Source organism: Micromonospora sp. bgisy143 (genome assembly GCF_057708145.1).
On record NZ_JBYIRN010000030.1, the window covers coordinates 1 to 57671 of the forward strand.

The 57671-nt window shown below is 72.2% G+C and carries 51 protein-coding genes (1 of these 51 running past the window's edge); 19 read left to right on the forward strand and 32 right to left on the reverse strand.

Annotated features, from left to right (window positions below):
- The first annotated feature begins 57 nt into the window (after positions 1-57).
- The gene (locus tag AC3EN4_RS26830) at positions 58-711 is read left to right on the forward strand and encodes a GNAT family N-acetyltransferase (RefSeq protein ID WP_435208878.1); all 654 of its coding nucleotides are present in this window, start codon (positions 58-60) and stop codon (positions 709-711) included.
- 15 nt (positions 712-726) lie between these two features.
- Here AC3EN4_RS26830 and AC3EN4_RS26835 read toward each other — a convergent pair whose 3' ends face one another.
- A complete protein-coding gene (locus AC3EN4_RS26835; protein WP_435208778.1) occupies positions 727-1188 on the reverse strand; it encodes a DUF6924 domain-containing protein in 462 nt (153 codons plus the stop codon).
- Positions 1173-1655, reverse strand: a complete 483-nt coding sequence (locus AC3EN4_RS26840; protein WP_435208780.1) for a hypothetical protein — start codon at positions 1653-1655, stop codon at positions 1173-1175. Before AC3EN4_RS26840 ends, AC3EN4_RS26835 begins: the two co-directional genes overlap by 16 nt.
- Before the next feature lie 274 nt (positions 1656-1929).
- On the opposite strand from AC3EN4_RS26840, the gene AC3EN4_RS26845 reads away from it, so the two are divergent.
- Positions 1930-2304, forward strand: coding sequence for a VOC family protein (locus tag AC3EN4_RS26845; protein ID WP_435208782.1), 375 nt, complete (start codon positions 1930-1932; stop codon positions 2302-2304).
- A 60-nt stretch (positions 2305-2364) separates the two neighbouring features.
- Here AC3EN4_RS26845 and AC3EN4_RS26850 read toward each other — a convergent pair whose 3' ends face one another.
- The gene (locus tag AC3EN4_RS26850) at positions 2365-2655 is read right to left on the reverse strand and encodes a DUF1905 domain-containing protein (RefSeq protein WP_435208784.1); all 291 of its coding nucleotides are present in this window, start codon (positions 2653-2655) and stop codon (positions 2365-2367) included.
- Positions 2655-3470, reverse strand: coding sequence for a hypothetical protein (locus tag AC3EN4_RS26855; RefSeq protein ID WP_435208786.1), 816 nt, complete (start codon positions 3468-3470; stop codon positions 2655-2657). Before AC3EN4_RS26855 ends, AC3EN4_RS26850 begins: the two co-directional genes overlap by 1 nt.
- A 168-nt stretch (positions 3471-3638) precedes the next feature.
- Between AC3EN4_RS26855 and AC3EN4_RS26860 the strand changes: the two genes are divergently transcribed.
- A complete protein-coding gene (locus tag AC3EN4_RS26860) occupies positions 3639-7103 on the forward strand; it encodes a ThuA domain-containing protein (RefSeq protein WP_435208788.1) in 3465 nt (1154 codons plus the stop codon).
- 167 nt (positions 7104-7270) lie between these two features.
- Here the strand turns inward: AC3EN4_RS26860 and AC3EN4_RS26865 are convergent, their stop codons facing one another.
- Complete coding sequence (locus AC3EN4_RS26865) at positions 7271-7672, reverse strand: hypothetical protein (RefSeq protein WP_435208790.1); 402 nt, start codon at positions 7670-7672, stop codon at positions 7271-7273.
- Between the two features lie 40 nt (positions 7673-7712).
- On the opposite strand from AC3EN4_RS26865, the gene AC3EN4_RS26870 reads away from it, so the two are divergent.
- The 4 genes from AC3EN4_RS26870 to AC3EN4_RS26885 all read left to right on the forward strand — a co-directional run bounded on the left by AC3EN4_RS26870 (position 7713) and on the right by AC3EN4_RS26885 (position 10315).
- Entirely contained in the window at positions 7713-8513 is an 801-nt protein-coding gene (locus AC3EN4_RS26870; protein ID WP_435208879.1) for a GntR family transcriptional regulator, read from the forward strand.
- A 2-nt stretch (positions 8514-8515) separates the two neighbouring features.
- Entirely contained in the window at positions 8516-9262 is a 747-nt protein-coding gene (locus AC3EN4_RS26875) for a PP2C family protein-serine/threonine phosphatase (RefSeq protein ID WP_435208880.1), read from the forward strand.
- Positions 9255-9476 (forward strand): GntR family transcriptional regulator, encoded by a 222-nt coding sequence (locus AC3EN4_RS26880; RefSeq protein ID WP_435208791.1) that lies wholly within the window; start codon positions 9255-9257, stop codon positions 9474-9476. Before AC3EN4_RS26875 ends, AC3EN4_RS26880 begins: the two co-directional genes overlap by 8 nt.
- An 83-nt stretch (positions 9477-9559) precedes the next feature.
- On the forward strand, positions 9560-10315 hold the full coding sequence (locus AC3EN4_RS26885; protein ID WP_435208793.1) for a hypothetical protein: 756 nt from the start codon (positions 9560-9562) through the stop codon (positions 10313-10315).
- Between the two features lie 50 nt (positions 10316-10365).
- Here the strand turns inward: AC3EN4_RS26885 and AC3EN4_RS26890 are convergent, their stop codons facing one another.
- Complete coding sequence (locus AC3EN4_RS26890; protein WP_435208795.1) at positions 10366-13449, reverse strand: S8 family serine peptidase; 3084 nt, start codon at positions 13447-13449, stop codon at positions 10366-10368.
- A 453-nt stretch (positions 13450-13902) separates the two neighbouring features.
- Between AC3EN4_RS26890 and AC3EN4_RS26895 the strand changes: the two genes are divergently transcribed.
- On the forward strand, positions 13903-14778 hold the full coding sequence (locus tag AC3EN4_RS26895) for an NAD(P)-dependent oxidoreductase (RefSeq protein ID WP_435208797.1): 876 nt from the start codon (positions 13903-13905) through the stop codon (positions 14776-14778).
- Here the strand turns inward: AC3EN4_RS26895 and AC3EN4_RS26900 are convergent.
- From AC3EN4_RS26900 to AC3EN4_RS26935, 8 genes are all read right to left on the reverse strand, one after another.
- A complete protein-coding gene (locus tag AC3EN4_RS26900) occupies positions 14775-15746 on the reverse strand; it encodes an acyltransferase domain-containing protein (RefSeq protein WP_435208798.1) in 972 nt (323 codons plus the stop codon). The genes AC3EN4_RS26895 and AC3EN4_RS26900 overlap by 4 nt on opposite strands.
- A gap of 47 nt (positions 15747-15793) precedes the next feature.
- Positions 15794-16633 carry a sugar phosphate isomerase/epimerase family protein gene (locus AC3EN4_RS26905; protein WP_435208882.1) on the reverse strand — a complete coding sequence of 280 codons (840 nt, stop codon included), beginning with the start codon at positions 16631-16633 and terminating at the stop codon, positions 15794-15796.
- A gap of 20 nt (positions 16634-16653) precedes the next feature.
- A complete protein-coding gene (locus AC3EN4_RS26910; RefSeq protein WP_435208799.1) occupies positions 16654-17808 on the reverse strand; it encodes a dihydrodipicolinate synthase family protein in 1155 nt (384 codons plus the stop codon).
- Positions 17805-18956 carry a Gfo/Idh/MocA family protein gene (locus AC3EN4_RS26915; protein WP_422735052.1) on the reverse strand — a complete coding sequence of 384 codons (1152 nt, stop codon included), beginning with the start codon at positions 18954-18956 and terminating at the stop codon, positions 17805-17807. Before AC3EN4_RS26915 ends, AC3EN4_RS26910 begins: the two co-directional genes overlap by 4 nt.
- Positions 18957-18983: 27 nt before the next feature.
- Positions 18984-19778, reverse strand: a complete 795-nt coding sequence (locus AC3EN4_RS26920; RefSeq protein WP_435208801.1) for an ABC transporter ATP-binding protein — start codon at positions 19776-19778, stop codon at positions 18984-18986.
- A gap of 4 nt (positions 19779-19782) precedes the next feature.
- Complete coding sequence (locus tag AC3EN4_RS26925) at positions 19783-20787, reverse strand: ABC transporter substrate-binding protein (RefSeq protein ID WP_422735054.1); 1005 nt, start codon at positions 20785-20787, stop codon at positions 19783-19785.
- Positions 20788-20810: 23 nt separating this feature from the next.
- The gene (locus AC3EN4_RS26930; RefSeq protein WP_435208804.1) at positions 20811-21803 is read right to left on the reverse strand and encodes an ABC transporter permease; all 993 of its coding nucleotides are present in this window, start codon (positions 21801-21803) and stop codon (positions 20811-20813) included.
- A gap of 282 nt (positions 21804-22085) precedes the next feature.
- Complete coding sequence (locus AC3EN4_RS26935; protein WP_435208806.1) at positions 22086-22802, reverse strand: cupin domain-containing protein; 717 nt, start codon at positions 22800-22802, stop codon at positions 22086-22088.
- Positions 22803-22895: 93 nt separating this feature from the next.
- On the opposite strand from AC3EN4_RS26935, the gene AC3EN4_RS26940 reads away from it, so the two are divergent.
- Both AC3EN4_RS26940 and AC3EN4_RS26945 read left to right on the forward strand, forming a co-directional pair.
- Entirely contained in the window at positions 22896-23963 is a 1068-nt protein-coding gene (locus tag AC3EN4_RS26940) for a LacI family DNA-binding transcriptional regulator (RefSeq protein WP_435208808.1), read from the forward strand.
- Positions 23964-24016: 53 nt separating this feature from the next.
- Positions 24017-24502: a GNAT family N-acetyltransferase gene (locus tag AC3EN4_RS26945; protein ID WP_422735058.1), complete on the forward strand. Its 486-nt coding sequence runs from the start codon at positions 24017-24019 to the stop codon at positions 24500-24502.
- A gap of 8 nt (positions 24503-24510) precedes the next feature.
- Here the strand turns inward: AC3EN4_RS26945 and AC3EN4_RS26950 are convergent, their stop codons facing one another.
- Together AC3EN4_RS26950 and AC3EN4_RS26955 are read right to left on the reverse strand one after the other, a co-directional pair.
- Complete coding sequence (locus AC3EN4_RS26950) at positions 24511-25800, reverse strand: MFS transporter (RefSeq protein WP_435208809.1); 1290 nt, start codon at positions 25798-25800, stop codon at positions 24511-24513.
- A gap of 94 nt (positions 25801-25894) precedes the next feature.
- Positions 25895-26455, reverse strand: coding sequence for an NADPH-dependent FMN reductase (locus tag AC3EN4_RS26955; RefSeq protein ID WP_422735060.1), 561 nt, complete (start codon positions 26453-26455; stop codon positions 25895-25897).
- Between the two features lie 136 nt (positions 26456-26591).
- On the opposite strand from AC3EN4_RS26955, the gene AC3EN4_RS26960 reads away from it, so the two are divergent.
- Entirely contained in the window at positions 26592-27056 is a 465-nt protein-coding gene (locus AC3EN4_RS26960) for a MarR family winged helix-turn-helix transcriptional regulator (RefSeq protein ID WP_422735061.1), read from the forward strand.
- An 8-nt stretch (positions 27057-27064) separates the two neighbouring features.
- Here AC3EN4_RS26960 and AC3EN4_RS26965 read toward each other — a convergent pair whose 3' ends face one another.
- The 3 genes from AC3EN4_RS26965 to AC3EN4_RS26975 all read right to left on the reverse strand — a co-directional run bounded on the left by AC3EN4_RS26965 (position 27065) and on the right by AC3EN4_RS26975 (position 30614).
- The gene (locus AC3EN4_RS26965) at positions 27065-27397 is read right to left on the reverse strand and encodes a transcriptional regulator (RefSeq protein ID WP_435208810.1); all 333 of its coding nucleotides are present in this window, start codon (positions 27395-27397) and stop codon (positions 27065-27067) included.
- Positions 27394-28128 carry a hypothetical protein gene (locus tag AC3EN4_RS26970; protein ID WP_435208811.1) on the reverse strand — a complete coding sequence of 245 codons (735 nt, stop codon included), beginning with the start codon at positions 28126-28128 and terminating at the stop codon, positions 27394-27396. The genes AC3EN4_RS26965 and AC3EN4_RS26970 overlap by 4 nt, the downstream gene beginning before the upstream one ends.
- Positions 28129-28280: 152 nt before the next feature.
- A complete protein-coding gene (locus AC3EN4_RS26975; protein WP_435208813.1) occupies positions 28281-30614 on the reverse strand; it encodes a beta-L-arabinofuranosidase domain-containing protein in 2334 nt (777 codons plus the stop codon).
- Positions 30615-30935: 321 nt separating this feature from the next.
- Here AC3EN4_RS26975 and AC3EN4_RS26980 point away from each other — a divergent pair, with 321 nt between their 5' ends.
- Positions 30936-31985, forward strand: a complete 1050-nt coding sequence (locus AC3EN4_RS26980) for a S66 family peptidase (protein ID WP_435208815.1) — start codon at positions 30936-30938, stop codon at positions 31983-31985.
- A 47-nt stretch (positions 31986-32032) separates the two neighbouring features.
- On the opposite strand, the gene AC3EN4_RS26985 is transcribed toward AC3EN4_RS26980, so the two are convergent.
- The 6 genes from AC3EN4_RS26985 to AC3EN4_RS27010 all read right to left on the reverse strand — a co-directional run bounded on the left by AC3EN4_RS26985 (position 32033) and on the right by AC3EN4_RS27010 (position 39321).
- Positions 32033-33772, reverse strand: coding sequence for an IucA/IucC family protein (locus AC3EN4_RS26985; RefSeq protein WP_435208884.1), 1740 nt, complete (start codon positions 33770-33772; stop codon positions 32033-32035).
- Between the two features lie 101 nt (positions 33773-33873).
- Complete coding sequence (locus tag AC3EN4_RS26990) at positions 33874-34464, reverse strand: GNAT family N-acetyltransferase (protein WP_435208817.1); 591 nt, start codon at positions 34462-34464, stop codon at positions 33874-33876.
- The gene (locus AC3EN4_RS26995; protein WP_435208819.1) at positions 34461-35738 is read right to left on the reverse strand and encodes a lysine N(6)-hydroxylase/L-ornithine N(5)-oxygenase family protein; all 1278 of its coding nucleotides are present in this window, start codon (positions 35736-35738) and stop codon (positions 34461-34463) included. Before AC3EN4_RS26995 ends, AC3EN4_RS26990 begins: the two co-directional genes overlap by 4 nt.
- A gap of 28 nt (positions 35739-35766) precedes the next feature.
- Positions 35767-37236, reverse strand: coding sequence for a pyridoxal phosphate-dependent decarboxylase family protein (locus AC3EN4_RS27000; RefSeq protein ID WP_488179856.1), 1470 nt, complete (start codon positions 37234-37236; stop codon positions 35767-35769).
- Between the two features lie 188 nt (positions 37237-37424).
- Positions 37425-38282 carry a siderophore-interacting protein gene (locus AC3EN4_RS27005; RefSeq protein ID WP_435208823.1) on the reverse strand — a complete coding sequence of 286 codons (858 nt, stop codon included), beginning with the start codon at positions 38280-38282 and terminating at the stop codon, positions 37425-37427.
- Between the two features lie 4 nt (positions 38283-38286).
- A complete protein-coding gene (locus AC3EN4_RS27010; RefSeq protein WP_435208824.1) occupies positions 38287-39321 on the reverse strand; it encodes an ABC transporter substrate-binding protein in 1035 nt (344 codons plus the stop codon).
- Positions 39322-39438: 117 nt separating this feature from the next.
- On the opposite strand from AC3EN4_RS27010, the gene AC3EN4_RS27015 reads away from it, so the two are divergent.
- The 5 genes from AC3EN4_RS27015 to AC3EN4_RS27035 are packed head-to-tail and all read left to right on the forward strand — an operon-like array spanning position 39439 to position 45024.
- Positions 39439-40500, forward strand: a complete 1062-nt coding sequence (locus AC3EN4_RS27015) for a FecCD family ABC transporter permease (RefSeq protein WP_435208886.1) — start codon at positions 39439-39441, stop codon at positions 40498-40500.
- Between the two features lie 55 nt (positions 40501-40555).
- On the forward strand, positions 40556-41587 hold the full coding sequence (locus tag AC3EN4_RS27020) for a FecCD family ABC transporter permease (protein ID WP_435208826.1): 1032 nt from the start codon (positions 40556-40558) through the stop codon (positions 41585-41587).
- A gap of 23 nt (positions 41588-41610) precedes the next feature.
- Positions 41611-42414 (forward strand): ABC transporter ATP-binding protein, encoded by an 804-nt coding sequence (locus AC3EN4_RS27025; RefSeq protein ID WP_435208828.1) that lies wholly within the window; start codon positions 41611-41613, stop codon positions 42412-42414.
- A complete protein-coding gene (locus AC3EN4_RS27030; RefSeq protein ID WP_435208829.1) occupies positions 42411-44465 on the forward strand; it encodes a penicillin acylase family protein in 2055 nt (684 codons plus the stop codon). The genes AC3EN4_RS27025 and AC3EN4_RS27030 overlap by 4 nt, the downstream gene beginning before the upstream one ends.
- Positions 44455-45024, forward strand: a complete 570-nt coding sequence (locus tag AC3EN4_RS27035) for a GNAT family N-acetyltransferase (RefSeq protein ID WP_435208831.1) — start codon at positions 44455-44457, stop codon at positions 45022-45024. Before AC3EN4_RS27030 ends, AC3EN4_RS27035 begins: the two co-directional genes overlap by 11 nt.
- Before the next feature lie 63 nt (positions 45025-45087).
- On the opposite strand, the gene AC3EN4_RS27040 is transcribed toward AC3EN4_RS27035, so the two are convergent.
- From AC3EN4_RS27040 to AC3EN4_RS27060, 5 genes are all read right to left on the reverse strand, one after another.
- Positions 45088-48798 (reverse strand): S8 family serine peptidase, encoded by a 3711-nt coding sequence (locus tag AC3EN4_RS27040; protein ID WP_435208833.1) that lies wholly within the window; start codon positions 48796-48798, stop codon positions 45088-45090.
- Between the two features lie 238 nt (positions 48799-49036).
- On the reverse strand, positions 49037-49642 hold the full coding sequence (locus tag AC3EN4_RS27045) for a bifunctional 4-hydroxy-2-oxoglutarate aldolase/2-dehydro-3-deoxy-phosphogluconate aldolase (protein WP_435208834.1): 606 nt from the start codon (positions 49640-49642) through the stop codon (positions 49037-49039).
- Positions 49639-50382 (reverse strand): IclR family transcriptional regulator, encoded by a 744-nt coding sequence (locus AC3EN4_RS27050; protein WP_435208835.1) that lies wholly within the window; start codon positions 50380-50382, stop codon positions 49639-49641. The genes AC3EN4_RS27045 and AC3EN4_RS27050 overlap by 4 nt, the downstream gene beginning before the upstream one ends.
- A 3-nt stretch (positions 50383-50385) precedes the next feature.
- A complete protein-coding gene (locus AC3EN4_RS27055) occupies positions 50386-51402 on the reverse strand; it encodes a sugar kinase (protein WP_435208837.1) in 1017 nt (338 codons plus the stop codon).
- A gap of 94 nt (positions 51403-51496) precedes the next feature.
- Positions 51497-52348 carry a S1 family peptidase gene (locus AC3EN4_RS27060; RefSeq protein ID WP_435208839.1) on the reverse strand — a complete coding sequence of 284 codons (852 nt, stop codon included), beginning with the start codon at positions 52346-52348 and terminating at the stop codon, positions 51497-51499.
- A 171-nt stretch (positions 52349-52519) separates the two neighbouring features.
- On the opposite strand from AC3EN4_RS27060, the gene AC3EN4_RS27065 reads away from it, so the two are divergent.
- Entirely contained in the window at positions 52520-53707 is a 1188-nt protein-coding gene (locus tag AC3EN4_RS27065; RefSeq protein WP_435208841.1) for a low temperature requirement protein A, read from the forward strand.
- A 10-nt stretch (positions 53708-53717) separates the two neighbouring features.
- Here AC3EN4_RS27065 and AC3EN4_RS27070 read toward each other — a convergent pair whose 3' ends face one another.
- Together AC3EN4_RS27070 and AC3EN4_RS27075 are read right to left on the reverse strand one after the other, a co-directional pair.
- A complete protein-coding gene (locus tag AC3EN4_RS27070; protein ID WP_435208843.1) occupies positions 53718-54290 on the reverse strand; it encodes a nucleosidase in 573 nt (190 codons plus the stop codon).
- Between the two features lie 69 nt (positions 54291-54359).
- On the reverse strand, positions 54360-57095 hold the full coding sequence (locus tag AC3EN4_RS27075; RefSeq protein ID WP_435208845.1) for an Hsp70 family protein: 2736 nt from the start codon (positions 57093-57095) through the stop codon (positions 54360-54362).
- A 184-nt stretch (positions 57096-57279) separates the two neighbouring features.
- On the opposite strand from AC3EN4_RS27075, the gene AC3EN4_RS27080 reads away from it, so the two are divergent.
- A protein-coding gene (locus AC3EN4_RS27080; RefSeq protein ID WP_422735085.1) for a response regulator transcription factor crosses the window boundary here: on the forward strand, positions 57280-57671 show its 5' portion. Its footprint extends 301 nt past the window's final position; the window shows 392 of its 693 coding nt (coding positions 1-392); its start codon is at positions 57280-57282; the stop codon falls past the right edge of the window.

Consider the following 57671-nt stretch of genomic DNA (forward strand, 5'->3'; position numbering starts at 1 on the left):
CCCCCCCCCCCCCCCCCCCCCCCCCGGCGCTTACTCCACCGAGCCGAGGAGACCACGATCGCCGGCAGCACCCTGGCCGACATCCTGCGCGCGGCCGCGATCGGGCACTTCCCGCCGGCGGACGGCGGGACCACCGTCGTACCGCAGCCGTGCCACCGCGACGCCGGCGTCATCGCGTTCACCGCGCACTCCGTGGTGTTCACCGACGAGGACCCCGCATGGGTACGCCGTACGCTGGCGACGCTCGACTGCGACGGCCTGGCGGCCACGATGAATCCGCGTTTCCTCGGCGCGCTGCTCGACCGCACCGGGCGATCCACCGACACCATCGACCTGCTGACGGTCGCGAGCCCTCTTCCCGGCCCGCCCCCGCTGCGGCTGACCGAGGTTCCGGACGCCGGGCACGCCCGCGCGGGCCGCGCGCGTCGGCGTCGTGACGACGTCCGGGTCTGGGCCGCCGACGGCGGGGTGGTCGTCCTGGGCCGAGGCGTGGCGGGGCGCTGGGAGACGGCGATCGAGGTCGACGAGGGATGCCGCCACCGGGGCCTGGGACGGGCGCTGGCGACGGCCGCCCGACACCTCGTACCCGATGGGCAACCGGTCTGGGCACAGCAGGCCGCCGGCAACGCCCGCAGCGTGCGCGCCTTCCAGGCCGCCGGGTTCCGACCGGTCGGCGCGGAGGCGCTGCTCCTGCCGGCGGCTGGGGCGTAGCTTCCCGGCCGCCGTTCAGAAGCCTCGGAAGACGCCGTCCGGGCCGGTCGAGCGCGCGAACTCGGCGACATCCATGTTGGCGATCGAGAGGTTGTTCTCGATCGCCTGGACCTGCCGGGGCAGGGTCCGGAACGAGCCCGTGTCGTCGTGCTCGTTGAGGTTGACCACGAGCAGCGGATGCTCCGGCAGCGAGACGGTGACCGCGTCGACGACGAACAGCACCGGGTGCCGGTACCGGGTCGGGTAGGCGCGCGGAAAGCAGCCTGCGATCGCCGCGCCGACGAGGCCGACCAACGACCGGTCCTCGACGAACTCCACGGCCGCGGCGAAGCCCTCCGTGGTGGGGCTGCAGATCTCGTCCCTGAGTCGTTCCCATCCGCCGTCGTCGCTGAAGTCGGCACGGATGACCGGTACGGCCCGGGTCTCGGGCAGGTGCACCGGCGCAGAGTTCGCTGGCGGGATCAGGACGACCTCCACACCTGGAACCTCTGCTGGAGACGCCACCCACCGTCGGGCTGCCGCGCCTCGTTGCGCCAGCGGAACGCGTCGGCCTCGATCTCGGAGAAGGTCCAGCGCAGCTCGCCACCGTCGAGCACGATCTCGTCACCGACGCGCGACGCCAGGAAGGTGTGCGTCCGCCGCCGGAGCGGGCCAACCCACGTCGAACGCCACACCCCGGCACCCGCCGACGGGTCGGGGAACCGCACGCTGACACCGTGTTCGACGCCCGGCAGGATCCAGACGTCGGTGGTCGCCCGCCCGCCCAGCGCGTAGCCGAAGTGCCACTCGCCCCGGCGCACCGTGGAGGACCCGTCGGGCTCGTACTCGGTGCAGTCCAGCACCCAGGAGCCCGCGAACTGCCCGAACAGGCTGAGGTCGACACCGTCGGCCGGGCCGTCCGCGAGGAAGGCCGCGCCCACGACGCCGGAGAAATCGATCGCCATACCGCAGACGATAGCCAACCGTCCGAGCTTCGAGTCCGCTCGGCGGCAGGTGGTCAGGTAGGTGAGAGGACGTCGTGCTAGCCTTCTCGCGCGCCCCAGATGGGCCTACCCCCGGAGGTTCTGGCTACTTCAGCCGCCATGCCGAGATCGACGCGTACGCGTCTCCCGCATGGGTCCGGGGCATTCTCGCCTTCGGGGTCTGTCACATCAGTGCGGCTGCTGGACGCCGTGTGCTTCCGGTCGGGTCTTCGGATCGACCGAAAGACGGGTACTCGTGACGGTCACGTTCAACCACACCATCATCGCCGCGACGGACAAGCACGCCTCCGCCGCCTTCTACCGGGAACTGTTCGGACTCCCGGAGGCGCCCTCGTGGGGGCCGTTCGTCAACGTACTGCTGGACGAGGGTGTGCTGCTCCAGTTCGCCGAGCCGCCGGTGGACATCCAGATGCAGCACTACGCGTTCCTCGTCGACGACGAACTCTTCACGCGTGGCCTGGCGTACATCCAGGAACGAGGCATCACGTACTGGGCCGACCCGCAGATGAAGCGGCCGGGAGAAACCAACACCGAACACGGTGGCCGAGGGGTCTACTTCAAGGACCCGGCCGGACACGCGATCGAACTGATCACGCGCCCGTACCTCTAGCAGCCGCCCCTGGTCGGACGCTGTCGCTCGGCGTCCGACCAGGGCGGGTGGCGAGCCGCGCTACCGCGGCCGAACGGCGAGGTGGATGTGCACGACGTCGTCGAGGGCGATGCCCTCCTTGTGGCGCACCGAGTCCCGCAGCGGAAGGACATAGCCCTCGTCCTTCGGGAACAGGGAGGTGCGCCACCGGCTGCGCCCCAGGCGGACCTCCACCGGGATCATGCCCCAGCCGTAGGTGACCGCCGACGCCACCTGGCGCACCAGGTCGACGCCGTCGGGTGGGATCGTCACGAAGTGGTACGGCGACGGCCCTCGCCACTCCCACACGGCGCCCTCGAATTCGTACTCCATCACGGGATCAGACGGTAGTGGGCCACGGTGGCGTCGTCCGGAACCAGGGCGTCGGTGCCGCCGCACACCTCCGCTTCGAACGCACGGACGCGACGGATGACACCGGACGGACCGTCGGCGGCCAGCAGTTCCCGCACCCCCGGCCAGCCGGTCAGGCCGTACGGGCTGACGATCCGGCTGGCACCGTTGCTGAGCACCGCGATGCCGTTGAGCTCGTCGAGGGCGACGCTGCCGGTCACCGCCTCCCACGCCGCGCGCGGATCGTCCTTGGCGATCCAGTAGCCGCCGGGCTGGTTCCGGCGGGCGCGCAGGGCCGTGGCGCACAAGGCGCGGGCGCGGTCGTACTCCTCGGTTCCGGGTGCGACGCCGGCCAGCGGCGCCGAGCATTCCCGCCTGGCGACCACCTCGCGCTCGTCGGTGAGCACCCGCACGCCGCCGCCGACCTGGTCGAGCATGAGGTACGAGTCCGCGAGCAGGAGATGGTCCAGCCGTCCCCGATGGGCGCGGGCCATCAGGACGGTCGCCTGTGGACTGCGGGGATCAGTGATGTCGCAGGTGGTGCGGTGGGCGGAGGCCGTCGCGGCGATGGCGTCGGCGAGGATGGCCGCGAGGTCGCGTCCGTCGGCCCGCGCGAGACCGCCGAGCAGCGCGCCACCGAGGCGGCGGGTGTACCAGGAGACTCCGTGCGCGCAGAGTCGCTCGGCGCCGGGGATGCCGGCGCCGTCCAGCAGGACGATCGCGTTGGGAACCGCGCCGACGAAGTCCTCGTTCGGCCGGTCGGCCCTACCGGCGTCGGTAGCCATGGTGACGTGCACTCGTCGACTCCTCTCGGCTCCTGGCAACGACGACGAGGCTCGGGTGGGTCCGCGCCTAGGAAACCGCTTACCTCAGCTCTATTGACGTTCGTAACTGCGCGTCAGTACCGTGATGCGGGCAGCGAGAAAGCGCTTTCCGACCCTCACCGTCCGACAGGGAGCGCCCCCATGCCCAAACACCTGCGCGCGTTCTGCCTCATCCTGCTCGCCGTCGCCACCGTACTGACCACCACCACCGCCCTACCCGCCGAGGCGGCCCCCCGCTTCCGGGTGCTGGTCTTCTCGAAGATCACCAACTTCTACCACGACTCGATCCCGGCCGGCGTCGCCGCGATCCAGCAGCTCGGGGCCACGCACAACTTCGAGGTGGTCGCCACCACCGACGCGGGCGCCTTCACCGACGCCAACCTCGCCACCTTCGACGCCCTGGTCTTCAACAACACCAACTCCACCCCCGCCTCGGGTGACCTGCTCAACGCCGGCCAGCGCGCGGCGTTGCAGACGTTCATCCGCAACGGGGGCGGCTGGGCCGGCCTGCACGCCGCCTCGGCCAGTGAACGCGACTGGCCCTGGTACGAGGGTCTGGTCGGCACCATCTTCGACTACCACCCCGACTTCTCGGCCACCGGTGGGACGTACCCCGGGCGGGTGAAGATCCTCGACCGCGCCCACCCCTCCACCCGCAACCTGCCGGAGCTGTGGGAGCAGAGCGAGGAGTGGTACAACTGGCGGACCAACCCGACCGGCAACGTGCACACCCTCGCGCAGATCAAGGTGCGCGACGGGATCAGCGGCCTCGACGAGGGCGTCGACCACCCGTACTCCTGGTGCCAACGCTACGACGGCGGCCGGTCCTGGTTCACCGCCGGTGGGCACGCCAGCGCCCAGTTCAGCAGCGCCACGTTCCTGGAGCACCTGCGGTACGGCATCGAGTGGGCCGCGGGCGCGGTCGCGGGCGACTGCTCGGCGACCAAGACGGGCACCTTCGAGCGGGTGGGTCTGGTCACCGAGAACCTGGCCGACCCGTTCGAGCTGGCCGTGGCGCCCGACCGCAAGGTCTACTACATCCAGCGCACCGGGGCGCTCAAGGTGGTCGACTCGGACACGCTCCAGGTCACCACGCTGCTCGACTTCGCGTACACCTCGGCGATGACCGACCAGTCCGACGGACTGCTCGGGATGACCCTGGACCGCAACTTCGCCAGCAACGGCTGGGTCTACCTGCTCTGGTCGGACAAGACCCTGAAACAGCTCAACCTCTCCCGGTTCACGGTGGCCAACAACAGTGTCGCGCTCTCCTCGGAGAAGCGGCTGCTGACCGTCCCGACGTACCGGGGCGTGGGTCGGGCCAACTCGCACATGGGCGGTTCGCTGGCCATGGACGCGGCCGGCCGCCTGTACGCCGCGATCGGCGACAACACCGACCCGTTCGCGTCCAGCGGCTACACCCCGATCGACGAGCAGTCCGGCCGGGCCGCGTGGGACGCCCAGGGCACCGCCGGCAACACCAACGACCTGCGCGGCAAGATCCTGCGGATCACCCCGCAGGCCGACGGTACGTACACCGTGCCCAGCGGCAACCTCTTCCCGGCCGGCACCGCGCGGACCCGACCGGAGATCTACGCGATGGGCATGCGCAACCCGTTCCGGATCACCATCGAGCCGGGAACGAACGCGGTGCTCGTCGGTGACTACGGCCCGGACGCCCGCGCCGCGGATCCGAACCGTGGACCGGAGGGGACCGTCGAGTTCAACCGCATCACCACCGCCGGCAACTACGGCTGGCCGTACTGCGTGGGCAACAACATCCCGTTCAACGACTACAACTTCGCCACCAGCACCTCAGGGGCGAAGTTCAACTGCGCGGCGCCGGTGAACAACTCCCCCAACAACACCGGCCTGACCACCCTGCCGGCGGCGAAGCCGGCGCTGGTCTGGTACGCGTACTCCGCCTCCACCCAGTTCCCCGAGGTGGGCACCGGCGGTGGCGGACCGATGAGCGGCCCGGTCTACGACTTCGACCCGGCGAACACCCGTACCACCAAGTTCCCGGAGTACTTCGAGGGCAAGTGGATCACGTACGAGTTCACCCGCAAGTGGTTCAAGACGCTCTCGATCCACAAGACGGCGCAGACGTTCAGCAATTCGCGCTTCGCGCCCACCGCCGTCGGCGACCTCCAGTCGATCAACGGGATCTTCGAGAACATGAGCTGGATCCAGCCCTTCGAGGCGGAGTTCGGCCCGGACGGCTCGCTCTACGTCATCGACTTCGGCGAGGGCACCGGCAGCGGTCGCGGCGGCAGCAACGCCGGCGCCGGCATCTACCGGATCGACTACGTGGCCAACGGACGGCCACCGACCGCGAAGATCACCGCCACTCCGGACAGCGGACGCACGCCGCTGACGGTCGGCTTCTCCTCGGCCGGCACGACGGCCGGTGACGGCACCGCGCTCAGCTACGCCTGGGACTTCACCAACGACGGCAGCATCGACTCCACCGCCGCCAACCCGAGCTTCACGTACGCGACGGCCGGGAAATTCACCGCCCGGCTGACCGTCCGCAACAGCGGCAACGGGCTGACCGCCACCGCCGTCACCGACGTGGTGGTCGGCAACACCCGGCCGACGGTCACCGTCACCGTGCCCGACGGCGGGTTCTTCGACTTCGGCGACAAGATCCCGTACACGGTGACGGTCACCGACCCGGAGGACACCACCGTCGACTGCGCCAAGGTGACCGTACAGACGCAGCTCGGTCACGACACGCACGCCCACCCACTGGACGTCTACACCGGCTGCTCCGGGCTGTTGGCCACCGAGGCCGACGCCGGTGACGGGCACGGGCCGGGGCAGAACCTCTACACCCTGATCACCGCCCAGTACACCGACGGTGGCGCGGCCGCCGGCGTACCCGCGCTCACCGGCTCGACCCGGGTCCAGCTGCAACCCAAGAGCAAGGAGGCCGAGCACTTCAGCGCCCAGTCCGGCCTCGTCGTCAACGACCGGACCACCGCCCGCGCCGGCAAGCGGCTCGGCGACGTCGACCACAACGACTGGGCGGCGTACGGGCCGGTGGACCTGCGCAACATCGGCTCGGTGACGCTCGGGGTGACCAACGGCGGTCTCGGCGGCACCATCGAGCTGCGCACCGGCTCGCCGACCGGCACCCTGATCGGTACGGCCACCATCGGCTCGACCGGCGGGTGGGACAACCTGGTGTCCCCCACCGTCACACTGACCAACAAGCCGACCGGCACCACCGTCCTGTACGCCAAGTTCGTCAACGCCGCCCAGGTCGGCGGCACACCCGACCTGATGTCGCTGGACTGGATGCGGTTCAACGGCGCCGGCGTCAAGCAGGAGCCAGGCGGAACCCTCTCGATCACGGCCAACCCGACCGGCGGCGCCGCGCCGCTGACCACCACGTTGACCGCGACGGCGACGGCGCCGTCCGGGCAGAGCATCACCGACTACGCGTGGGACTTCGGCGACAACAGCGCGGTGGCGCACGGCGCGGCGCTGCGGTCGACGAGTCACAGCTACCCGCGCAAGGGCACCTACACCGCCCGGGTGACGATCACCTACACCGGTGGCGAGACCCGCTCGCTCAACCTGACCGTCACGGTCACCTGAGGTGAATCGGTGGCGGGCGGGTCGCGCCGCCCCGCCCGCCACCGCCCACCGTGGCGGCCCGCCGCGTCGATGTGCTGGTGAGCGGTACACCGCAGAGGTATCAATATGACGCTGAGGTATACCGTCACGACCGCATCCGCCTCCCGCAAAGGTCAGGGATTGCTCGTTTAGAGGTCTTGCCGGACCTTCGCGATGTGAAGATCCAGCAATGGGCCGAAGAACCTGGCGAAGTCGTCCAGGGAGTCCGATCGGAAGATCTCCCTCGCACCATCCAGGATGGCCACCGCACCCGAGGGAAGGTCGAAGAGGTAGCCGACAGTCTTCTCGTCCCTGATGAGGACGAAAACCTGCGGCACTTCTGCCACGACAACCGTCGGCCTCTCCGGCCTCGTTGGACTGCTCACGGGCAACGCTTCTGACTCGGCACAATTTCCCGTCATGGACATCTCCCTCCTGAGGGCTCCCCGCGTGCCGGTCTCGAGGGCTGACTGACTCCGGACCTCGTAGGCACCAGATTGTCTTGGGACAATCTTCAGAGATAGTGTGGGGACAATCTGCCTCAGCGTCAAGGCTTGTCTATGGACAACCGGGAAGGGCGTGGACGTGCCGGTGCACTCGCGCTACCTGAACATCGCGTCCATGATCCGCGAGCGGATCGAAGCCGGAGAATGGGAGCCGGGTGCGCGGCTGCCGACCCTCAACGACCTCGCAGCCGAGTACGACGCCAACCGCGACACCGTCGGCCGGGCCATCGCCCTGCTGGAGACCGAGGGCTACGTGTGGGCCGTCCAGGGGCGGGGCATCGCCGTTCGATACGGCACGATACGCCCACGCCGGCCCCGCGGTGATCTCGTCAAGCGCAACGCGCAGGCAACGGGGTACTCGTTCCCTTCGGCAAGCAGCCAGGAAGTGTGGGTTAGCCACGGCGAGGCCATCAACGCGCCAGCCCGACTGGACGATCCCCGCGTCGCCAAACTTCTGGGGGTAGAGCCCGGCACCGAAGTGCTTCGCCGATTTCGGGTTACCGGGCCAGCGTCCGAGGCCCCGTTCCAGATCAATATCTCGTGGATTCACCCACGCGTCGCGCACATCGTCGCCGACCTGGACGCGAGCCCGGCGGCAGGCGAGTGGCTGCACCACATCGAGAACGCCGGCCACTGGCCGATCAGCTGGATAGAGATCCACCGCGCCCGGATGCCCAGCAAGGACGAAGCCGGTCTTTTGGAGATCCCCACCAACCTGCCCGTACTGGAGATCGTACGGGTCGGCACCTCGGGAGGCGACCAGAAGCCGGTCGAGGTGACCGAGTACGTCGTGGCGAGCGACCGGGTCGAAACAGTCCACGTCCTGCACCGCGACGCGAGCGCGAAGGAGCCGTGGCCCGACGGCGGACCGAGTAGGAGGTCATGACCGTGACCCTCTGTCTCGTGGCGGCCAGCCGGACGCACCAGGGCCTCGTCCGCAGACGGAACGAGGACTCCCACAGCCAGGGACAGTGGCTGTACGTGGTCGCCGACGGTCTTGGCGGCCACGTCGCCGGTGACGTCGCGAGCAGCACAGTCGTCGCTGCCGTTCAGGCGTACGACCGCGCGGTGGATCCGGAAGATCTTGCTGACTTCTTGGGACGGGCCATCAACGACGCGAGCGACGAGTTACGGAGAAAGGTCCGCGAGAACCCGGATCTGGCGGGGATGGGCACTACGTTCGTCGCTCTGCTGCATTCCGGCGGTCATGCGATCGCGGCAAATGTCGGGGATTCCCGGGCCTATCTGGTCCGACGCCACGGCTCCCGCGACAACGCCCTGGTTCAGATCAGCGAGGACCACACCTACGAACACCTCGTCGCCGACGCCGAGGAGGTGCCCCATCTTTCCGGGAGGCTGGCCCGCTTCCTCGACGGACGGGCCGACGGCCGGTCGGCCGACCTGAGGCCGCTCCAGCTTCAGCCCGGCGACCGAGTCCTGTTGTGCTCTGACGGACTGAGTTCGTACGTGCCGCACGAGCAGATCCGAGCTGCGCTCGATTCCGACGACAACCCAGGAAGCATCGCCGACCAACTCGTGGGCATGGCGATCGACCAGGGTGGACACGACAACGTCACGGTAATCGTCATCGACGTGACCCGGGCTGCCCTGAGGAACCCGACCAACGATGAATGAGCCGCTGTGGCGACAGATCAGGGATGATCTGCGAGCCAAGATCGCGGCGGGGATCTACCCTGCGGGATCCAAGCTGCCGTCCGTCCGCCTGCTGGCCGACGAGTACGACACCTCCCACATGACCGTCAGACGTGCCGTCGACACCATGATCGAGAGTGGTGAGCTGATCGGTCGGGCGGGTCGGGGCATCTTCGTGTCGGAAGCCGGCGCCTGAGCGAGCCGGCGCGCCGACGCCGGTGCCGATCGTTTCCGGTCGACCATGGCAGGGAACTGTGCCGGTCGAGGTGAGGGGGAAACATGAGCCGGTACGCGCTGTCGCCGACCACCCGAGCGCTGATCCTGCCGTTGCTGGGCACCGTCGCGTTGAGCACCGCCTGCACGGCTGGCGAAGGAGGGTCCGACCCGACGCCGTCGGCCGCGTCGACGACATCGACACCCACAGCCGCGCCCAGCCCGACCGACCAGCCGTCCGCGAGCGCCGGCGCGCCGACGACCATCCCGACGTCGGCCTTCGTGGAGCTACCGTCCGAGCTGCGGAAGTCTCCGCGCCGTCCGACGCGGGTCGCCGAGGCGCTGCCCACGCTGTGCGGCAACGAGTTCGGCACCGGGGGTCGACAGGTCACCGCGAGCGCGGCCATGACGCTGACCTACAAGAAGGCCGGCGAGCCCGACAGCAACACGCCGCAGGGCATGATCCACCAGACCATCTTCACCTTCGAGGGGGACGGCGCCTCGGACTACCTGCGACGTCTCCGCGCCGCGGTGCAGGCGTGCCCGTCGTACGACCAGGGCGGCACCAAGGTCACGGTCGGGAGCAAGGCGGTGCCCGGCGTCGGGGACGAGGCGTTGCTGGTGACCCGGACGTGGCCCGCCACGAGTCTGAACGGCGAGCGTACCGGCGGCGAGGGCGCCGCCCAGATCGCCGTGGCCCGGGTCGACGGTGTGGTGACGGTCCTCGACGACCAGGGCTGGGAGGGCAGCAGCGGCAACCCGGCCACCCTGGACCGGACCCTGCGCGACGGGGTGCGTGCGATCGACGCCTGGCAGGGGTAGAAAAGCTGGTGGGGCGGCCCGCGACGGCACCGCCCCACCAGCCGGTACGGCTACTGCTCCCAGGCGCTCTGCTGGGTGGAGACGAGGTTGCCGGGGACAACCGTGCCGTTGGTGCGGTACTCGGTGTACGCCCAGAAGTCGCCCTCGGGCAGCGGCCGGTTGGGCTTCAACGTGAAGTTGAGGCTCTGACCGCGCTCGGTCGTCGACGGCATCGTCAGCGTGGCCGGCGCGTACGTGGCGTTGCGGCCGATGATGGCGTGACCCAACGTGAAGTCCACCACCGGGCCGCCGGGCACCTGAGCGAACACGTACGCCGTGTAGCGCCCCGGCTCGGGCAGGAACTTGTACGCCTGCTCCGCGCTGGTCCAGTACCTGTCACTGCTGTAGACGAGGGTGTCGCCCTTGTACAGGTACAGGTCGAGGTTGGTGTTCGGATCCCCGGTGTTGGCCTCGACGATGATGGCGGCGGAATTCGCCGGCACCGTGAAGTCGACCTTCTTCACCCCGGACGCCTTCGGGTCGAACACGCCGCCGTACACGCCGGCCGGCATCGAGTACGACTCCCGACGCATCGGCGTGTAGCCGGTGCTGCGACCGGTGATCGGTCCGGTGAAGCCCGGCTGGGCGTAGCCGTAGGACCCGCTGGTCATCCGGCCGAACTCCTCGCCGTCGTCAGCGTACGGCCGGGGGGTGATGCCCCACGGGCGGGCGGCGACCGGAATCCGGGCACTGTGCACCTTGCCGCGCCAGGTGATCGACCCGGTGACGTACCGGTCCCAGGGGGCGCTGCCCCGGCGCAGCGTGATGGTCACCGTCGCGGACTTGCCGGGCGCGAGCGTCACCGACGCGGGCGACACCGTGACCGTCATGCCGGGCAGGCCGGACACCGAGGAACGGTAGGTCTCCCGGGTCGTGCCCACGTTGGTCAGCGTGCGCTTGATGGTCACCGGGTGGGTGCCGTCGTACTCGCGCAGCGAGATGGCCGGCAGGTTGAGCTCCTTGCCGTCCGGCTGGGCCGTCTGGCTGAACTCGACCAGGTCGGCCGCTGCCGGCTCGATGACCAGGCCCGGGTCCTTGGCACCGGCCAGGTTGATGAAGCCGCTGCCCTGGTCCAGCGGGTTGGTGGTGCCCCGGGTGTCGGTGGCGGTGGTCCGCAGGGCCGAGGCGACCGTTCCCGGCGACCAGGTGGGGTGCGTGGCACGCAGGATCGCCGCCGCGCCGGCCACGTACGGCGACGCCATCGAGGTTCCGGAGTACGCGTCGTAGGCCCGACCGAAGTTACCGGCCGGCGAGACCGCGGCGATGATGTCCGTGCCGGGCGCGACCAGGTCCGGCTTGAAGACGCCGAAGGTGGTCTTGTCCGGGCCGGTCGAGGAGTAGTCCGCCACGCTGGGGATCCCCGGGACGCTGGAGCCGTCGCCGCCGGTGCGCAGCGACACCTTGGCGTCGGACGGGTGGCGCATCAGGTAGTTGAAGAGCGTGCCGGCCTGCTTCTCGGTGTTCAGGTAGACCACCGGGAAGTTGTAGATGGAGTTGATCCGGTAGTTGCCGACCGGGTCGAACACCACCATCGCCGTACCGCCCTTCTCCTTCACCTCCAGCGCGGAGTTGAAGGGGCTCGACAACGCGCAGGCGACGACCTTGCCCTTGATCTTCGCCGGGTCGAGACTGCCCGGCTCGCAGTACGCCGAGCCCTGCTCCAGCGAACCGGCCTGGTCACCGAAGACCATCTGCCGGGAGGTGCCGCCGGGCAGCGCGTCCAGCGAGCCGCCGACCAGCTTCGTGCCGTCGCCCAGGATGACCGTCGCCGCGTTGGTGTTGGTCACCGCAGCGCCCACCGTGGTCACCCAGGGCGCCGCGTTGCTGATGGCGCCACTCACGATGCCGGTGTTTCCCGCCGACGCCGCCACGAAGACCCCGGAGAGCGTGGCGTTGAGGAAGGCGACGCCGATCGGCGTGTTGGCCTCCCAGTCGCCGAGCTGGCTGCCGATGGAGAAGTTCAGCACCTGCACGCCGTCGGCGACGGCCGCGTCGATGCCGGCGATGATGTCGGCGTCGAAGCCCACCCCGCCCCAGAGCACCTTGTAGACGGCGATCTGGGCGTCCGGCGCCACGCCGGAGACCGCACCGTACGACCGACCGTCGATCGTGACGTCCCGCACCGGCAGACCGGCGGCCGTGGACGCGGTGTGGGTACCGTGCCCGGACATGTCACGGGGGGACAGCACCTCACCCTCGGGCACCGAGCCACCGCCGGCGAGCCAGGTGTCTGCGAAGTACCGGGCACCGACGATCTTGCCGTTGCAGTGCTCCGCCACGAAGGCCACGCCGGTCTGGCAGGTGCCGTGCCACGTCTTGGGGGCGGGCATCTTCTTGGCGAACGACTCGCTCTCCGGCCAGATGCCGGTGTCCAGGACACCGACCACCATGCCCGCTCCGGTGGCCGGACCGGGCTTGACCGGCGCGGTCGGCGTGGCCGGCTTGGCCGCGGCGTCCACTGCGGACGGATCGACGGCCGTGGAGTTCGGCGTACCGGCGGGGGTTCCGCTCGGGGCGGCCGTGCGCGGCGTCGCCGCCCGGGTGCCCAGCGCCCGCGCGGCGGTGACGGCGCGTACCCGCTTGTCGGCGCGCAGCGCGGTCGCCTGCTTGGCGGTCAGCGTCGCCGAGAACCCGTTGAAGGCGGCGGTGTAGGCGGCCTTGACCTGAACGCCGGCCGCGGCGGCGACGGCGGACCGCTGCGCGTCGAGGTGCCGGCGGTACGCCTGCGACGGCGCCGACGTGACGTCCAGCCGGGCCCCGGGCGTGGGGCGGGTCCGCGCCAGCCCGGAAACCCCGCCGACGTACGTGGTCAGCGGCGCCTCGGCCAGCTCGACGACGTAGACCCCCGAGCCGGTGACGTCCACGGCGGACTTCGGGCTGGTCGCCTCGGCGTCCGCGCGACGGTCAGCGCCATCGGTCAGGGTGGTGCGCTGGTCCGACCCCTTCGTGAAGTAGCCGGGGCCGCCGTTGGCCGAGGTGTCTCCGGGCGCTGCCGACGCCGTTCCCGCGACGCCGGTCGTGCCGGCGAACATCGCGACGACCAGCGTCGGTATCGCCAGTCTTCGCAGGTTTTTCCCGCTCGTGCGTGTGGACACGAGACTCCCTTCCATCGCCCCGGTGTGGGGCTTGCTCATCTGCTGCGACCCGCTTGGGAGCGCTCCCCCACCTAAGCCGTCGACGATTAATCGAGGGTTCGAGCGGTGTTACGGATCATGACGCACATAAGATCATGATGTTTCAGTCGTGCCTAGATCATGTTTTTCCGGCGCGGTTGAGGCAGAATGCCGGCCACGGCCGGCGTCACATCCCGACCACGCAAGGCCATCCACGCCCACGGCGGCCCTGGTGGGTCCGCGAAACGGGTCGGCGTGCGCGGCGCTGCCGGTCCGCTCTGAGCGCAGATCGTCGGATCTTTCCACCGGCCACCGGTCGGGGCCCCCGGCGGGGAGCCTGGCCCTGGCGTTACCAGGAGAACCGGGAACCCGGCTGACGGCGACCAACCGGGTGACAGTGTTCCCGTCAGTGTGACGCGAGAGGAGACGACAACCATGACAGAGCGGATCAGCCTCGACGGCCACCCAGGCGGGCGTCCGCTGACGGCCGTCGGTTTCATCGGGCTGGGCGACCAGGGCGCCCCGATGGCCCGCGCGGTGGGTGAGAGCGACCACGACCTGCACGTCTGGGCCCGTCGTCCGGAATCGCTGGCAGCGCTCGAGGAGACGCCGTACACCGTGGCTGCGACCGTCGCGGAGCTGGCCGGAAGGGTCGACGTCCTGCTGCTGTGCCTGCGCGACGACAACGACATCGCCGACCTGCTGGACCATCGTCAACTCCTGGACGGGCTGCGGCCCGGCACCGTGGTGGTCAATCACGGCACCGGCGACCCCACCGAGAACGCGGCGATCGGGGAGCGCTTCGCCGCGCACGGTGTGGCGTACCTGGACGCTCCGGTCAGCGGCGGCGGACCTGGCGCCCGGTCGCGGACCCTGACCACCTTCGTGGGCGGTGACCAAGCGGCCTACGACCGCTGTACGCCGATCTTCGACACGTTCTCCCGCCTGGTGGTGCACATGGGTCCGGTCGGCACCGGCCAGCTCACCAAGCTCCTGAACAACTCCATGACGATGAGCAACCTCAAGAACGCCGCCGACATGCTGCGCATCGCCGAGAAGTTGGACATGGACATCCCGGCGCTGATCACGGCACTCTCGGTGAGCAGCGGGGCAAGCTTCATGCTCGGCGCGCTGAACACCGAGATCACCCCCGACCTCGCGCCCCACCTGCAGACGCTCATGCGTAAGGACATCGAGCACTTCGCCGATGCGGTCCGGGCGCGCGGGCTCGACCCGAGCGAGCTGCGCGACCGCGGGCTGGCCGGCGCGGACAGCCTCGTCGAGGCCGTCGCCATCGTCGCCGGCCGCTAGCGGGCCACCTCCGGTCCCGGCGCGTCGATCGGGAAGCGGCCCTGCCGCCACTGCCAGTGCCGGCCGGCCGACAGGTGGTCGACGATCGCCCGTTGCAGGGCGGTGCGGCGCGGCAGCTCGTCGAGTGGCGTGGTCAGCGTCCGGAACACGAACCGCAGCACCTCGACGTCCGCGTCCAGCCCTTCCGGCTCCTCGTAGGGCGCCAGCTCGAACCGTCGCTGGAAGCGGATGATGTTGGAGTCCTCGGGCAGGTACTCGCGCAACTGGGGATCGAGCAGCCACGAGCCGCAGGAGAACGCCGCGTACCGCTCGTCGGGGAAGTGCCGCGCGAAGAAGGCGCGGCCCTGCTCGAGTGACGCCGTGACCGCCGCCGGGGTCAGCGGCCCCGCGTCCGGGATGTGCAGGCCGATGGCACCGTCGCCGCGATGGTGCTGCAACCGGCCCAACTCGTAGACGGCGCCGCGGACGTGCAGCGTCAGCCAGCTCTGCATGACCGGCCAGCCCTCGCCGCGCATCCGCCGGTCGACGGCGAGGTTGCGGCCCAGGTCGGCGAGGGTCGCCCAGGACACCGCGTCGGGAACGCCGTGGTCGCGGTGGTAGCCCCGGACGACCTCGACCAGGGCGAGGTACGCGTAGACGTAGAGGTGCCGCCAGGCGAGGCCACGGTCGCGCGGCAGCTCCGGGCCGGGCGGCAGCCAGACGTACCCGCCGAGGTCGGCGCGGACCAGCGCGATCGAGCGGTCGAGCAGCCAGCGCAGTTCCGGAGTCCACAGTGGTGACTCGTGGTCCGGCCAACCCGCGATGATCTCGGCGGCGTCGTCCGGCGGCACCGCGAGCCGGTCGAGGATCGCCTGCGCGTCCGCCTTGGCGGGCAGCGGAGCCGAGGGCCGGTCACCGGCGAGCTGGTGCACCCGCTCGACGGCGTCGACGGGCACCCCGAGCAGCCCCGCGGTCTCGTTCAGGTCCACGCGCACGACCCTACCGCCGACCGGCGTACCCCTGTGGCCCGCGCCGATCAGACGACATGGCGCAGGTAGCCGGCGATCGCGGCGTCCAGCACCTGCGCGCCCGGCCGCGCCCAGACCTCGGCGGAGAAGACCTCCACCTCGATCGGGCCACGGTAGCCGGCCGCGTCCACCGCCTCACGCAGCCGCCGCAGCTCGATGCACCCGTCACCGGGCAACGCCCGGCCGAGCAGCACCCCCTCCGGCAGCGGTGTCACCCAGTCGCAGACCTGGAAGGCGGCGATCCGCGCGCCGGCCCGGGCGATCTGCGCGTACACGGTGTCGTCCCACCAGACGTGGTACGCGTCGACGACCACCCCGACCACCGCCGGGTCGAACCGCTCGGCGATGTCGAGCGCCTGGCCGAGGGTGGCGATCACGCAGCGGTCGGCGGCGAACATCGGGTGCAGCGGTTCGATCGCCAGCCGTACCCCGGCCGCCGCCGCGTGCGGGGCCAGGTCGGCGATCGCGTCGGCGACCCGACGGCGGGCGCCGTCGACGTCCCGGCTGTCGGCCGGTAGCCCACCGGAGACGAGCACCAGTTCCGGTGCGCCCAGCGCGGCCGCCTCCTCGATGGCCCGCAGGTTCTCCGCGCGCCAGCCGTCGGCGGTGAAGAAGCCGCCCCGGCACAGCGACGTGACGCTGAGACCGGCGTCGCGGACAAGCTTCGCCGAGCGGGCCAACCCGTACTCGGCCACCGGCTCCCGCCACAGCCCGATGCCCGGCACGCCGGCCGCCACACAGCCGGCGACCACGTCGGGCAGCGCCCAGCGCTGGGCGGTGGCCTGGTTGAACGAGAACCGCGCGAGACTTGCTGGGCTGGTCCTCGTTCGCGACTGCGGGGCTCGCAAACCCGGCTCACTCCTCGCGCTCACTGCACAACTCCCGCCACGGTGAAGAACGCCCGGGCGCGGGCGGCGGCCAGGTCCGCGTCGGGCAGCAGCCCGGCCTCGTCGGCGAGGGTGAGCAGGGTCGCCAGGTGCGCCGACGAGCGGCCGGACTGCGCGCCGCCGACCATCGTGAAGTGGTCCTGGTGCCCGGCCAGCCACGCCAGGAACACGATGCCCGTCTTGTAGTGCCAGGTCGGCGCCGCGAACAGGTGCCGGGCCAGCGGCACGGTCGGCGCGAAGATCTCGTCGTACGACGAGAGGTCCCCCCGGTCGAGAGCGGCCAGCGCGGCGGCGGCGGCCGGTGCGATGGCCGCGAACACACCGAGCAGCGCGTCGGAGTGGCCCACCTCGTCCCCCCGGATCAACTCCGGATAGTGGAAGTCGTCGCCGGTGTAGAGGCGTACCCCGGCCGGTAGCCGACGCCGCAGCGCCACCTCCCGGTCGGCGTCGAGCAGCGACACCTTGATGCCGTCCACCGTCGACTGGTGCGCCTTGACCAGCTCGACCACCGTGTCGGCGGCCAGGTCCAGGTCGGCGGACCCCCAGTAGCCGGTCAGCGCCGGATCGAACATCGGACCCAACCAGTGCAGCACCACCGGCTCACCGGCGGCGGTCAGCAACTCGTCGTACACCCGCAGGTAGTCCTCGGCGTCCCGGGCGGCGGCGGCCAGGTGCCGGCTGCACATCAGTACCGGCCGGGCGCCGGCGGCGCGGACGTCGTCGAGCTGTTCACGGTAGGCGGCGGTGACCTCGGCCAGGGTGGCCGGAGCGGGCGGGAGCTGGTCGGTGCCGACCCCGGCGACGATCCGCCCGTGCGCGGCGCGGGCCTCCGCGGCGCTGCGCCGGATCAGCTCCCGGGTCGCCGGATAGTCCAGCCCCATCCCCCGCTGGGCGGTGTCCATCGCCTCGGCGACCCCCAGCCCGTACGACCACAGGTGCCGCCGGAACGCGAGGGTGGCGTCCCAGTCCACCGCCGCCGGGGCGCCCGGCACGTTCTCCGCGCCCGGGTCGGCGACCACGTGCGCGGCGGCGTACCCGATCCGGCTGGTCGCCGGCGTGGCCGGACGGGCGAATCCGCCGGTCCCGGTGAGTCGGTGTCGCCGCCCGCCCGGCAACGCCACCTCGACGGCGGTCACGGGTGCAGCTCCGGGACCTCGACCCGGACGCCCTCGCGGGCGGCGCGGAGCCCCAGTTCGGCGAGCTGCACGCCGCGCGCGCCGGCCAGGAAGTCCCACCGGAACGGCTCACCGGCCACGACGTGCCGCAGGAACGCCTCCCACTGCACCTTGAAGCCGTTGTCGAACTCCTCGTTGTCGGGCACCTCGGACCACTGCGCGCGGAAGTCCTCGGTGACCGGCAGGTCCGGGTTCCACACCGGTTTCGGGGTGACCGCCCGGTGCTGCACCCGGCAGCCGCGCAGCCCGGCGACGGCGCTGCCCTCGGTGCCGTCGACCTGGAACTCGACCAGCTCGTCGCGGTACACCCGCACGCCCCACGACGAGTTGATCTGCGCGATCACGCCGCCGTCGAGTTCGAAGATGGCGTACGCGGCGTCGTCCGCGGTGGCCGCGTAGGTACGGCCGTCCTCGTCGACCCGCTCGGGCACGTGGGTGGCGGTCACGCAGGTGACGGCGGTGACCCGGCCGAACAGCTCCTGGAGCACGTAGTGCCAGTGCGGGAACATGTCGGAGGTGATGCCGCCGCCGGACTCGGCGCGGTAGTTCCAGGAGGGGCGTTGGGCCGGCTGCCAGTCGCCCTCGAAGACCCAGTAGCCGAACTCGCCGCGCACCGAGAGGATCCGGCCGAAGAAGCCGCCGTCGACGAGCCGCTTGAGTTTGCGTAGCCCGGGCAGGAACAGCTTGTCCTGCACCACCCCGGTACGGACACCGGCCGCGTCGGCGGCGCGGGCCAGGTCGAGCGCGGCAGCGGTGTCCTCGGCGAGCGGCTTCTCGGTGTAGATGTGCTTGCCGGCCTCGATGGCCTGGCGGATCGCCTTCTCCCGCTGCTGCGTGACCAGGGCGTCGAAGTAGATCTCGACGTCGTCGCGGGCCAGCGCGGAGGTCAGATCGGTGGTCCAGTCGGTGAGGCCGTGCCGCTCGGCGAGCTCGCGGAGCTTGGTCTCGTTGCGTCCCACCAGGACCGGTTCCGGCCAGATTCTCGTGCCGTCGGCCAACGTCACGCCGCCGGCCTCGCGGATGGCCAGCAGGGACCGGACGAGGTGCTGGCGGTAGCCCATCCGTCCGGTCACGCCGTTGACGATGATGCCGATCGACCTGCGGGTCATGATGTTCCCTCTCGTCGTGCTGGTCGTTCAGTGGTTGGCGGCCGCGCTGCCGAGCAACCCGCGCAGTTCGGTGGCGAGCCGGTCGAACCGGGAGTCCGACATCACCTGCGCGTAGTCGCGGTGCGCCGGCAGGTCGACGTCGAAGGTGCGGATGATCCGGCCGGGCCGGGCGCTCATCACCACGACCCGGGTGCCGAGGAAGACCGCCTCGGCGATGGAGTGGGTGACCAGCACCACGGTGGTGCCGGTCTCCCGCCAGATGCGGTGCAGCTCGGCGTTCATCTGCTCGCGGGTCAACGCGTCCAGGGCGCCGAACGGCTCGTCCATGAGCAGCACGGGTGGGGCGTGCAGCAGCGCGCGGCAGAGCGCCACCCGCTGTTGCATGCCGCCGGACAGCTCGTGCGGCAGGGCCTTCTCGAAGCCGGTCAGTCCGGTCATCTCGATCAGCTCGTCGGCCCGGCGGGCGGCCCGGGTCCGGTCCATGCCGCGCATCTCGGCCTGGAGCAGGATGTTGGCCCGCGCGCCCCGCCACTCCAGCAGGGCGGCCTTCTGGAAGACGAAGCCGATCTCCTTCTGCGGACCGCGCACCGGCTGTCGCAGCAGCGCGACCTCGCCGCTGGTGGGCTGCACCAGGCCGGCGACGATCTTCAGCAGGGTGGACTTGCCGCAGCCGGACGGGCCGACGATGGTGACGAACTCCCCCGGCTCGATGTGCAGGGAAACGTCGTCGAGGGCGGTGGTCCGCGAGCGTCGGGTGGTGAACCGGACGGTCACCCCGGACAGCGCGATGGCGGTGCCGGCGGTGGCCGGCGCGGCGCTCACCTCGTCACCCCTTGGCCGCGTACGACGAGTCCCAGTACGCGTTCGGCGCGCCCGGGTCCTTCAGCTCCGCGTAGCGGGCCATCAGGTCGATGGTCTCGGACCACTGGGCGTCGGTGTTCACCCCGGCCGGGCCGTCGGCGCCGAGCAGCGGCAGGTTGAGGGTGAGTTGCTTGGTGAGTACCTCGGGGGCGGGCTCGTTCTCGGCGAGCGCGACCATGGCACTCACCGCGCCGGCCGGGTCACGTGCCGCGTCGGCCCAAGACTTCTGGGTGGCCCGGACGAACTTGCGGGCCAGCTCCGGGTCCTTCTGCAGGGTCTGGGTGTTGGCGATCAGACCGGTGCCGAGCAGGTTCATCCCGTAGTCGGCGAAGAGCAGCACGTCGACCTTCTTGCCGGTCTTGCTCTCGATGGTGGGCGCCTGGTCGTGGAAGAAGCCCATGATGGCGTCGACCTTGCCCTCGGCCAGGGCGGCGATCTTGCCGGCGGCGTCCACGTTGACCACCTTGACGTCGTCCTTCTTGAGGCCGTTCTTCTCCAGCCAGGCCGGGAAGGTCGCGTAGAGGGCGTCGCCGGGGGTGCCGCCGACGGTCTTGCCCTTCAGGTCGGCCGGGGTCTTGATGTTCTTCTCCGTGAAGAACTCCACCGAGGAGGGGCCCTTCTCCAGGTACGCCCCGAGGCTGCGCACCGGCATCCCGCTGGCCACCGACTTGAGCAGGACGGGACTGTCGGCCCAGCCGAAGTCGGTCTGCTTCTGGGCGACCTGTTTGACCGTGTTGCCGGAGCCGTTGCCGGGCAGGATCTTCAGGTCGATGCCCTCGGCGGAGTAGTAGCCCTTCTGCAGGCCGTAGTAGAAGGGCGCGTGCTCGCCGTACGGCACCCAGTTGAGGGTGAGGGTGACCTGCTTCCTGCCGTCGGCGCCGGTCTTGCCGGCGGAGTCCGAGCCGCCGCAGCCGGCGGCGGCGAGCAGCAGGGCGGCGGTGGCCAGGATGGTGGTGGCGGTGCGTTTCATCGGTGCCTCCGTGATGGGGTCGGTCAGGAGGTGGTGAGGGACACGCCGGCGCGGCGGCTGGCGTGCCACGGGATGAGCAGCGCCTCGGCGATCTCGACCAGGACGAACAGGACGATGCCGATGGCGGACATCAGGATCAGGTCGGCGAACAGCAGCGGGGCGTCGAGGTTGCCGTTGGCCAGCAACAGGACGTAGCCGAGCCCTTCACTGGCGCCGACGAACTCGCCGACCACGGCGCCGACCACCGCGAGGGTGACGGCCACCTTCAGGCCGGCCATCAGGTGCGGCAACGCGTTCGGGAAGCGGATCTTGCGGAAGGTGCGCCAGGGCCCGGCGCCCATCGTGGCGGAGAGGTCGAGCAGTTCCGGGTCGGTCGAGCGCAGGCCGGCGACGCCGGAGATGACCACCGGGAAGAACGCGATGAGCACCGCCAGGATGATCTTCGGGGTGAGGCCGAGGCCGAACCAGACGACCAGCAGCGGCGCGATGGCGATCTTCGGGATGACCTGTGCGAACAGGACGATCGGGTAGAGCGCCTTGTCCAGGGTGCGCGAGTAGGCGATGGCGACCGCGGTGGCCAGCCCGAGCGCGGCGGCCAGGACGAAGCCGAGCACGGTCTCGTAGAGCGTGACCAGGGTGTGTCGGGCCAATTCGGACCACTGGTCGGTCATCGTGGTCCAGACCTGACCGGGGGTGGGCACGAGGTAGTTCGGCACGTACTCCCGGGCCGCCACGAACCACCAGGCGAGGAAGAGGGCGGCCAGCACGAGCGCCGGCCGCCACAGCGAGTCGGCGACCGCCGCCGCACGACGGCCGAGGGTGGATCGGGGTGAACGGCCGTCGTTGTCCGAGGACCGATCGGCCACCCGGGATCCCGGCCCACGGTCGGCGCGGACCGGAGCGTCCGTCGAGCGGGGCGACGGCTCGGCCGTGGCGGTTGAATCGCCTTCCCGCTCACCGCTCAGCGGGTCAGCGGCGGTGCGCCGGCCTGTGGTGTCCAAAGAGTTCTCGGTCACGCGAACCTCCTCGGGGCCCGACGCGGCACCCGGGAGTCGGGCCGGTCGGCGGGTCAGGCAAACGCTTTCCTGGGAGCGTAGGCGGCCTCCAGACGGCAGGCAAGGCCTTTCCTCGATCTATTCGACGTCAACCGGGCCGCGCGCTGAAGGCACCGTCCAAGGTCGACTCGGCTGACCGGAAACCGGGCCTTCCCTGACCCTCGGACACCGCGACTTCCCTGAACCCGAGTGGATCAACAACCGCGCGGTCCGAACCGGACCCCGCCGGCCGGACTCGCGGCGTCAGTGGCCGGCGGGATAGGTGTCGAGCAGGCCGCACATCCCCAACCGGCCGCGCTCGACCGGCGCGTCCACCGCGTACACGCCGGCCGCGCCCAGATATCCGGAGTCGCCCCGCTCCAGGGCGTCCAACTGCGCGCCGGTGTCGGCCGCCGCCCGACCCGCACCGTCCGCCCACCGCCGCCGCCAGGCCGTCAGCAGCGGCCGACGCAGCGCCACCGCAGCCGCGTGGAAGGCGGCCAGCGCCGCCGGACCGCCGGACCGCAGCGCCGCAAAGCCGGTCACGGCAAGGTTCCTCCGCCGGTACGCGCTCCGCACGTCCGCCCCCGGCGCTCCCCCGTCCGGCAGCGCCGCCGCCTCGGCGTACGCCTCGGGGTCGGCCAGCACTTCGGGTGGGAAGGTGAGGACCGCGTCCCCGGCCTCGGGCAGACCGCTGTTCTGCATCAGCACCACGATGGACAGACCACCGCCGTTCACCAGGCGGTGCACGGTGCCCGGCTCGAACCAGAGCACGGTGCCCGGCCGCAGCGGGGTCTCCCGGAATCCCGCGCCGTTCAGGGTCTGCACCGCGCCCTCGCCGCCGGTCACCACGTACCCCTCGGTGCAGCACAGGTGCACGTGCGGGGTGCCGCCGACCAGGCCGTCCGGCGCCGCCGTGTCGTAGACGCGCAGCCGGGACACGCCGATGCCGCCGGGCAGTGCCGCGAAGCGATCCGACATGGCCGGGCCTCCCTGCGGGAAAGGGCTTTCTCTGCGGTACGGTGACGCTAGCCGGCACGGCGAAACGCCGTCAACAGACCGAGGGGGCGGGACATGGCGACCCTGTCCGACGTGGCGCGACGCGCGGGCGTCTCACCCGCCACGGCCTCACGCGTCATCAACGGCAGCAGCAAACCGGTCACCGACGAGCTGCGCGAGCGGGTGCTCGCGGCCGTCGCCGAGTTGCAGTACGTGCCGAACGCGCACGCCCAACTGCTGGCCCGCTCGCACCGCAGCGCCGTCGGCGTGATCGTGCACGACGTCTCCGACCCGTACTTCGCCGAGATCACCCGTGGGCTGCAACGGGTCGCCACCGACCAGGGCCGGCTGCTGATGATCTGCAACAGCTACCGCGACCCGGACCGCGAGCTGGAGTACGTGGAGCTGCTGCGGGGCCACCAGGTGGCGGCGCTGATCCTGGCCGGGTCCGGTTACCACGACGACGCCTTCACCCGGCAGCTCAACGAGAAGCTCGCCGCGTACGAGGCGACCGGCGGCCGGGTCGCGGTCATCGGCCGCCACGAGCACTCCGGCGACGCCGTCATGCCGGACAACCGGACCGGCGGTCACCTCGCCGGCCGGGAACTCTGCGCGCTCGGGCACCGGGCGATCGGCGTGGTCGCCGGTCCGCGCATCCTCACCACCACCACCGATCGGCTGGCCGGGCTCCGGCAGGCCCTCGCCGAACACGGCCTCGACCTGCCCGAGCGGCGCATCCGGTACGCCGAGTTCGACCGGGACGGGGGCGCGGAGGCCGCCGGCCGGCTGCTCGACGCCGACCCCGAGCTGACCGCGATCGTGGCGCTCAACGACTCGATGGCCATCGGCGCCCTGGCCACCCTGCGGGCCCGCTCGCTCGCCGTACCGGGGCGGATCTCCGTGGTCGGCTTCGACGACATGCCGGTCGCCCGGGACGTCACGCCGGCGTTGACCACCGTACGGCTCCCCCTGGTCGACATGGGCGTACGGGCGATGTCGCTGGTGCTCGGCGCGGTCGCGCCGACACCCCGGGTCGAGGTGCTGCCCGCCGAGCTGGTCCGCCGGGACACCACCGGGCCGGCGTCCGACCGGACGCGCGACACCTCGACACCCCGCGCCCGGCGGGCCCGCGCCACCTCGTGACCGGCCCGTAAACCCCGTTGTCCCCGCCGGCCCGTCCTGCGTAGCCTGCGCCCGTGTTGATCCGTACGTTCGCCGACCAGGACTGGTCGCAGGTGTGGCCGATCATCGAGGACGTGATCCGGGCACAGGAGACCTTCGCATATGACCCGGAGATGACCGCCGACGAGGCGTACGCCGTCTGGGTCGAGGCCCCGCCCGGGCGGACCGTGGTCGCGGCCGACGGTGACCGGGTGCTGGGCAGCGCGAAGATGGGGCCCAACCGCCCCGGACCGGGAGCGCACGTCAGCACCGCCAGCTTCCTGGTCGCCGCCGACGCCCGTGGCCGGGGTGTGGGCACCGCGCTCTGCCGCGACGCCCTGACCTGGGCCCGGCGTGCGGGGTACGCCGGTATGCAGTTCAACGCCGTGGTGCAGACGAACCGGACGGCGGTCGAGCTGTACCGGCGGGAGGGGTTCGAGGTGGTCGGCACCGTGCCGGGCGCGTTCCGCCACCGCACCCTCGGCCGGGTCGGCCTGCACGTCATGTACCGGGAGTTCTGACCCGCGCCTCAGCCGCCGGTCGTGCCGACGGCCGGGGCCGGCCCGAGTCCCGGCGGGTCGGCGGCCGGTTCGCCGCCCGCGCGGCGGATCGGGGTGAACAGACCGCCGACCGCGACCAGCAGGCAGCCGACTCCGGCGACGAACGCCACCGCCGGTACGCCGTACCGGCCGGCGGCCCAGGTGAGGATGGCGGCGCCGGCCGGACCGAGGGCGTAGTGCGTGCTCCAGAACGCCGAGGTGACCCGGCCGAGCAGGTGATCGGGCGTGATCTCCTGGCGCAGTGACATCGAGCAGATCCCGCCGACGCTGACGCAGCACAGGTACACGGCGGTCAACGCGGTGACGGCCGGCACGGACGTCGCCGCGCCGACACCCGCCACCGCGAACCCGCAGATCAGGTGCGCGCCGATCCAGGTGGTGCCGAAACCGCGTCGCCGCCGCAGCGGGGCCACCAGCAGCGCCCCGGCGACCGTGCCCAGCGCCGCCAGGCCGAGCACCGTGCCGACGGTGCCCTCGGTGCCGCCGAGGTCGTGCGTGACGTGGTAGATCAGCACGTCGGTGAAGCCGTAGGTCAGGAAGATGAAGACCGACAGCAGGACGGTCAGCGCGCGGAGCACGGGCTGTCGCCAGAGGAACCGCGCCCCGGCCAGGAACTCGACAAGCGGACGACCCCGGACCGTCGGCGGGGCGTCGCTGGGCCGGGCGGCGCGCAGGCGGACCAGGCGCAGGCCGGCGGCCGAGAGCGCGAAGCTCGCCGCGTTGACGGCGATGGCGACCGCCGGGCCGAAGCGGGCCGACACCACCCCGGCGAGCAGCGGCCCGAGCACGGCGGTCGCCGCGAACGTGGCCTGGAGCCGACCGTTGGCCTCGGTGATCCGGTCGGCGTCGACCAGGTTGCGCACGGCGGTCACCGCCGCGACCTGGAACAGCATGCCGGCCGCCTCGCAGATCGGCAGCACGACGAAGAGCAGCCAGACCTGTGGGCCGGCGAGCCAGACGAGAGGCACCAGACCGTAGAGGACCAGCCGGACCAGGTCCGCGACGATCATCAACGTACGGCGGTCGTACCTGTCGACGAGTACCCCGCCGAAGACGCCGGCCGTCACGGATGCCGCTCCCGCGACGGCGGTGAGCAGGCCCATCTGTGCCACCGACCCGGTGGCCTGCAACACCAGCAGCGGTACCGCCAGGTAGGCGAACGCGTCCCCGGCCGCGGAGAGGGACTGGGCGATCCAGTAGGTGCCGAAGGCGCGGTCCCGCCACAGTGGGGTCCGGCCCGGCCGGGGCGTTGCGCTCATCCCGCCGAGGCTATCGCCCCGCGCCGCCGGCCGTGGGTACGCGGACGGCCGCGGGAGCGATTCCCGCGGCCGTCCGAGGCGTACTCGAGGAAGGTCAGCTCTTGCGCAGCGGCGCGAGCGCGGCGCTCCAGGCCACGACCTGGTCGAGCGTGGTGGTCAGCGCCGGCAGGTGCTGGTCGCCGGGCTTGAAGGTGCTGAAGTTCTCGAAGTCGGTGAAGAGCGAGAGCGCGACCTGCGAGCGCACGTCGGCCATCTGCAGCTCACCGGCGATCAGGCGCAGGTGCTCGACGGCACGGGCGCCACCGACGGAGCCGTAGCTGACGAACCCGACGGCCTTGTTGTTCCACTCGTTGTAGAGGAAGTCGATGGCGTTCTTCAGGGCGCCGGAGGTCGAGTGGTTGTACTCGGGGGTGACCATGATGAAGCCGTCGAACGACGCGATGGTCTCGGCCCAGCGCAGCGTGTGCGGCTGGCTGTACTGGCCCATCGCCGGCGGCATCGCCTCGTCGAGGTGCGGGAGGTTGTAGTCGAGCAGGTCGATCAGCTCGAACTGCGCGTCGGTGCGCTGCTGGGCGTTCTCGAGGACCCAGCGGGCAACGGCCTCACCGTTGCGCCCCGGGCGGGTGCTGCCGAGGATGATCCCGATCTTGGTCATGACTGCGCCTTTCACTAGTCCGAACCTGGCCGCCGGAACGCTAACCGCTCCTTGCTTCGTCAAGCAAATGGCTGCACCATGACCATGCTCACACGCTGGGTAAGCAATTGCTCAATCAAGCAACTATGCTGGGCGGATGGCCGATTCCCGCGCAGAGGTGCCGCGCCCCCTCGATCCCGACGAGGAGGCGCTGGTCCGTGCCCTGGGTCAGGTGATGTACGTGGTGCCACGCACCATCGACGCCGACATGGTGGGCGACCGACAGCTCCCCCTGACCGAGTACACCGCCCTGATGAACCTCTCCGAGGCACCGGAGCGGCGGATGCGGATGCACGAACTGGCCGCGGCCTGCTACCTCTCGCTCAGCGGCATGACCCGGACGATCATCCGGCTGGAGGGCCAGGGGCTGGTCAAGCGGGAGCGGTGCGAGGAGGACGCCCGGGGCTGGAACGCGGTGCTCACCGACGCGGGTTTCGCCCGCCTCCAGGAGTCCTGGCCCAGCCACCTGGCGGCCGTCCGCCGCCGGTTCCTGCGCCACTTCGAGGGCCTCGACCTGGCCGAGCTGGCCCGCGCCTTCCGGCGCGCGGGAACGGCCGACTGAGCTTCAGGTCACCGGTCGGCGGTCGACGCCGGCTCCGTCTGTTCGACCTGCTGGATGAGTTGCTTGAGATGGGCGATCTCCTCGCGCAGGGCGGCCTGACCGGCAGCGGTGAGGGTCACCCAGGTACGGGGGCGCTTGCCCTCGTACCCCTTCTCGATCCGGATCAGCTCGGCCTTCTCCAGGACGGCCAGATGCTGCCCCAGGTTGCCCGCGGTCAACTGCAGGGTGGTGCGCAGGAAGCCGAACTCGACCTGGCGGGCCTGGTGCGCGATGGCCAGGATGCCCAGTCGGACGCGCTGGTGGACCACGTCGTCGAGGCCGTTGGTGGGATGGTCGGTCATCGCCGCGGAACCTCGATGCGCGGCCGGAACAGGGCGAAGGCGGCACTGCCGAGCAGCAGCAGCGCCGCCGAGAGAAGCAGGTGCGGCAGGAAGAACCACGGCGAGGTCGAGTGGATGACCTGCCCACCCTGCACCAGCACGATCACCAGGTAGCCGAGGCTGTACGCCAGCAGCGCCCAGTTCCGTTCGACCCGCGCGAGCACCAGCAGCGCCAGCGCGATGACCGCGACCGGACTCGTCAGCCCGTTGACGAGCCATTCCGCCGGCCCGACCTCGATCTCGACCGGGTCGGTGGAGAAGGGGTCGGCGGGGACGGGCAGGAGCGGGTGGAACGTCAGCCAGATCGACACGGCGGCCATCAGCACGGCCAACGCGACGCCGACGAGGACGTAGGGGCGGATCGGGGTGCCCACACCACGCCGTCGGGACTGCCGCACGTAGAAGCCGGCGATCGCCGCGTACGCGAGCACCAGCGCGACGGTCCAGTACCCGAGCTCCGCCGGATTGGGCTGCATGCAGACCGTGTGCTGCTCGCGGGATCGGCAGGTGTCGAACAGGTCGAGGTAGGGGGCGTACCGGTAGACGGGTATCGCGGCCAGGGTGACCACCGCGAGGACCAGCAGCGCGAACCAGGTGCCGCGCTGGGCGACCTGGACCTGGCGGGTCAGGTCGCGCACGGCGGCCAGCAGCTCCCGAGGGCCGTCCGCCTGCGGAGCGGATTCGTGTGTCATGGAGTTAGCTTTGCATTACAGACCTATCCGCGCAAGAGAGTTGGGCGACCTCTCGCGGACCGCGCCCGGACAGCACCGGGGGCGGGTGTCGACATCCTCGGCTCAGAATGTCGACACCCGCCCCCGGTCGGGCCGAGCAGTGCGGTGACGGTCTAGGCGTTGGCCACCAACCGCCAGCGGTTGTCCGCAGTGCCGTTGTCCGAATCCTGCACGGCCTGGGCGCCCCGGGCCGTGGAGTTGTTCAGGATGCCGAGCAACTTGCCGCTGTTGACGTTGCGGATCTTGTAGGTGCCGTCCCCGTTGTTGACCAGGGTCCACCGGTGGTCGGCGGTGCCGTTGTCCGACCATTGCAGGACGCGGGCCCCGTCGGCGGTGGACATGTTCTCCACGCCGAGGACCTTGCCACTGTTGACGTTGCGGAACCGGACCGCACTACCGTCGGTGATCATGACCCAGTTGTGGTCGGCGGTGCCGCTGTCGTCCCACTGCAGGGCCAGTCCGCCGTCGGCGGTGGACATGTTCTGGATGCCCAGGACCATCCCGCTGCCCACGTTGACCAGCCGGTAGCTGCCGCCACCGCTGCTGGTGCTGGTGTTCCAGTACACCGTGTAGTTGTAGCCGTGGGCGTCCTGGAACGGCGCGAGGTTGACGGTGGACCCGTTCGCGGTGGCGGTGAACGCGAGCGAACTGGTGCTGGTCCGCGCGATCGACGAGACCACGAGCGACGGCAACGAGTTGAGCGTGGTGTTGCCGTAGTTGCCGCAGAGCACGCTCGGGCCGTACGTGACGGCGGCGACGTTGGGATTGTCATTGGCGGCCCGCATGACCACCCGCATCGGCAGCCGTACGGTGATGGTGTCGCCGGCGGCCCAGGTGCGGGTGACGGTGGCGTAGCTGCCCGGCGTGGTGCTGACCGACTCGGCCACCCCGTTGACGCTGATGGTCGCGCCGCTCGTCCACGACGGGATACGCACCCGGATGCTCCACGAACCACTCATCGTGCCGGAGAGCGTGAGCGTGGTGGTGTCGCTCACCGGGTACGTGGTGTTCTGGGTGACCGTGATCCCCCGCTGCGTCCAGTTCAGCTCGGACGGCACGAAGAGGTTCACCGTGAGCGTCGTGCCGCTGTAGAAGTAGACGGAGTCCATCAACTTCGTGTTGATCTCCAGGCCCGTGCCCTGGCAGCACCAGAACGAGTTGTAGTCGGTGCTCCAGGTGCCGCCGCCCCACGCCGGACCCACACCCCGCCGTCCACCGGGCTTGAGCGGGGTGAAGTAGGTGATGTGACCGCGACTGTCGGCCGGGTTCTGCGCGCCGATCAGGTGGTTGATCATGGCGCGCTCGTAGAAGTCGAAGTAGTCGGTCCGGTTCGGGTCGAGCAGCCACAGCTCGCGCGTCAGCTTGAGCATGTTGTAGGTGTTGCACTGCTCGCAGGTGTCGTTGCTCAGGTAACCGGCGATCGCGTTCGGCGCCCGGAAGTGCTCGGCCTGGCTGTTGCCGCCGATGACGTACGAGTGCGCGTTCACGGTGATGTTCCACGCGTTGCTGGCGATGTCCCGGTAACGGGTGGTCCCGGTGGCCTTGAACTCGCGGGCCGCGCCGATCCACTTGGGCACCTGCGTGTTGGCGTGCAGGCCGTTGAGCTGGTCCTGGTTGCTGGCGAGGGGGTTGAACACCGCGGCGTGGTCGAACCGCTGGGCGGTGGTGAGCCACCGGCTGTCACCGGTCATCTGGTAGATGTCGGTGAGCACGTCGTTCATGCCGCCGAACTCGGTGCCCAGCATCGACTGCATCTGGCTGGAGCTGAGCCGGGACGTGCGGGTGTCGACCCAGCCGGCGAGGGCCAGCAGCACCGTACGGGCCTGGGTGTTGCCGGTGTAGCGCCAGACGTCGAGCAGGCCGGCGAGGGTCTTGTGGATGCAGTAGTACGGCACGTTGCCGTTGGACAGCGTGCGTGCCTCGAGCGCGGTGAAGTCCGACTCCGGGAAGCCGGAGAGGTAGCCCGCGCCGAACCCGGCCGCGCCGTTGTTCGCCTGGCACTTGGCCATCTCGGCGACCATGTAGTTCGCCTTGTCCCGGCAGGTGGTGTCGCCCAGCACCGCGTAGGCGTGCGACCACGCGGTCAGGAAGTGCCCCTGCATGTGCGTACGGAACGGGAAGTTCGGCGCGTCCCACCCACCATTGGTGGCGGCGCCGTTCGTGGACAGCCGATGGTTGGCGCGGAAGTTGTAGAGCATCCGGTCGACGTCGACGAAGCGCAGGTAGTTCAGGGTGCGGTTCTGGTTGTCGAACCAACGGCCGCTGGTCAGTCGCACCTGACCGGGGTCGAAGGCGTAGGCGCCGACGCCGATGTCCGCCCGTGCGGGCGGGACCACGGCAGCGGCGGCGGGGGCCGCGCCGAGCGTCGTGGCGCCGGTCGCGGAGAGTACGGCGGTGGCGCCGGCGGCCTGCAGCACGCGGCGTCGGCTGAGGGGCAGGGACGACATGGGACCTCCAGATGAGCGCTACCGGCGACGGGACGGCAACCGGGCGGGACGGGCTCGGTGGGATGCAGGGGTCCGAACGTTAACGTTCACATCCGTGTCCGGCATGCTACGGCCGGATGACTGGGAAATTCAAGGTTCTAACTATTACGGCTCGCTGTGCACCGCGTCTGAGCTGGTAGATCAGCCATCAGGACACCGGTACGGTATGTGACTCCACCTCGTGTTATCGATAACACCGATGGATCCCTGTACGGCGCGGCCGCCGTCGACGCACCCCGAAACGGGATGCGCGCCGACGGGTGTCGCTGGTGGAATCTCGGGATGCAGCACGACGTTGTGCGTCCTCCGAAGGCGCGACCGGGCGACCGCATCGCGGTCCTGTCACCCTCGTTCGCCGCGGCCGGCGCGTTCCCCGAGATCCACGAGCAGGCCATGCGCCGGCTCGCCGACGTGACCGGGCTCGTGCCGGTCGAGTACCCCACCACCCGCGCCGTGGGCGCGACCGCGCAGGCGCGCGCGGCGGACCTCAACGCCGCCTTCGCCGATCCTCGGGTACGCGCCATCCTCGCCGTCGTCGGCGGGGAGGACCAGATCACCGTCATCCCCCATCTGGACGCCGACCTGGCCCGCGCCGACCCGAAGCCGTTCCTGGGCACCAGCGACAACACCAACCTGCACCAGTGGCTCTGGGGACTCGGTATCGCGAGCTTCTACGGCGGGTCGTCCCAGGTGCACCTCGGTCCCGGTCCCGCCGTGGACGACATCCACGCCCGGTCGCTGCGCGCCGCCCTGCTCACCGGTGAGCGGTTGGAGGTCACCGACCCCGGCGAGTCCGAGGACATCGGGGTCCCCTGGGACGACCCGCGGGCGTTGCAGTCGTTCGGGGACCGCGAGCCGACCGAGCCGTGGAGCTGGTACGGGCCGCCGCGTACGGTCACCGGCCCCACCTGGGGTGGGTGCCTGGAGGTCCTGCAGTGGATCCTCACGGCGGGACGCTTCCCGTTCCCGCCCGATGTGCTGCGCGGCGGTGTCCTGATCATCGAGACCTCGGAGGAGCTCCTGCCCGCCCGCGAGGTCGGCTGGATCGTCCGCGCGCTGGGTGAACGCGGTCTCCTCGGCGCGGTCGACGCGGTCCTGGTCGCCCGTCCACCGGTCTCCGACTTCGACCGCAAGCCCGACGCGCAGGAGCGGGCGCGGCTCCGTGAGCGGCAGCGCGACACGGTCGTCGACGTGGTGCGCCGCTACAACGCCGACGCGGTGGTGTGCGTCGGCGTTCCGTTCGGCCACACCAGACCGCAGTGGATCCTGCCGCACGGCGGCCCGGTCAGCGTCGACGGTGTGGAGCGGCGGATCTTCGCCGACTACCGGTAGCCGACCGCTGCTCCGCGTCCCGGCTGACGCCGGGACGCGGAGTGGCGTCAGCGGGCCGGAGCGTAGGCGGCCAGCGGATTCGTCAGGGTGCCGACGAACTGGAGGGCGGCCGACGGGTCGGCCAGGTCGATCATCTGCTGGTTGTCGCGGAGTTGGAGGCGGTTGAGGCAGGACAGCGCGAACTCGGGGGCGAACAGGTCGTAGTGGTGGACCCGCTCGGCCAGGTGCGGCACCCGCGCGAAGTAGTCGGTGGCGCAGGACGCGACCGTGCCCCAGAAGGCGTCCTCGGTGAGCACGTCCGCCTCGACCAGCACCGCGCTGAGGTGGCGCAGGAAGCAGTCCACCACGTCGGTGAAGATGGTCAGCAGCTTGGTGTCGTCGGGCACCTCGACCCGGATCCGCTCCACCTCGGCCGGCAGCGCGACGTTGGCACTCAACACCGCGATCTCCTCGGCGATGTCCTTGAAGATCACCCGCCGGACGGTGTCGTGCTCGTCGAGGACCAGGATGACGTTCTCGCCGTGCGGCATGAAGGCCAGGTCGTGGGCGTAGAAGCTGTGCAGCAGCGGGGTCAGGTAGGCGTCCAGGTAGCGGCGCAGCCAGACCTCGGGCGCGCGACCGGACCGCTCGATCAGCGCCGCCGCCAGCGAGCCGCCGTCGGCGTCGACGTGCAGCAGCGCGGCCATCGTGGACAACCGCTCCCCCGGGGCCAGGCCGGGCACCGGGCTCTCCCGCCACAGCGCGGCGAGCATCTTGCGGTACGGGGAGGTCCGCTCGGTGGCCGCCTCGTACTGCCGGTGCCGGTAGCCGACCGCCGCCCGTTCCCGGATGACGGTCAGGCCCGTGCCGGCCAGCACCTCGTCGGCGGCGATCAGGTCGGCCAGCCAGTCGTTGATGGCCGGGGTGGCGGCCATGTACGCCGCCGACAGTCCCCGCATGAAGCCCATGTTCAGCACCGACAGCGCGGTCTTGACGTAGTGCCGGCCCGGCTCGCTGACGTTGAAGAAGGTCCGGATGGACTGCTGCGCCAGGTACGAGTCGGGGCCGGGACCGAGGTGCACGAGCCGTCGTTCGGCCAACTCGCCCGCGAACGTCACGGCCAGCTTGTTCCACCACTGCCAGGGGTGCGCCGGGATGAGATGGTAGTCGGCGAGGTCGAGCCCGTTCTCGGCCATCGTGGCGGCGAACCGGGCCCGGGTCGACGCGTCCAGCTCGCCCGCGATGAGGGCGTCGTAGTCGAGGTCGGCGGCGCTGCTGAACGTCGAGTGGTCGCGGTGCGCGGCCAGCCACTCCAGGCGTACCGGTGTGGCGGCCTCCGGCGCGTAACGGTGGTACTCGTCGACGCCGAAGCCGAGCCGGCCGTTGTTGGCCACGAAGCACGGATGCCCCTCGGTCATGGACGTCTCGATGGTCTGGAAGTCGGCCCCGGCCAGCTCGGCGGCGCTCGGCGCGGACTGGGCGAGCTTGTACGCCGTACCGGCGAGGGTGGAGGTGATCTCCTCCAGGTAGACCGGGAGCACCCGCGCGGAGAGCCCGAGGGCGTCGCGCAGCTCGACGATCAGGTCCACCGCGTCGGGTGGCAGCGAGACGCCGTCCCGGTGGCGGGTGATGCTGTCGGCGTCGATCTGCCAGTGGGCCAGGGCGAGCACCCGGGCGGCGAACCGGTAGGTGACCGTGCCGTCGTCGCTGCGGACCTCGTACCATTGCCGGTCGTCGGGGCCCGGCACGGGCGCCGGGGTGAGCAGCCGCTCGTGGGTGAACTCGGCGAGCGCCTTGCGGACCAGCATGCGGTTGGCCCGCGCCCAGCGCTGCGGGGTGAGGTGCGCGACCGGGTCGCCCGGGGTGGCCGGGCCGGCGACGGCCGGTGGGGTGGGAACGGCGGTGGTGGTCACGCCGGGGCTCCTTCGTCTCGGGCGGCGGCCCGTTCGGTGGCGGTCTGGAACTGGGCGCGGGTGCAGACGCTGAGCAGCGCCTCCTTCTCCGGCTTGGTGATCGGGCCGACGACCTCGAAGCCGACGGTGGCGTTCAGGGCGTGCACGGCGGTGTTGCGCACGTCCGGCTCGACCACCACGCGCCGGGTCGCCGGGTCGGCGAAGAGCCAGGCCATCACGGTACGGATCACCGCGCGGGTGAAGCCGTGCACGGGAGCGCCGGTGGGCGCGCAGAGGAAGTGCATGCCCACGTCGCCGGGCCGGTTCTCGTACAGGCCGACGAGTTCGACGTGGGCCGGGTCGTAGCGCTCGGCCAGGAAGGCCGGACTCCCCCGCCACAGACCGAGGTAGGCGTCGTGGTGCGGGTGCGCGGCGATGCGCCGGTACTCCTCGACGACCTGCGCCTCGTCGGCGTCCTGCATCAGCCAGAACGCCGACCTCGGGTGGGTCACCCAGCCGTGCAGCAACGCGGCGTCGGCCTGCGGATCGAGGGTACGCAGGGCGAACTCCCCCAGCCGGTCGTCGACCCGGGTGAAGACCACGCTCACGACACCACCCCGAACTCCTGGAAGGTGATGCTCTTTTCGATCGGGTAGTGCTCCCGGCCGAGCAGCTCCCGGATGATCCAGGAGTTGCGGTACGCGCCCATGCCCAGGTCGGGCGAGGTGATGCTGTGCGTGTGGGTGCCCGCGTTCTGCAGGAAGATGCCCCGACCGGTGTGGTCGATGCTGTAGTTGCGGGCCACGTCGAAGCGGCCGTGCGCGTCCCAGCGGACCCGCTCGCGGACCGGTTCGAGGAAGTCCGGCACCCGGTAGTGGTAGCCGGTGGCCAGGATCAGTCCTTCGGTACGGAGGGTGAAGTCGCGCTCCTGCTCCACGTGCCGCAACCCGAGCGTGTACTCCCCGTCGTGGTGTGCGGCGTCGACCAACTCGGTGTTGGTGATCAGCCGGGTACGCACCGGGCCGTCCACGCTGTGCGCGTAGAGCAGGTCGAAGATGTCGTTGATCAGGTCGGCGTTGATCCCCTTGAACAGCCCCTTCTGCTCGGATTCCAGCCGGTAGCGGGTCTCCTCGGGCAGCGCGTGGAAGTAGTCCACGTAGTCCGGCGAGGTCATCTCCAGCGTCAGCTTCGTGTATTCGAGGGGGAAGAACCGCGGCGAGCGGGTGACCCAGTTGAGCTGGTAGCCGTACCTGTTGATGCCGCCGAGCAGGTCGTGGTAGATCTCGGCGGCGCTCTGCCCGCTGCCCAGCACGGTGATGCTGCGCCTGGTCCGCAGCGCGTCCCGGTGCTCCAGGTAGCGCGAGTTGTGCACGGCGTCCCCGGCGAGCCCGGCGACGGCGGCCGGCAGGTGCGGCGGCGTGCCGGTGCCGAGCACCAGGTGCCGGGCCCGGTACTCGATGGTTTCCGACCCGCCGGTGGTGGCCCGCACCACGTACCGCTCGTCGGCGTCGTCGTACTCCACCGTCGTCACCGTCTGACCGAAGCGCAGGTTCGGCAGCTTCGCTGCCGCCCACCGGCAGTACGCGTCGTACTCGCTGCGCAGCGGGTAGAAGCTCTCCCGGATGTAGAACGGGTAGAGCCGGCCGATCTCCTTGAGGTAGTTGAGGAACGAGTACGGCGAGGTCGGGTCGGCGAGGCTGACCAGGTCGGCGATGAACGGGGTCTGCAATCGGGCCGACTCCAACAGCATGCCGGGGTGCCAGGCGAGGCTCGGTCGGGCCTCCAGGAACACCCCGTCCAGCTCGTCGATCGGCGCGGTGAGGCAGGCCAGACCCAGGTTGTACGGGCCGAGCCCGATGGCGACGAAGTCGTGGGTGGACATCTTCTTCTCCAGGCGCGGGGTGCGGCGGTCAGCCGACGGGGCAGGTCAGGTCGGCCGCGACGGTGTCGCGCACGTACCGCCCGGCGTGGCCGGCGATCAGGTCGAGCACGTGGCCGACGTCGTCGACGGTCGTGGCCGGGTTCAGCAGCGTGAACTTGAGGAAGTGCCGACCGTCCACGCGGGTGCCGGCGACCACGGCCAGGCCGGAGGCGGCCAGCGCCTCACGGGCGTACAGGTTGGCGGCGTCGGCCAGCTCGCGGCCCGGACCGGTGGGCAGGTAACGGAAGACCACGGTGCTCAACTGCGAGCGGGTCACCACCTCGAAGCGCGGATCCTCGCTGACGAGCCGCCAGGCGTCGGCCGCGGCGTCGACCACCTCGTCGAAGAGTTCACCGAGCGCGTCCGGGCCCATCACCCGCAGGGTCAGCCAGAGCTTGAGCGCGTCGAACCGGCGGGTGGTCTGCAGGCTCTTGTCGACCTGGTTGGGGATCTGCTGCTCCACCATCCGCGCCGGGTTGAGGTAGTCGGCGTGGTAGGTGGCGTGCCGCAGCGTCCGCCGGTCGCGGACCAGCAGCGCGCTGGAGCTGACCGGTTGGAAGAACGACTTGTGGTAGTCGACGGTGACCGAGTCGGCGCGCTCGATGCCGTCGAGCAGGTGCCGGCGGGTCGGCGAGACGAGCAGCCCGCAGCCGTACGCGGCGTCGACGTGCAGCCAGACGCCGGTCGCCGCGCAGACGTCGGCGAGTTCGGCGAGCGGGTCGATGGAGCCGAAGTCGGTGGTGCCGGCGGTGCCGACGACGGCCATCGGGACCAGTCCGGCCGCCCGGCACCGGACGATCTCGTCGCGTACGGCGGCGGGCCGGATACGCCGCCGCGCGTCGGTGGGCACCGCGATCACCGCGTCCGGGGCGAGGCCGAGCAGCTTGGCGGACTTCTGGACGCTGAAGTGCCCGGCGACGGAGGTGAGCACGCGCAGCCGGGGCAGCAGCTCCAGGCGGGCCGCCGAGGTGGTCGCGGCGGTGCACGCCTCCTCCCGGGCCAGCAGCAACGCCTGGAGGTTCGACTGGCTGCCTCCGCTGGTGAACACGCCGTCGGCGTCCGGGCCGAGGCCGATCCGGGCGGCGGTCCAGTCGATCAGTCGACGCTCGATGAGGGTCGCGCCGGCGCTCTGGTCCCAGGTGTCCAACGAGGAGTTCACCGCGCTGAGCACCGCCTCGCCGAGCAGCGCCGGGATGACCACCGGGCAGTTGAGGTGGGCCAGGTAGCGGGGGTGGTGGAACCACACGGCGTCACGCAGGTAGACACCCTCCAACTCGTCCAGCGCCGCGCCGGCATCGCCCAGCGGCCGGTCCAGGTCGACCCCGTCGACCAGGGGGGCCAGTTCGGCCGGCGTGATCCCGGTGCCGGGCCGGTCCACCGTGGCGACCCGGCGGGCGACCCGGTCGACGCCGTCGGCGATCGCCCGCCGGTACTGCTCGACCGAACCGTCGTGCAACAGGTGGGCGCGGGCCCCGGCGGGCGCCGCGGCCGGTGGTGGAGCGGCCGACGGGCTGCTCGGATCGGTCTCGTCGGGGTACGTCGGCACGGTCACGGATGTCCTTCCACGGTCTGACGATGGGCAGCCGGAACCCTCCCCCGGCGCGTGAGCGCGCCGGGGGCCGTGCTGCGTTTCGGTGGGGTCGCGGGTCAGGCGGTGGCGCCGGCCAGCGCCGCGGCGCGCACGTCCTCCTCGGACATGCCGCGCCGCCAGTAGCCGGCGAAGGTCACCCGTCGGCGGTCGAGACCGCGCTCGCCGACCAGGTGCCGGCGCAACGCCCGCACCACGCCGGACTCACCGGCGATCCAGGCGTACGGTGCGACGGCCGGCAGCCGGGCGGCGCGGAGCGCGCTGACCAGCAGGTCACTCCCCGGTGGGGTGCTGCCGCGCACGATCCAGCGGATCTCCGCGTCGGCGTCGGTGGGCAGCTCGGTGATGTCGGCCGCGTCCGGGACCTCGATCCAGGCGCGGACCCGGGTGCCGGCGGGCAGCCAGGCCAGGATCCCGGCGGTGGCCGGCAGCGCGGTCTCGTCGGCGGCCAGCACCACGAGGTCGGTGTCGTCCGGTGGCCGGAAGCAGACGCTGCGGTTGTCGTACACGGCCGGACCGAGCAGCAGCACCCGGTCACCGGACACCGCGAGGCTGGCCCACCGCGAGGCGGGGCCGGTGCCGCCGTGGTCGACGAAGTCGATGTCCACCTCACCGGCGGCCGGCCGGTGCTCCCGGATCGTGTACGAGCGCATCACCGCCCGGACGTCCAGCGGGAGGGCCCGCCACGCGCCGAACCAGTCCTCGCCGCGCTCGACCGGGACGACCGGGGCGTCCTGGCCCGGGTGCGGCAGGAACAGCGACACGCTCTGGTCCCGGCCGCCGCCGGCGAAGTCGACCAGTTCCGGGCCACCGAGGGTGATCCGGATCAGCGAGGCGCCGACCCGGCGGGCCCGTACGACGTGCGCGGCGAAGAAGCGGTACTGCAGGGCGACGGGTTCGACGGTGCTCGTGCTCATGGTGTCAGCCGACCTTCTTCGCGTTCCGGATGGCGGTGGCGAGGTTCTCCAGCAGCGGCGCGGCCCCGGCGTACGAGAAGCGGGGCACCGCGTCCCACGGCGTCACCTGGTTGGCCCGCACGGCGGGGAGCTGCGCCCAGGTCGGCTTGGCGGCGAGGTCCTTGGGCTGCAACGCGGTGCTGCGGTTGTCCAGCAGGATCAGGTCGGCGGGGAACTTTCCGGCGTTCTCCCAGCTCAGCGCCTCGAAGTAGTCGCCGGCCTCGAGCTTGGTGGGCACCACGATGTCGACGCCCAGCTCGGCGAAGTACATCAGGTCGGTGCTGACCTTGGGGTTGGAGACGTAGAACAGGTCGGGGCTGCCCGAGCAGGCCATGACCCGGATGCCCGGGTTGGCCTTGACGGCCTGGCGCACGGCGTCGGCGGCGGCGTCGAAGCGGGTCTTCGCGTCGGTGACCTTCTTGGCGGAGAGGTCGGCGCCGAGCGACTGCGCCAGCGCGGCGTACCGCTCGATGGGCTTGGTCATCGGCACCCGGGCGGTGGTGATCGCGACACTCGGGGCGAGCGGCAGGATCTTGTCCTTGCTCTCGTCCGGCACGTACCAGAGGGCGTCCGGGTCGTACATGTGCGTGACCAGCAGCTCGGGGCGCAGCGCCGCGTACTTCTCCAGGCTGAACTCGCCCCACACGTTGCCCAGAATCTCGACCGCCTCGACGTTCAGGTCACCGGCCTGCGGGTCCTTCGTGCCGTCGGCCCGCTTGGTCTCGCCGAACACGCCAACGAGCTGCTTGTCGAGACCGAAATCGACCAGAGCCGCCGCGACGCCGGTGAAGGCCACCACGCGCGCCGGACGAGCTGCCGCCTCGACCTTCTTGCTGCGGTCGTCGGTGAACGACCAGGGGCCAGCAGCGTTGTCGCTGCCCGACGGTTTGGCGGCGTCGTCCTTGCCGCAGCCGGCGAGCAGCGCGGCCAGTGTGGCGGCGCCGCCAGCGGCCAGCAGGCCACGACGGGAGAGGCGACGGGCGGACAGTGCATCGGGCATGGTGTCGTCTTTCGATCAAAGGATGGCCGGGGTCGACCGGGACAGCGGGGTTAGGTTAGCCTAACCTCGCTCGTTGTCAACAGCGGTTCGCCGTGTCGCCACACCCCGGAGCCAACACTGGACGCCACACCCACCGTCACCACTCCGACACCATCGGTGCCGGACGCGTCGACGGCCCCCACCCCGAAGCGACGCCGGGCGACCCGCGCCGCCGGCCTGCTCGCCGCCGTGGCGCTGCTCGGCGTGATCCTGGTGCTCAGCGTCGCGGTCGGCGCGAAGTCCCTGCCGCTCGCCGACGTCTGGTCCGGGCTGCTGCACCGCGACGCCGCCGAGTACGCCGTCGTGCACCGGATGCGGCTGCCCCGCACCCTGCTCGGACTGCTCGCCGGCACGGCGCTCGGCGTGGCCGGCGCCGTGATGCAGGCGCTCACCCGCAACCCCCTCGCCGACCCCGGGCTGCTCGGCATCAACGCCGGGGCGTCCGCCGCCGTGGCCACCGCCGCCGCTTTCCTGGGCGTCACGGCCATCGGCGGGTACGTCTGGTTCGCGCTGCTCGGCGCGGCCCTGGTCACCGCGCTGGTCTACGCCGTGGGTGGCGGACGGGGCGCCACCCCGGCCCGACTCGCGCTGGCCGGCGCGGCGCTCAACGCCACCCTGTACTCGTTCGTCAGCGCGGTCATGCTGCTGGACACCGCTTCGCTGGACCGGCTGCGGTTCTGGACGGTCGGCTCGCTGGCCAGCGCGGACGCGGCGACGGTGGCCCGGGTGGCGCCGTTCATCCTGGTCGGCCTGCTGGTCGCCCTCGGCGCCGCCCGTCCGCTGAACGCCCTCGCGCTCGGCGACGACGCGGCCCGGGCGTTGGGTGCCCGCCCGGCCGTGATCCGGGCCGCCGTGATCGTCGCGGTCACGCTGCTGTGCGGGGCGGCGACCGCGGCCTGCGGTCCCATCGTCTTCGTCGGCCTGCTCGTGCCTCACCTGGTCCGCGCGCTGACCGGGCCCGACCTGCGCTGGCTGCTGCCGTACTGCGCGGTGCTCGCGCCGGTCCTGCTGCTCGGCGCCGACGTGCTGGGCAGGCTGCTCGGGCGACCCGGTGAACTCCAGGTCGGCATGGTCACCGCCGTGCTGGGCGGTCCGCTCTTCCTCTGGCTGGTCGGCCGCTCAAGAGTGGCCGCCCCGTGAGCGCGAGGAGTGAGCCGGGTTTGCGAGCCCCGCAGTCGCGAATTGAGGTGGCCCCGTGAGCGCGGTCATCCGTACCCCCGGTGGGTTGTCGCTGCGGTTCCGCCCCCGCGCCCTGGCGGTCGGTCTCGGTGCGGCGCTGCTCGCCGCCGGTCTCTCGTTGGTCGCGATGGGCAGCGGCGACTACCCGCTGGGCCCGGCCGACGTGCTGCGCGCCCTGACCGGCGGCGGCAGCGCGGCGGAGCAGTTCATCGTGACCGAGCTGCGCCTGCCCCGGCTGGTCACCGCGCTGCTGGTCGGCGCGGCGCTGGCGTTGGGCGGCACGCTGTTCCAGTCACTGGTCCGTAACCCGCTGGGCAGTCCGGACATCCTCGGCTTCACCCAGGGCGCGTCGACCGGCGCGCTGGTGGTGGTCGTGGTGGGCGGTGGGAGCCTGGCCCTGGCCGGCGCGGCCGTCGTCGGCGGGCTCGTCACCGGCCTGGTGATCTACGCGCTCGCGTGGCGGCGGGGCGTGCACGGCTACCGCCTCGTCCTGGTCGGCATCGGCGTCGCCGCGATCCTCACCGGCGTCAACGGCTACCTGCTGACCCGTGCCCCGCTGATGGACGCCGCCCGGGCGGTGCTCTGGCTCACCGGCAGTCTGGACGGGCGGGGCTGGGCCAACGCCGGGCCGCTGCTGGCCGTCACCGCCGTGCTCACGCCGCTGGTGCTCGTGGGCTGCGCCCCGGCGCTGCGGATGATGGAGCTGGGTGACGACACCGCCAGCGCGCTCGGCGTGCCGGTGCGCCGGGTACGCCTGGTGCTGCTCGCCGCGGCGGTGCTGCTCGTGTCGTTCGCGGCGGCGGCGGCCGGCCCGGTGTCGTTCGTGGCGCTCGTCGCGCCGCACGTCGCGAAGCGGCTGACCCGGGCGCCCGGCCCGAACCTGCTGCCCTCGATGGCGGTCGGCGCGGCCCTGCTGGTCGGCGCCGATCTGGTGGCCCAGCGCGCGTTCGCCGGGCACCAGCTTCCGGTCGGCGTGGTGACCGGCGTGCTCGGTGGCGGCTACCTGGTCTGGCTGCTGGCCGTCGAACGCCGGGCGGGCCGGCTGTGACCACCCCTGCACAAGGAGCACTCATGACCTCCCGCCTTGGCGGCAGCGCGCTGACCCTCGCCTACGACCGGCGCACCATCTCGGAGAACCTCACCGTGGCGGTGCCCGACGGGTCGTTCACGGTGATCATCGGGCCGAACGCGTGCGGCAAGTCGACGCTGCTGCGTGCGCTGTCGCGGATGCTGCGCCCGAGCGCCGGCGCGGTACTGCTGGACGGCCGGGACATCCACGCCCAGAACGCCCGCTCGGTCGCCCGTACCCTCGGCCTGCTGCCACAGACGTCCATCGCGCCGGACGGGATCGGCGTCGCCGAGCTGGTCGCCCGGGGTCGCTACCCGCACCAGGGGCTGCTGCGGCAGTGGTCGCGCGAGGACGAACGGATCGTCGCCGAGTCGATGGCCGCCACCGGCGTCGCCGACCTCGCCGACCGGCCGGTGGACGAGCTGTCCGGCGGCCAGCGGCAGCGCGTCTGGATCGCGATGGCGCTGGCGCAGCAGACGCCGTTGCTGCTGCTCGACGAGCCGACCACCTACCTCGACATCGCCCACCAGATCGACATCCTGGACCTGTGCGCCCGGCTGCACGAGGAGCAGGGCCGGACGCTTGTCGCGGTGCTGCACGACCTCAACCACGCCGCCCGGTACGCCACTCACCTCATCGCCATGCGTGACGGTCGGGTGGTGGCCGCCGGCGACCCGCGCGAGGTGGTGACCGCCGATCTGGTCGCCGAGGTGTTCGGGCTGCCGTGCCGGGTGATCGACGATCCGGAGACGGGCACCCCGCTGGTCGTACCGGCCGCCCGCCGGCGAGCGGCCGAGCCGGCATGACCGCCCGGCTCTTCCGCGACCCGTGGGGCGTGCCGCACGTCCGCGCCGACGACCCGCTCGCCCTGGCGACGGCGCAGGGTCGGGTGACCGCGTACGACCGGGCGTGGCAGATCGAGATCGAGCGGCACCGGTCGCAGGGCACCAGCGCCGCCTTCCTCGGGACCGACGCGCTGGGCTGGGACCGCTTCGCCCGGCAGGTCCAGCTGGACGACACCGCCCGCCGCTGCCACGCCAACCTGGACGCGGCGACCGCCCGGTGGGTGGGCGCGTACGTGGCCGGGGTGAACGACGGCCTCGCCGCCGGGGCGGCCCGCGCGCCGGAGTTCGCGGCCGTCGGGCTCACCCCGGGCCGGTGGGAGCCGTGGACGCCGCTCGCGGTGTGGCTCGGGCATCACATCCTGTTCGCGGGTTTCCCGGGCAAGCTCTGGCGGGCGCACGTCGCGCGGACCCTCGGCCCGGCGGCGGTCGACGCGTTCGCCACCGACGGGCCGGCCGTCGCCGGCAGCAACGGGTGGCTGCTCGCGGGTTCCCGCACCGCCAGCGGCGCGGCGCTGCTGGCCGGCGACCCGCACCGGATCCTGGAGGAACCGGGCGTCTACCAGCAGATCCGGCTGGCCTGCCCGGAGTACGACGTGGTCGGCCTGGCCGTGCCCGGCGTGCCGGGCGTCGCGCACTTCGGCCACGCCGGCCCGGTGGCCTGGGCGATCACCAACGCGATGGCCGACTACCAGGACGTCTACGTCGAGCGACTGCGCCGGCACGACAGCGGGGTACGGGCGCTCGGCCCGGACGGCTGGCGGGAGGCGTCCGTCCACGTCGAGACGATCGAGGTGGCCGGCGCGGACCCGGTGCGGGTGGAGGTCGTCGAGACCGACCGGGGACCGGTGATCGTCGGCGGACCGGACGACGAGACGGCGCTGAGTCTGCGCTATCCGCCCCGGGTCAGCGGTGAGCTGGGGTTCGCGGCGATACCGGAGCTGCTGCGGGCCCGCGACGTGTCCGACGTGGACGCCGCGCTGCGGCACTGGGTGGAGCCGGTCAACGTGGTGCAGGCGGCGGACACCGCCGGGGGCCTGCTGCACCGGGTCGCCGGCGTGGTGCCCCTGCGCCACCCGGACAACGGACGGCGGCCGGTCCCCGCGTGGGACGCCACGTACGCCTGGCGGGGCTGGTACGCGCCGATGCCCCGGGCCGAGGTGACCGACCGGGCGGTGATGGCCAACGAACGCGGGCTGTCCGGGCCACTGGGCGTCGAGTTCGCGGCACCGCACCGCGCGCGGCGCATCGCCGACCTGCTGGACGCCGGCCGGGACCACACCGTCGACGACATGGCCGCGCTGCACACCGACACGTACCTCGGGTCGGCCGGGGCGCTGCTGGGGGCGCTCGACGCGCTGACCGGACTCGGTCCGGCCGCCGCCGCGCTGCGCGACCGGCTGCGGCGCTGGGATCGGCGGATGGACGCCGACAGCGTCGACGCCGCCGACTTCGCCCGGCTGCGCGCCGCCGTCGTACGCCGGATCGCCGACCATCCGGCCCTCGCTGCGCTGGCCGCGCCGCCCGCTTACCCCGAGGTGTTCGCGCCCTGGCTGGCGCTGACGCCGCGGGTGGGTTACGCGCTGGAGCACCTGCTCGGCGCGACCCCGCTGCCCGGCGTGGACGTGACGGCGGTGGTGCGCGCGGCGGCCGAGGAGGTCGCGGGCGCGACGGACGGCACGGTGCGCTGGGGTGACCTGCACCGGCTGACGGCCTGGCGTGCCCTGCCCGACCCGGACGCGCCGCCCGGGCCCCGCCTGGACGGCGACCACGACTGCGTGCTGGCCACGTCGAGCGTGCCCGGGATCACCCACGGCTGCTTCCGGGGGCCCGCCGCCCGGTACGTCTGGGACCTGGCCCGGCGGCAGGACAGCCGGTGGGTGGTCCCGTCCGGCGCGAGCGGGGTGCCCGGCGACCCACACCACGACGACCAGCAGGCCGCGTGGCTGACCGGCGACCTGCTGCCGGTGACCACCGACTGGGACCGCCTCACCGAGGAGCCGAATGAGCACTGACCGACAGCACCACCGACGCGACGTCCCCGGATTCGGGGTGGTCACCATCCGGCCGGTACGCCCCGACGACGACGCCGACCTGCTGCACGGTTGGGTGACCACCGAGCACGCCCGGTTCTGGGGGATGCGCGACGCCAGCCGCGAACGGGTGCGCGAGATCTACGCCTACCTGGATTCGCTGACCACCCACCACGCGTACCTGGTGCACCGCGACGGCCTGCCGGTGGCGCTGGCGCAGACGTACGAGCCCGGGGCCGATCCGGTGGGCGACCACTACGAGGTGCGCCCCGGCGACATCGGCGTCCACCTGCTGGTGGCTCCCCCGGTGACCGCCGAGCCGGGCTTCACGGGCGCGCTGTTCGGCGCGCTCCTGGGGTTCGTCCTCGCCGACCCGGGCCGGCTGCGGATCGTCATGGAGCCGGACGTGCGCAACGACCGGATGCACCGGCGGCTGCTGCGCAGCGGCTTCCGGCCCGGCGCGGAGATCGAGCTGCCGGAGAAGCGGGCGCGGCTGCACTTCCTCGACCGGCCGGAACACGTCGGCCGCGCCTCCGACTGAGCCCAGCACGGCGACGGCCGCCGGCCGGGATGCGATCGCACCCCGACCGGCGGTCGGTCCGCATTACCGCAGGCCGAACGCCCGGGTGATGCTCTGGCTCACGGTGTTGCCGGCCGCGTCGCGCGCGGTCGTCCGCAGGCTCACGAACCGGGCCTTCGCCGGCGCGTCCAGCGCGGTGCGCCAGCCGTCACCGTGCCGGGTGAGGCGCGGCTTCTGCCACGTCCTGCCGTCGTCGTAGGACACCTCGACGCTCACCGCGCCGACAGTGGCCGTGACACCGGGCAGCTGGGAGGCCACCACGGTGAGCGGCGCCCGCCGCGACGCCGTACCGTCGCGGTCGATGGCCACCTGGTAGTCGAGCTGGATCATCGACAGCACCTCGGCCGACTCCGTGCCGGTGGCCGCCGAGCTGAAACCCCACTCGGTGCGGGTCTGCCGGGAGTACGGATTCGTCCAGGCCGCCCGGTCGTTCTCCACCACCAGGCGGTACGGCAGCCGCTGCGCCGCCAGGCCACCCACCTGGAGGTACTCGGCGTTACCCCAGTTCAGCTCCTTGTCCCCCTGGTAGAGGGTGGTCCGGTTGACCATGTCGAAGTTGGCGTACGCCTCACCGACGTGCCCGCCGCCGTCGCCCCACCCGGGCGCGGGCAGGTAGACGGTGTCCAGGTAGCGCACGGGAACGTAGCTTCCGCCCATCCGGGGGCGTTGGATGGGCCCGAACCAGGTGACCGTGCTCGGCTTGTTCGCCGAGTAGGTGGCCACCGCCATCGGATGCTGGCCGGTCTCGCCGGCGATGTACGCGTCGTCGAGCCACCGCTGGTCGGCGCTCACCCAGTCGGTGCGCCGGCCCTGCGCCGGGGCGGGTTCCTGGTTGCCCGACGCCCAGCCGCGCCAGATGTCGTTACGGAACTCCAGCGCCTTGCCCTGCCGGTAGTTGCGGAACTCCACGTCCACCCGGGCCAGTTGCCGCTTCGTCGGCCGGTAGGTGGGGTCGACCGGCACCGCGCCGGACCAGTGGTGCGCCACGTCGTACAGGTAGGTGGTCTCCGGGTGGGATTCGACGCTGAGCCGTACCGGGCCGCGCTCCAGCGCCGCGATCAGTTGGTCGCCCTCGTCTGCGGTGAGGGTCGCCACGGTCACCGGGGCCGGGCTCTCCGGGCTCCACGGCGCCTCGTCCCACGGCTGGAGTCGCCCGACGCCGTCGTTGACCACCAGCAGCAGGGTGGCCCCGGCCGCCGCGGCGGCCTGCGCCTGGGTGGCGATGTCGACCGTGTCGCTGCGCCGGACCACCACGGCCCGGTCCCGGACCGGCCGCTTGGCCAGCCCGGCCGCCGACGCGTCGGCGACGTAGACCGCGTCGAGCTGGCGACGACCCGCAGGCAACGCCGGGGTCGCCCGCTTGACCAGCAGATCGTCGTACGACCGGCCGCCGGCGGTCACGGTCAGCGCCGGCTGCTCCAGCCGCCACCGGGCGCCGAACTCGAACTCGCCGTCGGTGACCGCACGGCCCGTCGGCAACGCCCACATGCTGTCGTACGAGTCGTCCGGCAGCACCTGGCTCTCGGTGAGGCTGTTGCCGGTGGAGCGGTGGATGTCCATCCGCAGCGAGGTGGGGGTGGCCTCCTGCGGCACCTCGGTCCGCACCTGTCGGGCCTGGCGCGCGTCCAGGGTGACGGTGCGGTCGGCGCTCAGGTCGACGTCGACGAAGCTGAGCATCGCCATGCCCTTGGAGTGCGTCCCGTGCACGCCGCGCACGTCGGCGGACATCCAACCGGACCAGCTCGCCACCGGCAGCCGCAGCGTCGCGGTGCCGCTCTCGGGCAGGTCCACGGCGGTGAACAGGCCGTCGGTGGTGAGGATGACCTTGCCGGCGAGCGGCTTGCCGTCCCGGTCCTTGGCGACCAGCGTCAGGTTCTGCCGCTGACCCTCCCGGTTCGCCCCGATCAGGGTGCGACCCCGTACCGTCCCGGCCTGGTCGGTGGCGACGATCATGCCGCTGACCTGCTTCTCCACCGGCAGCTTGTCGTACGCGGCGGTGAGGGTGACGGTGGCCGTGCCGTTGGCCGGCACGGCCACCGTGTCGGCGGAGAGCGCGAAGAGGCCGGCCGGGGCGCTCGGCGCGTCGAGGGCCAGCGTCAGGGTGACCGGAGCGCTGCCGACGTTGGTGTAGGTGACCGTCCGGTCGACGGTCGTGCCCGGCTGCTGCGGCCAGCCCTGGAAGCCGGAGTAGGCACTCGGGGTGGCGAAGACGGTGGCGTGCGCGGCGGCGACCGCGTCCACCCGCCCGGCCCCGGCCTGGTAGGGGGTGTAGCCCGGGGTGGCCTTGACGGTGCTGACCAGCGCCTCCTTGATGCGCTGACCGGTCCAGTCCGGGTGCGCGGCGGCGACCAGCGCGGCCGTGCCGGCCACATGCGGCGTCGCCATCGAGGTACCACTCATCAGCGTGTAGTCCCCGGCGCCACGGACCAGGTGCGAGCGGGCCGCCAGGATGTCCACGCCGGGCGCGGTGATCTCGGGCTTGAGCCCACCGTCGCCGAAGCGCGGGCCCTGGCTGGAGAAGTCCGCGAGGTGGTCGGTGGCGTCGACGGCGCCCACGGTGAGCGCGGAGTTCGCCGCGCCGGGACTGCCGATACTGGCCGGGCCGCTGTTGCCGGCGGCGATCACGAAGAGCGCGCCCGTCTCCGCGCTGAGCCGGTCGACGGCCTGGCTCATCGGGTCGGTGCCGTCGGTGGACTCACCGCCCAGGCTCATGCTGACCACGCGGGCCTTCTGCTCCCGGGCCGCCCACTCCATGCCGGCGATGATCCACGAGTCCTGCCCGCTGCCCTCGCTGTTGAGCACCTTGCCGACGTGCAGCCGCGCGCCGGGGGCGACGCCCCGCTCGACGCCACCGGACGCGGCACCGGTACCGGCGATCGTCGAGGCGACGTGCGTGCCGTGGCCCTTGTAGTCGAGGATGTCGGGCTCGCTCGGCACGAAACTGCTGGACGCGGCGATCTGGCCGGCGAGGTCCGGGTGTTCGGCGTCCGCCCCCGAGTCGAGCACCGCGACGTCGACGCCGGCAGCGGTGTTCCCCTCGGCCCACAGCTTCGGCGCGCCGATCTGCGCGGTGGACTCGGCGAGGTCGCCGTGCACCCTGCCGTCCAGCCAGACCTTCGCGATGCCGCCCGCGAGGGTCGGCGTGTCGCCGGTCCGGCGGGCCGTCCCGGCGGTCAGCGCACCCCAGAACTTCTCGGCGTCGGCGCGTGGGCGGGTCAGCGCCGCGCCCCGCACACTCTCCAGTGGCCGCACCAGTTCGGCGCCGTCCACGGTGGGTCGGGTGCGGGCGCGGGCCGCGGCGTCGGTCAGGGTGACGATCACCGGCAACGAGTCGGTGTGCGCGTCGTCGTACCCGTCGGCGATCAGGTCGGTGACGTTGAACAGCCGGCGGTCCAGCAGGCCGCTGGTGACGTACGGCAGCGCGGCGTCCGGGTAGACGTAGGTGTCGCCGTCTTGGACGGTGCGGTGGAAGGTCGGCGTGCTGCCGTCCGGACGACGGACGACCGAGACGGTGTTGCCGTCGGCCGCCGTGCTGACCGTGACGATGTCACCGGTGATCAGGGTGACGGTGGACGCCCGTCCCGGGACCGCGGGCGGCTGGCCGGTCGGGCGGGTGGGATTACCGGGTGGGGCGGCGGACGCCCCCGTGCCGGGTGGGGTGAACCCGGCGGCCAGAGCGAGGGCGGTACCGAGGGCGATCAGCCCGGATCGGCGACGCCTGGAAGACAGAGCCACGATGACCTCTTTGTGTCGAGGAGCGGTACGCAGCACAGCATCAAGGCAACGCCCGGCTGTCCGACCCCGCGCCCCCCGGCGCGTTCCCGCCATGGCACAAACCCGCCACCCCGTCCCCGCCCCGCGCCGCGCCCCCTGCCTTGCGCGCCGATCTTGCACTTACTGTCGCCAATGCGCCCCGATTCACGACTTTCGTCGGGACAGAAACTGCAAGATCGCCGCGTGGAGGGGCGGGGGGTCAGGGTTGGGTTGTCAGGTTGGCCAGGTGGTTTAGCTGGGTGGAGTCGGACAGGGCGGAGCCGACTGCTGCCACGCGGACGCCGGCGTCCAGGAAGGACTTGGCGTTGGTCGCGTCCAGGCCGCCTGTTGCCACGAAGCGGAGTTCAGGGAACGGGCCGGCCATGGCTTTGAACCAGGCTGGGCCGAGGGAGATCGCGGGGAACGCCTTGAGCCAGGTGAGGCCGTGCCGCAGCGCCGCCTGCGCCTCGGTGGGGGTGGCCACGCCGGGCAGGTGCGGCAGACCGCGTGCGGCGGCGGCGTCGGCCACCGCGAGGTCCAGGCCGGGCGCGACGGTGAACGCGGCGCCCGCGTCGGCGGCCGCCGCGACCGTCTCGTCGTCGAGCACCGTGCCGGCCCCGACGATCCGGCCCCGCGCCGCGCCCGCCTCGACGGCGGCACGCAGGGCGGGCACCGCGTCGGCGGTGGCGACCGGCACCTCCACCACCTCGATACCGAGGTCCCAGGCGCGCTCGGCGAGCCGGACCGTCTCGGCGACCGGCAGGCCGCGCAGGATCGCCATCACCCGGGCGCCGCCGAAGATGTCCGCGAAGTCCGCTGTGGTCATGGTCCACTCCATCCGAGTTCGTGGGAGATCTGCTGGGTGGTGTGCAGCAGTCGGGGTAGCACGGCGCGCAGGTCGGCCAGGCTGGCGACCACCGTCGGTGCGGTCACCGACACGGCGGCCGTGACCGTGCCGTCGGCCTGCCGGACCGGCGCGGCCACACAGTTGATCAGCGGTTCGAACTCGCCGTCGTCGGCGGCCCAGCCCTGCGCCGCGATGGTCGCCAGCTCCGCGCGCAGCGCGGCCGGGTCGCAGATGGTGGCCGGGGTGTACGCCGACAGCGGGGCGCCGTCGACCAGCCGGGACACCCGGGACGCCGGAGCGTACGCGAGCACCACCTTGCCCACCCCGCTGGCGTGCAGCGGGGCGGTACGGCCGATCCGGGAGTACATGCGTACCTGGCCCCGGGCCTCGATCTTGTCGACGTAGACGAGGTCGTCGTCGACCAGCTGCGCGAGGTGGATGGTGTGCCCGCAGTCGCGGCCCAGCGCCGCCAGGTGGGGGCGGGCCACCGCGCGTACGTCCAGCGAGTCCAGGGCCTGCTGGGCGAGGTCGATCAGCCGCAGCCCCACCGTCCAGCCGCCGTCGGTGCGGCGCGCGAAGCCACCCGCCTCGAGCGTCTGCAGCAGCCGCAGCGCGGTGGACTTGTGCACGCCCAGGTGGGCGGCCACGCCGCCGAGCTGCGCCGGCTCGCGGGCCAGGAGTTCGAGCACGCGCATCGCCCGCTCGACACCCTCGGACACCGCTCAGCCCTCGCCGTGCGTGGCGGTCAGGTCTGGTGGCGACCAAGGGCCGTCGAGCAGCCGCTCGAACCACGACCACGGCGGCACCGGCGCGCTGTCACCGGTGCTGCCCAGCGCCTGCGCGGCGACGAGGTGACCGAGGCGCAGCCGCCGCGTCGGGTCGAGGTCCCGTAGCAGTCCGGCCAGGTAGCCGGCGGCGAACGCGTCACCGGCGCCCACCGGCTCCACCAGCGACACGCGGGGGGCCGGTACGACGACCGGCTCGGTGTCGCGGACCAGCACGGTGGCGCAGACCGCGCCGTCCTTGACGACCACCGCCTGCGGGCCGGGCAACAGCCGGCGTACGGCCGCCGCATCGCTCGTGCCCCAGAGGGCGAACGCCTCGTCCTGGCCGACGAAGACCAGGTCGCTGCGGTCGGCGAGGTCGCGCAGCACGGGCGCGGCCCGTTCGGCGGGCCAGAGTCGGGGCCGGTGGTTGACGTCGAAGCTGACCAGCGCGCCCGGTAGCGGGCGGTCGGTGACCGCGCGCTCGACCAGTTCCCGGCAGGAGGGCGAGAGCGCCGCGGTGATGCCGGACAGGTGCAGGACCCGCGCGCCGGCCAGTCGTGGGTCCGCCAGGGTGTCACCGTCCATCCGGGACGCGGCCGAGCCCGCCCGGTAGTAGTGCACGGCGGTGGCCGTCGGGCCGGGATCCTTGACGTAGAGGCCGGTGGGTGCGGCCGGGTCCACCGCCACCAGGTCGACGTCGACGCCGGTGTCGGCGACGTGCCGGACGACCAGCCGGCCGAAGGGATCGTCGCCGACCCGGCTCACCCAGGTCGCCCGGTGGCCGAGCCGGGCCAGGTAGCCGGCCACGTTGGACTCCGCGCCACCGACCGAGACGGTGACCCGTTCGGCGTGCTCCAGCGGCTCACCGACGGGTGGGCACAGCATCACCATGCTCTCGCCCACCGTGACCACCTCGGCCGGCGTCGAGCCGGCCGAGGTGGCCGCGCGGTCTTCTCGGGGCTCGCTCGACATCGCGGCGCACGTCCTCGGGGAGGGGTCCGGGGTCCCGCCGAGCCTAGGCGCGTTGTGCCACGCGAGCAACCCGTTGCGGAGAGCGCAACAACGGTCAGGGCAGGGTCAGTCCGTACGCCGCCAGCACCTCCGCGATGGGCTGGTAGTAGGTCGTCCCGCCGGCGGTGCAGTTGCCGCTACCCCCGGAGAGGATGCCGATGATCGTGCCGGTCGACGCCACATACAGGGGCCCGCCGCTGTCGCCCGCCTCGGCGCAGATGTTGGTGCGGATCAGGCCGTAGACCACGCCGGTGGCGTAGTTGACGGTCTGGTTGAGCGCGGTGACCGTGCCGCAGCGCACGCCGGTGGTGGAACCGCTGCGGCACACCGCCTGACCGACGTACGCGGTGCCGGGGCCGTTGATCGCCAGCAGCCCGGGATAGGTGTAGACGGCGCTCGGATGCGCGATCCGGCCCGTGTAGCGGATCAGCCCGTAGTCGTTGCCCGGATAGCTGGTGCCGGTGCGGGTGCCGAGCACGGTGGTCTGTGCGCTGTCGGCGTACCAGGTGCTGACGGTCGCGGTGCAGTGGCCGGCGGTGACCACGTAGTAGGTGGTGCCGCTGCGCACGTTCGCGCCCAGCGAGCAGCGGCTGCCGCTGCCGTAGATGCCCTGGCCGGCGGCGATCAGGGGTCGCAGCGTGCCGGCCTCCCGGCGCAGCACCGCGCCGGTCCGATCGGCCACCGCCCGCAGCCTCGTCAGCTCGGCGGGGGCCACCGTGTCGTCGGCGGTGACGGTCATCCGGCCGGTGGCCGGGTCGGCACCCCAGGCGACGCCCGGGGTGCGTACCCCGGACAGGACGCCGGCCACGTCGGGCGCGGCACGGTCGGGCAGGGCCGCCTGCGCCGCACCCGGCGCGACGAGCAGGAGGGCGGTCAGGACGAGGGCGACGAGCGGGAGACGGCGCATCCGAACCTCCGATGGAGATCGAGACATATGGATGTCGACAAGCCTCGCCCGGGGCGGAGCGCCGTGGCAACCTCCGGTCGCCCTCTTCCCCGGTCAGCGGGAATCGCCGATCCGGGGACGCGCCACGCCCCCGCCGCCGATAATCCTCCAAGACACGGCGGGAGGCCGGGCATGACCACCGGAGGCACCACGGCGCTGGTACGCCGGCCGGACGGGTCGACCCGGGCGACGCTGCTCGAACTGCTCTTCGACGTGGTCTTCGTGGCCGCGCTCGCGCAGACCTCGAAACTGCTCGCCGACCAGGAGTCCTGGGCCAGCGGCGCCGGGGTGCTCCTGATGCTCACGGCGATCTGGTGGACGTGGTCGGTCACCTCGACGACGACCGAGTTCTACGATCCGCAACAGCGCCCGATCCAGGCCATCCTCATGGTCGCCATGGTCGGGTCGGTCGGGATGGCGGCGGCGCTGCCGATGGTCACCAGGGCGCAGGCCACCGCCTTCGCGCTCGCCTACGTCGGCACCCACGTGATACGCGGCATCATCCTGGTCAGCACGCTGTACCGGCAGCGGCACCGCTCGGCCATGGCGCGCGCCACCCGGTTCCTGTTCTGGTTCCTGGTGTCCGGCGTCCTCTGGATCGCCGGCGTGCTGTCCGACGCGCAACGGTGGTGGATCTGGACCACCGCGATCGCGATCGACCTGCTCTCCGCCGCGGCGCGCTACCCGACGCCCAGGCTGGGCCGGGTGCCGCTCGACCAGTACGACCGGACCACCGCGCACCTCGGCGAGCGGTACCAGCAGTTCGTCATCCTGGCCCTCGGCGACATCATCCTGGTGCCCACCCTGGAACTCAGCCGCAGCGAGTTCGACCGCCTCCGCATCGTCGCACTGCTCAGCGCCTTCGCCATCATGCTGCTGCTCTGGCAGATCTACGTCTTCCGGGCCGGCCAGTTGCTCGAGGCCGCGGCCGCGTCGGTGCCCGGCCGGTCCACCCGGATCGCCCCGTACACCCATCTCGTGCTGCTGGTCGGCGTGGCCCTCACGGCGGCCTCCTTCGACCTGGTCGTCAACCGTCCGACCGGCACGACCCCGGTACGGTGGCTGATGCTGATCATCGGCGGGCCGCTGGTGTTCGTGCTCGGCCGGGCGCTGTTCGCCTACCTGCTCTCCGCCCGCGCGCCGTGGCGGCGGGTGGCGTCGCAACTGCTGCCCCTGCTGGTGCTGCCCTGGGCGGGCGGCTGGCCACCGGTGCTGGTCACCGCGATCGTGGCGGTCGCGCTGGCCGGGCATGTCCTGGCCCCCGGTGCCGGCGAGCGGGAGACCACACGGGGGCTGAGCCCACGCCGACGCCCCGGCTGACCGTCATCGGTCAGGCGAGGTGTCGCCCCACCCACTCGGCGAGGTCGCGGGCACAGTCGTCCACCGACTCCCGCCAGGTCCGGGCCGCGCCCTCCCCCGCCTCGTCACTGACCTGCTTGACCAGGCGGCACGGCACCCCGGCCTGCGCGGCGGCCCAGGCCACCGCGTACCCCTCCATGTCCACCAGGTCGGCGCGCTGCGCCAACCGGTCCCGCGCGTCGTCGTCCGCCACGAACGTGTCACCGGTGGCCAGCACCGCGCCCTCGGCGGCCAGCGCGAGCGGCGCGCCGTAGGTCTGGCCGGTGAGGGTCCGCAGCAGGGCGGTGTCCAGGTCGTGCTGGAGCACGGTGGCGACCTCGTGGATACCCGTCCAGCCGGGGCGCAGCGCGCCCGCCGTACCCAGGTTGAGCAGCAGGCTGGGACGCGGCCCGGCGGCCAGCACCGCCGCGACCGCGCTGGCGGCGTTGACCTTGCCCATGCCGGTGAGCAGCACCGGCAGCTCGTCCGGTAGGTAGCGGGCCTCCTCCCCGACGGCGAGGACCACCAGCGGACGATCGGCGCGGACGACACCCCGGAGATTCACCGGAGCATCGTACGGGCCGTCGTCGGCAGGCCCGCCGCACACCCGGCCGCCGTCCGCGCGGTCGGGTGTTCAGTCGTCGGCGAAGCGGTACAGCACGAAGTCCCGGTCCGCCCCGCACGCGATGACCCGGGTGTTCCACGAACAGGACGCGCTACGCACGTCGACGAGCTGACCCAGCTCGTCGACCTCACCCGACTCCGCCCACACCCCGGCGAGGCTGCGGCTGTCCGCGACCGTGCTGGTCGGCTCGGCGAAGACGAGCAGGTTGCCGGCGTCCAGTCGGGCCGCCACGCCGGGGCGCTCGGCCAGTACCGCCTTGCCTGCCGTGTCGAACAGGGTGACCGTGGCCTTGGGGTACTCCCGCTGGGCGAGCACCTGCTCGCCGACCGGGACCAGGCCGGACACGCCCGGTGCCGCCCAGGACACCGGGGCCTTGCCCTCGGTGGCCGCCACGACCTCGGTGCGCTCGGCGTCGCTGCCGCGCACCTGCACCAGGCACGCCCGCCGCTCGCCGCACGCCACAAGCGTCTTCGGCCGGTACTCCGCGTTCCCGGACCGGTACAGGACCACCGGCGCGGCGTCGGACGTCAGGTCGTACGCCAGCACCTGGTACCCGTTGTCCGTCGGGGCCACGTAGAGCCGGTCCTCGTGCGCCACCACCAGGTCGTCGAGGTCGGCGACGTTGCCCCACTCGCGCAGCACGTCGCCGGAGCCCATGTCGAGCAGTCGCACCGACCGGTCGGCCCCCACCTGCACGAGCCGCCGTCCCTTGCCCGTCCACGGCTCGCGGGCAGCGCCATCGAGGAAGGAGGGTCCGCCCGCCGCCGCGTCGGTGGTCACCGGCCGCACGACGGTACGCGCGCCGCCGTACTGGTCGCTCGGATTGGGCCTGCTCCACCGGTCGGTGCCGTCGCTGAGCTTCAGGCCGACGAGCCGGCCGGCGGTCCGGTCCACCAGCACGGCGGTGTCGTCGGAGAAGTAGATGTCGTCGTCGCCGCGGACCGCCCGGTGCCACCGCTGGACTCCCGAGCGTCCATCCAGGACGGCCAGTTCACGCGGGGTGCTGTCGCCCGGGGCGTCGGCGAGGACGGCGACCGCCCCGGGTACGGCGACGAGGCCGGCCCAGTCGTTGGCCGTGACGCCGGTCTGCCTACGCCACAGCTCGTCGCCGGTAGCGGTGTCGACGGCCACCACCTCCAGCCGATCATCCGGCAGGTCGAAGCCGAGATAGGCCCGATCGCCGAGCACCGCCGTGAACATGTCGGTGGGCCGCTCGACGCCGGCCGCCGGCCTGGACAGTTCGCGCAGGGGCCCGAACTCCAGGTCCGGGTAGCGGTCGCGCAGGAGGTAGAGCGTCGCCGCGGCGGCCACTCCGGCCAGGGCGAGCACCGCGCCGAGTACCACCCAGCGGACCCGCCGCCAGGTCGAACCGTGCGATGGACCGGACGACGCGCCGACCGGGGTGCCCGCCTCGGCCGGCGGCTCCGGCACGGTCGGCGCGGGCGGCGGCGGCCACCCCGGGCCGCCCGGCGGGGGCGACGCCGGTCCGGGTTGCGACGGTACGGTCGGCACGGCCGGGCCCACGACAGCCGGCGCGGGCAAAGCAGCCGGAGCCGGAGGCGGTGCGGGCGGTGCGGCCTGCGGCCCCGCGTACGCCGGCAGCGGCCGACGCAGCGGAATGTCCGTGAGCGCACCCTCGGCGACCGGCAGTTCCGGCTGGTCCAGCACCGTCGGCGCGACCCCCAGCTCGGTGTGCAGCATCCGCCCCACCAGTGGTATCCGCGACGAGCCGCCCACCAGGAACAGGCCGGCGAGCTGGTCGGGGCGCAGCCCCGCAGCGGCGATGACCTCCCGGGCCCGCTCCACCGCCCGACGCAGCAGGGGCGCGAGCACCCGCTCGACGTCCTCCCGCGTCAACCGCACCGCCTCGGCGACCCCGGGCACCGCGACCGGGGCCACGGTCGAACGGGACAGCGTCTCCTTCGCGCCGCGTACCTCGTCCCACAGCCGGACCTGGTCGCGGCGCTGCGCCGGGTCCGACGGCCGGACCAGCCGGGCCCACCGCCGCGCGTGCCGCTCGCCGAGCAGCTCGCCGACCCGGCCCACCAGCGCCGCGTCCAGGTCCAGTCCGCCCAGGTCGGGCAGGCCGCCGTCGGCGATCACCCGGAAGCCGGAATCGCCCCACGGGTCGGCGCCCTCGTTGCGCAGCACCGCCACGTCGAGCGTGCCGCCGCCGAAGTCGAACACCGCTATCGCGCCGCCGACCGGCACCGGCCGGTGCAGCACCTGCGTGTAGTAGCGGGCTGCGGCCACCGGCTCGCGCAGCAGCCGGGTGCCCGGCGGCGTCGGCCCTGCGAGGGTGTGCTCGGCCGCCTGCGGCCAGCCCGCCCGCAGCAACGCGTCGGCGAGCACCTGCCGACGCGTCTCGTCCCAGGCCGCCGGGCAGGTCAGCACGGCCGGAGGCAGAAAACCGACGGCGTCCACCGCGGCCCGTCCGATCGCGGCCAGCACCGCGGCGAGCAGTTCCGCCGGAAGGTACGAACGGTCCCCCAGCCGTACGCGCGGCTCGTCCACCCGGCGTTTCGGGTTCGCCTCGAACCGGGCCGGATCGGCCTGCGCCAACCGACGGGCGTCCCACCCGACGTGCAGGGTGCCGTCCGGGTCGGCGTACACGGCGGACGGGCTGACCGGCTGACCGTCCATCAGCAACGGGCGGGTCCGCCCGTCCGGCCACCGCAGCACGGCGACGGTGTTGGACGTACCGAGGTCGACACCGAGGGCGAAACCCTCGTGCTGGCCCTTCATCTGCCGATACCTCCGCCGGTACGAGGGGAACTCAGCCCCGCATCGTACGCAGCGCGCGCCGTCGGCCCGGGCGGTCGGTCGGTCGATGGGTGGCCGACCGGCGCGGCGCCGTAAGAGAACCGCAAGAACTGCCCGTCCGGGTCGGTCGGCGGCCCTGGCTAGGCTGACTGCGGGGAGGTGACCGGTGGCGCAGCGGGTGCTCGTGGTCGACGACGACCGGACGGTCAGCGACGTGGTCTGCCGCTACCTAGAACACGCCGGGTACGAGGTGAGCCACGTCGCGGACGGCCTGGCCGCCCTCGAGGCCGTCCAGGACCGGCCGCCGCACCTGGTCGTCCTGGATCTGATGCTCCCCGGGCTGGACGGGTTGCAGGTGTGCCGGCGGCTGCGGGAGCGGCCGGACGGCGTACCCATCATCATGCTGACCGCCCGGGGCGACGAGGCGGACCGGGTGCTCGGGCTGCAACTCGGTGCCGACGACTACCTGGGCAAGCCGTTCTCGCCGCGCGAGCTGGTGCTGCGGGTCGGTTCGGTGCTGCGCCGGGCCGGCGAGCCGGCCGCGCCGGCGGCCGAACT

Coding starts and splice junctions, on each gene's coding strand:
- AC3EN4_RS26840 (WP_435208780.1), bottom strand. CDS start 1,655: ATGGCGATCGATTTCTCCGGCGTCGTGGGCGCGGCCTTCCTCGCGGAC.
- AC3EN4_RS26850 (WP_435208784.1), bottom strand. CDS start 2,655: ATGGAGTACGAATTCGAGGGCGCCGTGTGGGAGTGGCGAGGGCCGTCG.
- AC3EN4_RS26860 (WP_435208788.1), top strand. CDS start 3,639: ATGCCCAAACACCTGCGCGCGTTCTGCCTCATCCTGCTCGCCGTCGCC.
- AC3EN4_RS26880 (WP_435208791.1), top strand. CDS start 9,255: ATGAATGAGCCGCTGTGGCGACAGATCAGGGATGATCTGCGAGCCAAG.
- AC3EN4_RS26885 (WP_435208793.1), top strand. CDS start 9,560: ATGAGCCGGTACGCGCTGTCGCCGACCACCCGAGCGCTGATCCTGCCG.
- AC3EN4_RS26895 (WP_435208797.1), top strand. CDS start 13,903: ATGACAGAGCGGATCAGCCTCGACGGCCACCCAGGCGGGCGTCCGCTG.
- AC3EN4_RS26915 (WP_422735052.1), bottom strand. CDS start 18,956: ATGACCCGCAGGTCGATCGGCATCATCGTCAACGGCGTGACCGGACGG.
- AC3EN4_RS26925 (WP_422735054.1), bottom strand. CDS start 20,787: ATGAAACGCACCGCCACCACCATCCTGGCCACCGCCGCCCTGCTGCTC.
- AC3EN4_RS26935 (WP_435208806.1), bottom strand. CDS start 22,802: ATGTCGGATCGCTTCGCGGCACTGCCCGGCGGCATCGGCGTGTCCCGG.
- AC3EN4_RS26940 (WP_435208808.1), top strand. CDS start 22,896: ATGGCGACCCTGTCCGACGTGGCGCGACGCGCGGGCGTCTCACCCGCC.
- AC3EN4_RS26950 (WP_435208809.1), bottom strand. CDS start 25,800: ATGAGCGCAACGCCCCGGCCGGGCCGGACCCCACTGTGGCGGGACCGC.
- AC3EN4_RS26955 (WP_422735060.1), bottom strand. CDS start 26,455: ATGACCAAGATCGGGATCATCCTCGGCAGCACCCGCCCGGGGCGCAAC.
- AC3EN4_RS26960 (WP_422735061.1), top strand. CDS start 26,592: ATGGCCGATTCCCGCGCAGAGGTGCCGCGCCCCCTCGATCCCGACGAG.
- AC3EN4_RS26965 (WP_435208810.1), bottom strand. CDS start 27,397: ATGACCGACCATCCCACCAACGGCCTCGACGACGTGGTCCACCAGCGC.
- AC3EN4_RS26970 (WP_435208811.1), bottom strand. CDS start 28,128: ATGACACACGAATCCGCTCCGCAGGCGGACGGCCCTCGGGAGCTGCTG.
- AC3EN4_RS26975 (WP_435208813.1), bottom strand. CDS start 30,614: ATGTCGTCCCTGCCCCTCAGCCGACGCCGCGTGCTGCAGGCCGCCGGC.
- AC3EN4_RS26980 (WP_435208815.1), top strand. CDS start 30,936: ATGCAGCACGACGTTGTGCGTCCTCCGAAGGCGCGACCGGGCGACCGC.
- AC3EN4_RS26985 (WP_435208884.1), bottom strand. CDS start 33,772: ATGCTGGTCCGCAAGGCGCTCGCCGAGTTCACCCACGAGCGGCTGCTC.
- AC3EN4_RS26995 (WP_435208819.1), bottom strand. CDS start 35,738: ATGTCCACCCACGACTTCGTCGCCATCGGGCTCGGCCCGTACAACCTG.
- AC3EN4_RS27005 (WP_435208823.1), bottom strand. CDS start 38,282: ATGAGCACGAGCACCGTCGAACCCGTCGCCCTGCAGTACCGCTTCTTC.
- AC3EN4_RS27010 (WP_435208824.1), bottom strand. CDS start 39,321: ATGCCCGATGCACTGTCCGCCCGTCGCCTCTCCCGTCGTGGCCTGCTG.
- AC3EN4_RS27025 (WP_435208828.1), top strand. CDS start 41,611: ATGACCTCCCGCCTTGGCGGCAGCGCGCTGACCCTCGCCTACGACCGG.
- AC3EN4_RS27030 (WP_435208829.1), top strand. CDS start 42,411: ATGACCGCCCGGCTCTTCCGCGACCCGTGGGGCGTGCCGCACGTCCGC.
- AC3EN4_RS27035 (WP_435208831.1), top strand. CDS start 44,455: ATGAGCACTGACCGACAGCACCACCGACGCGACGTCCCCGGATTCGGG.
- AC3EN4_RS27045 (WP_435208834.1), bottom strand. CDS start 49,642: ATGACCACAGCGGACTTCGCGGACATCTTCGGCGGCGCCCGGGTGATG.
- AC3EN4_RS27055 (WP_435208837.1), bottom strand. CDS start 51,402: ATGTCGAGCGAGCCCCGAGAAGACCGCGCGGCCACCTCGGCCGGCTCG.
- AC3EN4_RS27060 (WP_435208839.1), bottom strand. CDS start 52,348: ATGCGCCGTCTCCCGCTCGTCGCCCTCGTCCTGACCGCCCTCCTGCTC.
- AC3EN4_RS27065 (WP_435208841.1), top strand. CDS start 52,520: ATGACCACCGGAGGCACCACGGCGCTGGTACGCCGGCCGGACGGGTCG.
- AC3EN4_RS27075 (WP_435208845.1), bottom strand. CDS start 57,095: ATGAAGGGCCAGCACGAGGGTTTCGCCCTCGGTGTCGACCTCGGTACG.